We start from the raw sequence: 57,671 nt of genomic DNA, 5'->3' as shown, positions 1-57,671 counted from the left end.
GCAAGAGAGCCACTCTCGGCGAAAGCAAGAAAGGTACGAAGCAGATCGGGATCGAAGGCTTGCATTACTTCAATGTAATCGAAGTTATGATATTAGACAATTCGATTTTTCCGAAGATAGAGACGTGGCAGATTGGGCTCACACACGAAACAGGAAACCCGAAAGGAACCACCCAATGCCCATCATCAACGTCACCGTCAGCGGCAAGCCGGACACCGCACTCTCGTCACGGATCGCCGCTTCGGTCAGCGAATTGACGGCAGCGCACCTGCGCAAGGATCCGACGATCACGGCAATCGTCGTTACCTATGCGGATCCGGAACACTGGTTCGCTGGCGGAAAGTCGCTTGCCGAACAGGATATCAACAGCTTCTGGCTCGACATCAAGGTCGTCGACGGCACCAACACCAAGCAGGAAATGGCTGCTTATCTCGAAGCCATCTTCGGGCGCTTTGAACAATTGCTCGGACGGGTACACCACGAGAGCTACGTTCTCGTCCACGAAGTTGCGGCTGCCGCCTATGGTTATGGCGGCAAGACGCAGGAATTCCGCTACATCAGTGGCAAGCTCAAATCCGGCGCCTGAAGCCCCCGGGCGCCGCTTCACGCAACTTAAACTCGGAGCGCCCGAAGCCATGGCCGGGCCGCTTCCTTCCTACACCCGCCGGCTCAGCGCGCGCCATGTCATGGAGCCGCTGGTTGCACTGGCGGGAGGCGGGCCCGCGGTGCAGAGCCGTTGACAAGTCCCGCCTCGGCCGTTGTCGGCGTCCCAAGAATGGTAGTTTAGCGGAACGCCTTCGCGGACGAGAATGCGCCCTGGCCCAACGGCAATCGGTTGCCTGTGGCGTCATCGACCCTCTCGGCGGCCGGCAAACGTCGCTACCCGCAGGCCGCCTCGCCACCAAGATTACTGCAACAGTCGCGCGAGCCCGGCTCGAAGGTCGGTCTCGCAGCGATAGTCGAGTTTTGCGTGAAGCGCTTCGACGCACCCCCGCGAGCGCCTGACTTCACCCGAAAGGCCGTCGATATAGGAGATATTCGAGCGGCTGCCGGTTTCCTCGATCATGATCCGCGCAAGGTCGCTGATCGATGTCTCGACACCGCTGCAAACGTTGACGATGCGCGCGCCGGTGTCCCAGCGGCCAAGCGCGTGCAGCACAGCCTCCACAACGTCGTCCACATGGACGAAATCACGGGTCTGACGGCCATCCCCATTGATCGTGATGTTTTCACCGCGCTCCAGCCGTTCGGCGAACTTCGCGATCACGCCGGAATAGGGAGACGATGGATCCTGCCCCGGCCCATACACGTTGAAGAAACGCAGCCCCAGGCTCGCTATGCCATAGACCTCATAGGCAGACCGCGCGTGAAGTTCGCTGGAAAGCTTGTCCGCACCATAAGGCGACAATGGAATGCAACGTCCCGCTTCCGAAAGCGGCAGCTCCTGGCTTGCCCCGTAAACCGCAGCCGATGAGGCGTAGACAAGCGGAAGATGGGCCCGGGAATGGGCAAGTTCCTCGATGATCGTGAGGAACCCCGTTATATTGATTGCGTGCGATGACGTCAGTTGCCGCTTGCACCGCTCGACCGAGGAGATTGCCGCCAAATGGATGCAGGCGTCCACATTGGCGAGCGCACGGCGCACGGCGTCTCGGTCGAGCAAAGACCCTTCGATGAAGGTCGCAGCCTGCGGGACGTTTTCTCGTTTTCCCGAACTCAGATCATCAAGGACGGTCACGTCATGGCCGGCCATTACCAGCCGACGGGCGAGGTGCGCGCCAATGAAGCCGGCTCCACCGGTAACCAGTATCCTTTTCAAGCCGTTTTCCCTCGCGACACCTCATCGCGATCGGAGGCGCCTGGATCTTAAGTGTAGGTGGGTTCCTAACGCGCCGAGCCGACCGTGGAGCGCGACCGGCACTCGGCCAGTGCGTCCGTGACCGGACCTTCCGTCTGGGTTGCAATCTTCCTTGTCGCCCAGGCGGCGTCAAGGCTCCTGCAGCCAGGTTTACCGTTTCGCAGAGACTTGATGAGAGACAAGGCTAAGGCTTGCCCTCGCGAAGACCTATAGGGAGAGCGTCAGGGCGCTGGACAGCCGAGGATCAGGTCTTCGACCTCGGATCCGGAACCGACGCGCATCAGCACCGTGAACGTGCCGTCGGCGCCCACTTCGAAAAGCGTGCCCCCGTTTTCCCCCTTCTCGTTCGTCCGGGTCACAATCAGCTGGCTTCCAGCGCCGCTCAGATAGGATCGAATGTTGGACACTGCCGACCGGATCTGCGCTATAGAGAAGTAACTCCTGTTGAGAATGTTCGCGGCTCTGACGAGATCGAAGCGGCCGGCGAAATCCGGTGAGCGCCGCATGATGTCATCCTCGACAAATGCGATGGAATCGTCACGCGACAACGACCGGGTGATCATCTGGACCGGCTCGCTCCTTCCGCTGCGGATCAGCGCGCGCAGTCGCGGCTGCAGCATGGATTTCGCCAGATGCCGCGGGATGAAGGCAAGGGAGACATAGTCGAGCCGTCGGATCCAGGGCCGGATCGCAAGACCGGCGACATCATATTGCAGCGGCCAGCCTTCCGGATCGGCAAGAACGCGAACCCCCGGCGCCACCTCGACGATGTGCGCGTCGATGAAGAGATCGGTGGCTGTGATCTTCGGCTTCGCCCCGCAGGCCTCCAGGTATCGCAATAGCTCGACCGTCGTCACACCGGTGGAAACGCCGACATCGAGCACCTCCCGCAACTGCGTCGCCCGCTGCGAAAGCAAGGGCCTGAATGCGGTTTCCAGCTCGCGAAAGCGCGACGGCTGCGTGAGTTTGAAGGTGCCGTTTCGCATCTTCAGTTTTGCGAAGAACTCCGACTCCCGGACCCAGTCCGTCGAGCCGTCATCTCCAGAATAAAATTGCCGGGCGCTCATCACCATGGTCGGACAACCTGTAAAAATTGCCTGCGGCTCTCGAACCCAGAGGGCATCTGGCAGCGACCGAATACTTTGCCGCCTGCCTTTCCAGACAGGGGCTCAGCGCCCGCTACAGTGATCCCGAGGGTAGATTGGCCGACATCGGCTCCCAAAACATGAAAACGACAACAGTTAATTTCAGTATATTCGAAAACAATGCAGGGATAATACCAACTCCCCCGGAGATTCCAAGTTACATTTCAGCAGTTGCTTTTTAAATGAGCCGCTACGTCATGCCTTGCCCCTGTTCACCTGATCGTGCCGCCTTCTTTCTTCTCTGCTTCCCTCCAGACGAACGCGACGACTACTCAGCGCAGATCCTGTGAAGGGCGCGAGGAACGGCGGAACCGAGGGGCGCCGGCATCTGCGCCGGCCGTCGTCAATGTCGGCGGGCCGGGCTTGATCAGCTCGTAAAGGTCCTCGTAGCACGAGACGGTCCGGTCGATCGAAAAGCCTTGCGCACGGCGGCGTGCATAGGCCGTTGCATTGCGATACTTCTCATCATCGCTGGCAAGTTCGCGAATGCGGTCGGCGAGCTGCTCGTGGTTCTTCGCCGGGAACCGGTAGTCGTCGTTGTCAACGACCACGGCCAGCCCTCCGACATCGCTGACCAGGACCGGCAGGTCCGACGCCATCGCCTCGACCACGGCCACCCCGAAGCCTTCCCAATGGGAGGATTGTACATAGAGATCAAGGCGGCTGAGGAACGCCGGGATATCCCGGACCAGCCCGGAAAAGTGGACGCGCTCACGCAGACCCAGACCTCCAGCCAGTTCTTCCACGATCGGTCGGCGGTCCCCCACACCGGCAAAGACCGCATGGACATTGTCCGGAAGCCGCTGCAGGGCCCGCACGATGGTTTCCTGGTCCTTCTTCTCCGTGAAGCTTCCGACCATTCCGATGTAAAAGCGCCCATCCTCTCTCGGCTTGCGGTCGCGCGCCGACGCAAACCGGTCCAGGCTGACACCGTTTTCGACGATGTGGATTTTCGCGGTCATGGGCGCCAGCCATTCGGACAGGTGGTCACGGACAGGTGCGCTGATTGCCGCAACGCAGTCGTAACGGCCATAGACCCACCGTTCGATACCCCGCAGCCACCGCCTCGCCCTTCGGCGGTTCCAGGTGTTGTGTTCGGTGTAGATTTTTCGAAAAGGCAGCAACGCGCAAAAATAGAGGGACGGAAACAGGTGGACGTGCACGACGTCTGCCGCCCGCATCGCGCGCCATGCCCTGGCAATCGAACGGAGGCTCGACAGCTTGACCGCGACGATCGTCACTGCAGCAAAAGCCGTGTCTTCCAGGAGTTCGTTGTTAGCTCCCTTCCACACGATCACCGTTGCCGAGAACCGCGCCTGCCGCTGCGCCATTTCCACGACCAGGCGCTCGGCGCCGCCGTTTCCATTAAGATTGTTGATAATATGAACGACGCTGCCTGCCATCGTAAGACAATCGCCTCAAATATTCCGCAAAGGCGATTATGCATAGCAATGATCAATTCAACAACTATTAGTAATGTATACATCGAAAAATATGCGTTTCCAATTGGCGCGTTAGAAACGCGCGCAGCCGAAAAGTTGCTGACAAAGCATCATCACGGTTGTTCTTTCTTGTCGAACACTCGCGACTATTTTGGACCGAGGAAATATTCCTGTCAGATCAATGCCATGCGCTCAAGAAGCAGCGTGTTCACGGCATGCACATCAAACTTTGATTGGGCCAGTTCCCGAGACCTGAGCCCCATGTCTGTGATCAGCGAAGGCGCCCTGAGGAAGCGGCACATGGCTTCGGCCAGTTGCTTGGCGTTACGCGGCTCCACAAGGTAACCATTGAGCCCGTCGACCACTGTCTCGTCGCAGCCCGGCAGATCGGTTGTGACGATCGGGCGCCCCGTCGACATCGCCTCAAGAATGCTGCGCGGTATGCCCTCGCGATAGTAGGACGGAAGGACGAAGACGCTGCAATCGCTGAGATGCGGGCGCACATCCGTGGTTTCGCCGAGATAGTTCAGGCTGCCGTCCTTGACCCATCCATCGATGGTTTCAGCGGAGATCGCGGCCGGACTGGGATCGAACTGTCCCAGAAGACGAAATTCGGCCTCCGGGAACTGCTGGCGAACGAGGCGCGCGGCCTCGACATACTCGCTGATCCCTTTGTCCTTCAGCAGCCGGGCAACGAGCAGAAAAACCGGGCGCCCGGTGGGCGGGCTCGAAAAGGCATAGTGGTCGAGGTCGACGCCGGAGCCCGGCACGAGCGTCAGCTCGCGCTGGTCGGAAATCAGCCTGCAGCTCTCGATATCAGCCGCATCCGCGCGATTATAGGCAAAGACCCCGCCGGCCCCCTTGAGCGCCAGCCGGTAGAGCAGCACGCTCAGTTGCTTGATGCGGCGCCCGACCCACCGCTTTCCAGCGGCGTCCGAGTAGACATGGCCAAGGCCGGTAACGAGAAAATACCGTCGCTTGACGCCAGCCAGACGAGCGGCAATGCCGCCGTAGACGATTGGCTTCATCGTATAAGGGATCACGACATCGATCTGCCGCGAGCGTAGCAGCCGCCAGTAGGACCAAAGCGTCGCGAGATCCGTCAGTGGGTTGAGCCCGGTGCGGCTCATGGGCGAGCGGACGAACTCTACACCGATCGCGGCAAGCTGCCGGACGACGTCCTCGTCCTGCTCCGGCCCGACGGCCAGGACCGAATGGCCGGCCTCCACCAGGCGCCGCAGCAACTCCAGGCGAAAATTGGTGAGCGAGCGACTGTAGCTCGAAAGCACAGCGATCCGCTGTTTCGGAACCACGCTGGCAACCGCCGATCCCGCGGAGGCAACCGCCCGCTGTGGCGGCAGCCTGACCGGAGAATAGTCGCTCGCGTCAATCAACATCAGGGCGCGCTCCATACAAGCGTTCGAAAGATCGCACAGATCACATCGGCATCGGCGTTGAAGGCGGGCCCCGCCTTAGGCTCGACAGCGCTGCTTGCAGGACATCGTCGGTGAGATGCGCGGCATCGGCGTCGGCGGCCACTTCCTCCCCGTCGTCCGACGAGGGCGCGCCAGCCGTGCCTTCAGCCGGATGCTTGTCGAAGCCGGGAATGAGGCTGTTCATGATCGCAAAGACCATCGCCTGATCGCCGAGTTCAGCAAAAAGTTTAAGGCGCGCGAACATCTCCTTGAGTGTCGCCAGGGGCACGGCGTTCGGCATCGCGCCGAGCACGCCGGGAATAGGTGAACTGATGCGTTGCTCGCCGCTGTCGAACAGCTCCTCATAGAGTTTTTCGCCGGGCCTGAGACCGATGATCTCGATATCGATGTCCTTGCCCGGCGTAAGGCCGGCAAGCCGGATCATCCGCTTGGCGATGTCGATGATCTTGATTGGCTCATTCATGTCCAAAACGAAAATCTCGCCCTTGCCGATTTCGCCTTCAAGACCATAGGCCGAAGCCTGCAGCGTCAGTTCGACGGCTTCGCGAATGGTCATGAAGAAGCGGGTCATGCGCGGATCGGTTACCGTCAGGGGGCCACCCTTAGCGATCTGCCGCTTAAACAGCGGGATCAGCGAGCCGCTCGATCCGAGCACGTTGCCGAAGCGAACGGTCATGAAGCGCGGGCCGGAACCCTTCTTCAGGCAATGAAGGTCGAGCGCCTGGCAATAGAGTTCGGCCAGCCGCTTGGTCCCGCCCATCACGCTGGTCGGGTTGACGACCTTGTCGGTCGACACTTGCACCATCGCCTGCACCTTGAAGCGGCGGGCGGCATTCGCCACGTTCATCGTGCCGATCACATTGGTCAGTACGCCCTCGCAGGGGTTAAGCTCCACCATCGGCACATGCTTGAGTGCGGCAGCGTGGAAGACGAGTTCGGGCCGGTACTTGGCAAAGACATCGTTGACGCGATTGGCCCGGCGGACGTTGCAAAGGTTTGCCGTCCGCTTGACGGCCGGATAGCGCTCCCCGAGTTCCATGTCGATCGCATAGAGATTGTATTCGCAGTTCTCGACCAGGATGAGTTCGGCCGGTTCACGCGCCGCCACCTGCAAGGTGAGCTCGCTGCCGATCGAACCACCGGCGCCGGTGATCAGGACGCGCCGACCGCGGACGAGGCGAAGAATTGCCTCGTTGTCGAGGGCTGCCTGCGGGCGCTCCAGAAGATCCGTGAGCTCGATCGAGCGGAGTTCGAAACGGCTTTCCTGCTTGGCGCTCTTGAGTTCCGTGATCTGCGTCAGACGCGATACGGTCATGCCACGCGCTTCGGCGCGCCGCATCACATCCTCAGCGGCTTCGCCGAACGCCGAAAGCGCTTCGGTAAAGACGACATGGCGCGGCAGCTGTCCATTTTCTGCGAGCGCGCAGACCACAGTTTCGAAATCGCTGAGCGCGCCTAGGATCGGAATGCCGCGCAAGGTCATGTCCGTATGTTCCGGCGTCACTTCCAAGCAGCCGACCGGCTTATGGCTGCAATGCGGATCGCGGCGGAGCGCTCTGAGATAGAGATCTGCCGCATGGCCGCTGCCGACGAGCAAGGTCGGGATCTGGTCGGCATTGCCGTCGGCGACCGGCTGCCGCCGCGTTGGGCGCAGCGCCAGTTCGTCGAGCCGGAAGCTCAGCCGCGAAGCCGAAAGGAATGCGGTCAAAAGCAGCGCCTCGAGCGGCACAACGCTTCGCGGCATATCTTGGAGGCGGTTCGCAAAGAACGACATCAACACCAGCGCCGCCGAGCTGATCAAGACGGCCTGAAGGATCGAGCGCAAGTCCGAGACGGAGCAGTAGCGCCAGTCGCGGGCGTACAATCCCGCAATCGGAAAGGCGAGCGCACAGGCCAGAAGATATTGCGGCCCGGTCGCCACCAGCGCCCAGATAAGCTCCGGTCGCGTCGACATGGCGTCGAAGCCATAGCGCAGGAAAAAGGCGGCCACGAGCGCCAGGGCTGCAGACGCGATGTCCATCGCATAGAGCACGCGCGATCGACGAACCTGCTTGACCGACGATACGGCGGTTCTTGCCGCCAGGCGCAGAAGCGCACGTCCGACGGCGGCAAACCAGGTGAATATGTTGAGGAACCTTGCCCAGTATCTCGCCATAGGCGGCGGAGACGGGGCGACGGCTTGCGTTGGCTGGGCAGCGGCCTCGTTGCGATGCATGCGACACCCTTCGATCCATAGAACGCCATTCAACCGCCGCGCCGAGAACGGACGGACGAATGATGCGCCTTGAGACGTCATGTCTCGTTGATTTTTTTCTGGAATAGACCTCTGATACCGATCAGATCATACAAATTTACCTGAAATCTATTTTATCTATGCACTGATACAAGCTTTGGTCTTCGCAATATAATACGCCAACTTCGCCGAAACTCTCGCACGCCAAGAACTGCGTGTAAATTATCTTTTCGTTTTATCGCAAGCAATTTACCTAATTATATTAGAACTCAATAGTATTATTGCTGATTGTTCCGTAATTCTTTTGGATTAACTAGCGACCATTCGTCCGCCCGTTAGGCAGAATGCGCCGCCCAAATCAAAGACATAAAAAATAAATAATGAAAGATAATCTGAGATGTTTTTACATTAAATGGTCAGTAATTTTTGCATGTAAAGCAACAGACAGACCAACCGAACGCATAACCGACACTATACATCGGATAAATATTAGCGCGACTGGAAACGGATCTTCCCCAGCATGCACCTGGAACCGCTCTCGGGTAAGGACCGAGGGACGCCGACAAATGCTCCCCAACCACCGGAAACGGACCAACCAGCCGACCATGCCAGGAGCGCGCGCATGCAACATCAGCCTGCACGTGGGCCCAGTGCAATCTTCCGCCGGAAAGACCTTGTCGGGTCATTCTCCCGCAAAGGCGCGTCGATAGGAGTCGGAAATCGGCCGGATCAGATACTCAAGGAAGGTGCGGTCGCCGAGTTCGATAAAGGCGTCGATCGGCATCCCTGGATGCAGCTGCTCCATGCGCACGCCGGGCGGCAGCGGCGTATCCAGGCGCAACACGGCCCTGTAATAGGGCTCGCGCGTCGCCGGGTCGGTCAGGCGGTCGGCCGAGACATGGGCAACCGTCGCAGAAACCTCCGGCGTCAAGCTGGTATTGAGCGCCGAGAGGCGCACCCTCGCCGGCTGACCGACATGGACGACGTCGATGTCCTGCGGATGAATACGCGCGTCGACGACCAGGTCCCCTGTCGGCAGGATCTCCATGATCTTCTCGCCGGGACCGACGACACTGCCGACGGCGTTGTAGACCGAGGCGACGACAACGCCGTCCACCGGCGCTTTGACGACGGTGCGCTCGAGCACCCGGCGCGCGGCCTCGACTTGTTCTTCCACGTCGGCAAGCCCGGTCTTCACCTCGTTCATCGCGGTCACCGCCTGCTCGACGCGCTGGGTCTTCAGCCGTTCGATCTGCTCACGCGCTTCTGCGACCTGCGTGCGGCTCGACGAGGATTCTGCCTGCAGCATGCCGACCTGGCCGAGCAGGTCCGCTTCAACGCGAAGAAGCTGCGTGTACTCCGTGCGGTTCGTCAGCCCCTTTTCCAGGAGATTGAACTTTCGCTCGGCTTCACTGCGCACGATCTGCGTCTGCTTCTCGACCGCCGCCTTCTGCGCGGCCAAGCCATCGAGCGCATCGTTGAGGCTTTCGACCCGTTGCTGCAGAATAACGGTCTCGGAGGTGAAGCGGGCAAGCCGGGTCTGAAACTCCTTTACCTGTTCTTCGGTAAGGTCACGGCTTGCGGCCGACATCGTGGCCGGCGCGTTGCCGATCGCGATCGTCAGATCCCGCCGCCCGTCCCGTTCGGCGGCAAGGCGCGCCTCCCGCGCTTTTAGCGCAACCCATTGCTTGGCAAGGCGGTTGAGCTGCGTGCGGGCGACGGTGTCGTCGAGGACCACAAGCGTCTGCCCCCTTGCGACCGCATCGCCCTCGCGCACCGCGATTTCGCTGACGATCCCGCCTTCTAGATGCTGCACGAGAACATTACGGCCCGTGGCCGTGATCGTGCCGGAAGCGACTGCGGCACCGGAGAGCGGCGCCGTTGCCGCCCAATAGCCGAAACCGGCAAGGATGAGGACAAGCGTTCCATAGCCGAGCCGGGCGACCATCCCGGTATCGGTCACGATCGTCTCCCGCCAGGAGCGCCGAGTGCCCGCCGCCGCCGTCATGGCCGATCCCCGGTTCTACCAGGTAGGAAGGTGGAAATGTTTGCCGTCGGCAGGTTCGAGGGCCGCTTGGCGGTCGCTGCCTTCGCGGCCCGGTCCGCCCGGTCGGACTGCGCGCGGCGCGCCACCTCCTCCGTCGGGCCGAAGTCATCAATCCTGCCATTCTTCATCACCAGGATCCGGTCACACGTCGTGGCGATCGAAATTCGGTGCGTGACAATGACGACCGTGACGCCGCGCGCTTTCGCGTCTCTCAGTGCCCGTCCGAGTGCCGCTTCCCCTTCGCTGTCGAGGTTGGCGTTCGGCTCGTCGAGAACAAGAAGACGCGGGGCGCCGTAGAAGGCGCGCGCAAGCCCGATGCGCTGCCGCTCGCCGCCGGAGAGATTGTTGGAACCGGGCCCGATCGGGGTCTGATAGCCCTTCGTCTGCGACAGGATGAGATCATTGGCATGAGCCGCGCGCGCGGCCGCAACCACTGCCTCGTCGGCTGCATCCGGCTCGAAGCGGGAGATATTGGCGGCGATCGTGCCCGGCAGCAGCTGCACGTCCTGTGCGAGATAGCCGATAAGGCTGCCGAGCTGCGCCACGTCCCAGGTTCTCAAATCCGCACCGTCGATGGTGATCGAGCCCGCGGTCGGCGCAACGGCGCCGGTCAGAAGTCGCGCGAGCGTCGACTTGCCCGCCCGGCTCGGCCCGACCACTGCAACGCTTTCGCCGGCAGCGATCGTGAAATTCAGCCGCTTCAGGATCGGCTCGGGGTCAGCTCCGGCGTCGGGTGAAACATAGAGCAGATCACGGACCGCGATATCGCCGACGGGGTTCGGCAGCAGAAGCTTGCGGCTATCGACACTGCCGGCCTCGATCACCTTTTCGAACCGCGACCAGGCGCTGCGCGCATCCATTGCCTGCTTCCAGATCCCGACCAGTTGATCGAGCGGCTGCAGCGCGCGGCCCGATAGGATCGACGACGCGAAGATCATCCCGGCAGTCATCTGCCCTTTTAAGACAAGGGTCGCGCCAACAGCGAGGATCGCCATCTGCAGGATCATTCTGATCGATCGCGATATGCCGCCGAAGATGGCGTTGACGACGAGGCTTCCGTCAGCTGCCGCGGTCGCGGCGGCAAACTGGCGGCCCCAGACCTCGCTGACGTTGTTCGTCATGCCCATCGCACGCACCGTCTCGGCATTGCGGCTGAACATCTGCGCCGTCAGATTGGAGCTGGTGATACGCTCCTGCGCGAACTGCGACGCCTTCTTGTTCATGTACTGATTGAGGAAAACCAAGAGCAGAATGACGATCGCGCCGATCGTCGTCATTAGGAAGAGCAGCGGATGCAGGAGATAAAGGAGTGCGGCGAACACCGGCGAGAACGGCAGGTCAAAGAGGACCGGCGTGCCGCGCGAAGCGACGAAGCCTCTAACGGTCGCAAGATCGCGCAAGGGCTGGATGTCACCCGGCTCCCGGCCTGTTGCCGCGACCACGTTCGCAAAGGCGGTCGCCCCGAGCTCGCTGTCAAGCTTGGCCGCCATCCGCACCGCATAGATCGCCCGAATCACATCGAGCAGGCCGAGGAATGCGAAGGCAAGAAACGCGATAATCGTAAGATAGACGAGCGTTTCGATGCTGGAAGAGGGCAAAACCCGATCGTAAACCTGGATCAGAAACAGCGGCGAGGTCAGCGCCAACACGTTGACGACCGTCGAGAACAAGCCGAGATCGATGACGCTGCGCCGGAACGCAGAGCGTAAACTGCCGCTTGTGATTCTGTTGTCTACCATGCTGCAACGACACCGTTTCCAGGAATTTGAGTGGGGCCGTATCGATGGAATTGTTCCCCGATGTCAACGTGCCGGGGGTTGAGTAGGTACTATACATCTGTTGTAGCGGTTGCTTATAGATGCTATTTTAGAACCCCACCATTTAACGCGACAGATCACAGTTTTCACACGCTCCGGTCGCTTGCTGTCTTTGCGCGGCGGTCGGTAAAAGCAACGGCGCGTATTCTGCCCCACTAATAAAGGATGGAAACATGATCGTTAAGGGAAGACCCGTAGCTGACACGCTTTATGGCACGAACGTAGCTGACACAATTTATGGATATGGCGGCGACGATAGCCTTTGGGGCTATGCCGGAGACGACTATCTCGACGGTGGCGACGGCAACGACCGCATGTACGGTGGCGACGGCAACGACTTCTTCAAGGCCGGTCCAGGCGACGATTATGCCGAAGGCGGCGTCGGCAACGACTCCTTCGATGGCGGCCTTGGCAACGACCACTTCGTCGGTGGCCTGGGCAACGACATCTTCGACGGTGAGGACGGCGACGACATCCTCGACGGCGGCGATGGCCACGACACCATGCTCGGCGGTGCCGGCAACGATACCTTCTACGGCGGCGCCGGCGAAGAATATATCGACGGTGGCACGGGCAACGACATCATCTATGCCGGCGACGGCAATGACGGTTTCGTCAACCGCGTCAACCCGGCAACCGGCCAGGTAACGACGCAGGCCGTCGGTGGCGGTGCCGGCGACGACTACATCTATGGCGAAGGCGGCAACGACGCGCTCAAGGGCCAGTCCGGCAATGACCACGTCTATGGCGGCATCGGCGATGACCGGGTCGACGGCGGCGACGGCGACAACTATCTCGACGGCGGCGACGGCAACGACATTCTCGATTCCGAGAGCGGTCGCGATGAGGCCCATGGTGGTGCCGGCGTCGACAGGATCAGCGTCGGCGCAGGCGACGACCTCGTCTACGGTGATGGCGGCAACGACAGCATCAGCGGCGAAGACGGCAACGACACGCTAAATGGCGGCGATGGCGATGACCTGTTCTATGGCGGCTCGGGCAACGACACGATCCGCGGCGATGCCGGCAGGGATACCCTGATCGGCGACACCGGCTCAGACTTCCTCTGGGGCGGCGCTGACGCCGACCGCTTCGTGCTCAAGGGTGCTGGCGCACTCGACGGACGGGATACCATCATGGACTACCAGGATGGTCTCGATCGCATCGTGCTCGAAAAGCTCGGCATCACCCGCTACGCCAACACCGGTGGCCCCGGCACGGTCTATGCCTATGACGACGCCAGCGGCGACGTGATCCTGAAGGCGCAGGATTCGGCCGGCCACGCCTTCCAGATCGTCGTCGACGATCCGAACGGTACCCTGTCTGCGGCCAACTTCAGCGCGGCGGACTTCACCTTCGCGTAAAATACCGGCGGCCGCGGGTTTGAATACGCGCTCCGCGGCCGCCACTACCGCCAGTTCCTGCCTGCATTGGCAGTCCAGTTCGCGAAAAGCTCACCGAGAGACCGCTTCACCAGCGGCGAGTGAGCGCAATGCGTCGTCCAGTTCGTCTAGATCGCTGATCCGCCTATCGGCTCGGTGCGCATCATCCGGCGCCGCCGTGCGGTGAACCCGCGCTTGGCGCGTGACCATCACAGTTTGCCATCCGCGCCGGCGTGGCGTGACGAAATCCTTGAGCGGATTGTCGGCGATGTAGACGAGATTGTCCTGCTTGACGTCCGCCCAGCTCTCGATCGCCTCATAGGCTCGTGCATGCGGTTTCCAGAATTCTCTCCCCCAAAGATCAGTGAAGATCACCCGGTCGACTAAGGCTTCGAGTCCCAGCGCCTTGACCTTGGCCTGTTGCGTGGCCGCTGGCCCGTCAGTGATGATCGCCCTTCGGCCGACGCGCGCACGCTCCAGATAGCGGCGAGCATCGTCGGCGAGAGCTATCTCCGGCCGGTGTCCGCGGTAGACGGCAACCAACTGGCCGACCAACGCTTCGTCGATGGCAATGCCCATCGCTGCTAGCGCCGTATCGAAAACGCGTCCGCTGTGCCCGCTCGCAGCAGCTGCCTCGCAATGCCCGGCAAAGCCTTCCGCGCCCAGATGGTTCGCCAGCCAGGCATCAACGGCCCTGAAGCCGCTTCGGGCGAAATCCCGCTCCAGATAGAGCGTATCGTCGAGGTCGAAAACAAGCACCTGCTCGCCCATCCGCCTATCCCCTGAAGACCGCTGCATCGTATCGCAGCATCAGCACACCTTCTCGCCAATCGTCGTGCGCCGTTCTCGGCAAGCCTGCCACTTCCTCCAGCAGCCATTGGGCAAAGGTCGCGCCGGCATGATCCACAAGCGGATAGCCGCCGCCGAAACGGGCGTTGATTTCGATCACCCGCGGACCGGTGAGCCGATCGTCCATGACCTGAAAACAGAACGCACCGCGCAAGTCCGGCAACGCCCGCAAGATACCCTCAGCCATCGCCCGATGCGCCGTATGTCGCTCGGTAACGCCCTTTTCGACTTCGCCTGCCCTGATGCGCAATCGCCGATGCGAAATGACCGACTGCAATGTGCCGCCGTCATCGACGAACGCATTGACCGTATGCTCCGGGCCGTCGAGATATTGCTGCAGGATCATCGGCTCTACGGTCGTTTCAGGCAGATCGGCCATTGAGCGGACCATGCTGATCGAGCGGCTTGCGCTCCCGGCATTGGGCTTGAGGAACAGCGGCCAGTCCCAGCGGGAGAGCTCGCCGCGAACCTCCTCCAGCATGCCGGTTCGCGGGACCGGCACCCCGGCCGCGTCGAGCACGCGCATGGTTTCGAGCTTGTCGCGCACAACGTCGATGACCGGCGGAGTGCTCACATGCACGCGGCAATCGAAGCGGTCGAAATCCCCCGCCGCTGCCGCAAGCGGCACCAGTTCGGGATCGATCGTTGGTACGAGCAGGCGCACATCATGCGCCCGCGCGATCTCCGCCAGGCGGCCCGTGAACTCCGGGTGACTGTAGGCGGGTACCGCGAAAGCCCGGTCGGCGATCGCACAGGCCGCGCTCAGGTCAGGCTCAAGATCGCAGGCCAGAATCTGGACATCGATGTCCAGCGCGCGCGCTGCCCGGCGAAAACACTCGATCAGGCCAACACGTCTTCCTGCGGAAGAGACAAGGATCTTGAACGACCGGTACGCCATACACGCCTTCTCCTTGACTGTTAGGACGACGGGCCATGGCAATCGCCGTGGCCCCGCCTGACTGAACCCGATTCAATGCCCGCACGGTTACACTCCCAACTTGCTGTGCACCGGGGGGCGCCGGCCGTCAGCCGTGCGCCACGCGGCTACCTCGATGCACTGCCGGTCTCCGCACATGACGGTAAAACCGTCCGCCGTATGGGTCTGAACTTGCGCGGCAAGGCCGATGTAACGGAAGGAGTCCGCGAAAGCCCGCGCCGCATCGATATGGATGACCTTTCCGTCTTGGCGCGAAAATGCGCCGGGATAGGGCTCGCCAACCGCCCTGATCAGTCGCATCACCTCCACCGCCGGGCGCTGCCAATCGATCAGGCCATCTTCGGCGACCCGCTTTGCACAATAGTTCGCCAGGCTGTGGTCCTGCTCCATCCGCGGCGCCTTGCCGGCTCGGGCCAATTCAACGGCCTCCGGCACCATCTCCGCCAGATTGCGCACATGCTTACCGTATAGACTGCGCGCGGTCTCATCCGGCGCGACGGAAAACAGGCGCTGCAAGATGATGGGGCCGGAATCCGTACCCTCGTCGATCCAGAAGAGCGACGAACCCGTCGTCTTTTCGTCAAGCAGGATGGTCCAGGGGATAACACCTCTACCTCTCAGACGCGGCAGCGCCGACGGGTGAAAACCGATCACGCCCATGCGCGGGATGGCACGGAAGGCCTGACGGCAGATCTGCGACCAGCCGAGGACCAGGACGAGTTCAGGGGCGCTCGCGCGGATGGCTGCAAGCGTCTCTTCGGCGTTCACGTTGGTCGTATGGCAGACCGCGCTGCCTGCCGCGCGCGCCGGCGTCGTCAAGTCCGCGAAATCGGAATGGCGATCCGCGGCCTCCGGCGGCAGCGTGACCACCAGGGACGGCAGCATCCCCTTCGCCAACAGGGCATCGAGCGCGATTAGGGATCCTTCGACGGCACCAACCAGAGCAAAACGCATTTTGGTTCTCAAATGCACAATGTGTCAGAGCGCAATATACAACTCGGATCACAACCAAGGGAAGAAATAACCCATCTGGGCGATATTAATGTATTTCAAGTATGATATGAGGGGATGCTATTTCAGAGCCGGGCTATACTGCAAGAGAATAATTGCATGACAGTGTCTGCCGTTGTATCTTGAAACCACTGCTTTTCTAGGGTGCGCCCTGGAAGGCCAATTTAGAGTACGAACCCATTTCAGAAATGATCGCGTCCGATGTGCCCTCCACAATCGAGGCAATAGGAAGTTAATGTCCTGGCGTGCACAGCGCGCCCGGGAATTTAATGCTTGTGACCAGCGCCGGGATACACACCAGTGTGCCCTGTCGTCAGGCTCAGGGAATGCGGAGGAATGCCCAAACGGCGGCGCAACTTCGGATCCACGGTATGATATTGCATTTGATCACTAATTTCAGCGCAAGCGCCGGAGCTGAGACGATGCTCGCGCGCCTGCTCAAGGCGTCGTCTGACGAACGCGTCATGGTCGTATCGCTGCTCGATGTCTCGGCGCGAAACCGTGACCTCGCGGACAATCCGCGCGTCGAGTATGTGGCGCTCGGCGCGCACTCGCTCCCGGCCATTCTGCAGGGCACGATGCGGCTTGCCAACATCATCCGCCAGGAAAAGCCGAGTGTCATGCTGTGCTGGATGTACCACGCCATGGTGGTCGGCACGGTCGCTGCCAAACTTGCGCGCCGCGCAACGCCGGTCATCTGGAATGTTCGCCAGTCGCTGGATGATGTCGCCTCGCTGTCGCGAAGCTCGCATATGGCGATCGCCGCTGCCCGCGTGCTCTCCGGCTCGGCCTCCGGCATCATCTACAATTCGTCGCGCGCCCGCGAAATGCACCGCGCCTATGGCTACCGCAACCTGAATTCGGTCGTCATCCCGAACGGCTTTGAAATCCCGGCGGTGGCGGCAGGCCACCAGGCGCCGCCCCGGCGGGTCGGCATCGTCGCGCGTTTCCACCCGCAAAAGGATCACGCCACCTTCTTTCGCGCCGCCGCTTCGGTGTTGCGCACCCATCCCGACACGCGCTTTCTCGCCGCCGGACGGGGGCTGGCCTGGGACAATCCCGAAGTCGTGCGGCTGATTGCCGATGCCGGATTGCCAAGCGAGGCAATCGACCTCAGGGGCGAAGTCGCGGACATGGAGGATTTCTACCGCAGCATCGATATCCTCGCCCTGTCCTCCAGGACCGAAGGCTTTCCGAACGTCGTTGCCGAGGCGATGAGCTACGCAAAAATGGTGGTGGCAACGGACGTCGGAGACGCGGCAGAGGTTGCCGGCAATGCCGGAATCGTCGTGCCCGCTCGCAATCCCGAGGCCTTTGCCGACGCCATGCGCAAGGTGCTCGACCTATCGCCGGAGGAATATGCCCGCTACGCGCACCTCGCCCGCGATCGCATCGAAAGCGAATACACGCTGCACAACATCGAACGGCGTTACTCAAATTTCCTGAGGAACTTCTAGCAGCGACCGCACAGCTCAAGCTGCGGAAAGAAAATTCGGACAGGGGGACCGACACATGAACGACAACAACAAAGGGGCTCGACCTAAGCGAATGCCGGCGGACTTGGCGCCGACAGTCAGGCGGGCAGCATGACGACGCCGATACGCACAGTCATCATCGACGACCATCCGCTCGTCATCGTCGGCGCCCGCGCGACGATCGAGACGACCAACGATATCGTCTGCGTCGGCTCGGCCGGAACGGGTGCGGAGGCGCTCGCGCTGATCAAGGAAATCGGGCCGGACGTTTCGGTCATCGATATCGCCCTTCCCGACATGAGCGGCCTTACGCTGGCGGAGCAAATCCTCAAGCAGCAGCTTTCGGCCTATGTGGTGGTGATGACGATTTACCCGGAGCGCTCCTACGCACAGCAGGCGCTTCAGATCGGCGTCAAGGGCTTCATCCAGAAATGCTCCGCGCCCGAGCACCTGCTGCTTGCCGTTCGCTCCGTCACGCATGGCGGGCTCTATCTCGATCCGCCAACCGCCCAGGAACTGACGCGCACGGCACCAAATCCCGGGTCGCGCGCGATGAAGACGGCCGGCGTGCCGGGGCTGACCCGTCGCGAACAGGATGTTCTGCGCCTCGTAGCCCTTGGGTACTCCAACAAGGAAATCGGCGCGCGCGCCAATGTCAGCGTCAAATCGATCGAAACCTACAAGGCCCGTGCAACGGAGAAGCTGCAGCTCCACACGCGGGCGCAGATTGTCCATTTCGCCTTGACCCACGGCTGGATGAGCGCCGTCTAGGCCGTGGTCGGGTCGGGCGCAGGCGGGATGCCCGTCTGCCCCAATCGAGACAGGAGCCGCCATTGCGAATTGTGTTTGTGCTTTCAGGGCTTGGTGCCGGCGGCGCAGAAAAGGTCGTCAACATCCTCGCGCGCCATCGCTCGGCCCGCGGTGACGACGTGCACGTGCTCGCGCTCAATGCGGAAACCCCGGAGACCTATTTTGCCTACGACAGGTCGGTCCGCGTGGAGGCGCTCGGCGGCGGCTCGTCGGTGCCCGTGTTCAGGACGGCTGCACGTATCGCCCGATTGCGCGCGCGCCTGCGCGCTCTGTCGCCCGATCTCGTCATTTCCTTTCTGACGAAGGTCAACATCATGGTCGTGCTTGCCAGCCGCGGCCTCGGCCTGCGGCTCGTCCTTTCCGAGCGAAACAACTTCAATACGCAGGACATGAACGGGCTGTGGCGATTGGCGCGGCCGCTGGCGGCTCGCCTGGCAGAGCGGCTGGTGATGCAGACGACGGAAGCGGTCAATTCGCTGCCACCGGCCCTCAAAGCCAAGGCCGTGATCATCCCCAACCCGATCACGCTTCAGCATGTGCGTGACAAACAGTCAGGTACCGTCACCCGGGTGCTAGCCGTCGGCCGCCTGGACAGGCAGAAGGGCTTCGATCTGCTGATAGACGCCTTTGCCGATATCGCGGGGCGCGCGCCGAACATGACGCTGACCATCTTCGGCGAAGGCCCGGAACGGCCGGCGCTTGAGGAACAGGTCCGACGCCTCGGCCTTTCGAACCGCGTTCGTCTGCCGGGCACGACGAAATCACCGGTCGAATGGATCAACGCCGGCGATATCTTCGTCCTCAGTTCGCGCTTCGAAGGCTTCCCGAACGTGCTGCTGGAGGCGATGTCCGCGGGCCTTGCCAGCATCGCCTTTGATTGTCCGTGGGGGCCGTCCGAAATCATCGACACGCCGCAGGTCGGCATGCTCGTCCCCAAGGAGGACATTCGCCGGCTGGCAGACGCGATAGCCCGCCTGGCGGCCGACGCAACACTGCGGCACCAGATCGGCGCCATGGGCGCACGCGCGGTTGCCGCGCGCTACGCGATCCAGTCGGTCCTTCAGCAATGGGACGACGTCATCGCTGCGCCTGAGGAGGCCCAGGCGCTTTACCCGGCAGCGCGCGTATCGACCTAATACGGCACCGCCTTAGGAGGCGACGCCGCATCACCCGATCACGATCCGGGCGGCGTTGCTGGCTTCAGATAGAGGGTCGGGATCCCATATCTGTCCTTGAAACCGAGAGACGCGGACTGCACGTAGCCGTGGCTTTCCGCAAAGGCACGCATCGGCTTTTCCAGTTCGTCTTCAAAGCCAAGCAGAAACGCCGCCGGCGGGTCTTTCTCGAACAGCCCTTCGATCGTCGATGGCGATGTCATCTTGTAGTACTTCGCCAGCTCGGGGCTCGTCATGTCGGCGGTGCGGTAGGCAAACGGCCCTGTCGCCAGCTCCGCATAGACATCGAGGCCGCCCTCCAGCGGATAGATGGGCGCGAGCGTCGCAACCTTGCCGGTTACGCCGGCAGCCTGCATTCTCTCAGCAATCGTCACGCCTCCCTCATGCACGCGCATTGTCGTCCACTGCTGCGGATGGGTCGCCTTGCCGAGGTATTGACCAAGGCGCGGCGCGTTGACCGCAAGGACGACAAGCACGGCCGACAGCAGGATCGGCCGCACCGTGGGGAGCGCGCGCGGACCAAGTGCCTCGAGCAAAAGGCCAAACGCCAGCGGAAGGCAGACGAGCGGCGGCGCAAAATACTGCGGGAACCCGGGCGTCGGAACGAAGCTCAGCACAAAGCTGCAGGCGAGCACGCCCGCAAGCACGAGCACCTCCCCCATGCGCAGCTGTGGTTCGACCGCCACGTTGTCGGAGCGCCGGGCAAGAACGATGAACGCGACGGCGATGAGCGCCGCAAGCGCCACCGCCACGGCCGGCGCAAGCCATATATCCTGCGCCATGACCAGTTTCTGGGCGAGCGACATCGCCCCTCCCTCCCCGTCGCCGCTCATCAGCCGCCAATACTGCGGATGCGGACCGGTATGGTAGCGAACCACATGCGCCAGGAAGAGCTGTGGATCCCTGACGAGATAAAAAAGGATCGGCGCCCCGCCGGCAAGACCGCCGGCCAGCAGCGGCGCCGCGACCTTTACGATACGATCCTTCAGCGCCAGCGATCGCGGCAGAAGGAATGCGGCGACGGCCACGGCCGGGATGAAGGCGATGGCGCTCAGCTTGAAACACACGGCCAAGGCCAGCAGAAACCCGGCCAGCGCCACCAACAACGAACGGCGCTGGTCATTACGCAGGGCGAGAAGAAAAAGACTGAGGCCGAGAAAGGCGAACGGCCACGGCAGAAAATTGTTGGTGGCGCCAACACCCGTCTGCGTCAGGAACAACTCGTTCACGAGCGACAGGATGCCGACACAGACAGTTGCCCAAGCCGAGCGCGTCAACACATACACCACGCCGCCGACAGCAACAGTCAGGAGGATCCAGGCCAGGAAGACACCGAGGCGACCGCTTAGGAGCAGGTCGCTGGACCCGGTCAGCTTACTGATGCCGTAGAAGTACCACGCGGAGGCCGGCGGATGATTGTAGAAAAAATCGGCGTAGAGCCCATGGTCGTTCAAGAGTCTGGCCGGCGGGACATACAACTGCTCGTCTCGCCGCATCTCGAAATTCATGATCCGAAGAAACAGAAAATAGAAAACGAACAGGAAGAACAGGGCCGCTGCAACTTGGTAGAAAATCCCGACAGATTTTCCTTCAACAGAGTCCTGCCTTTCCGAAGAAACACTTGCTGGATAAGTCATGCAATAACTCCGAACAAAAATAGACGAAGTATAAAATTCAGGCTGGCGACGAGAACGATGCAGCCGCACACGGCTTCAAATGGACCACACAGGATCGTAACGCGCAGCGGCGCGTGGCCTAGCGGGACAACCCCGACAAGCGTGCAGGGATAAACCTGACACGTAAAAAGGCTTGCGGCCAAGCAGAATATAAGGTATTTCTTGTATATTAGTTACTTAACATAACGGAAACCCTGGGACTTATCCAGACATATTCCGTAACCTGCAGGTAACCACCTGCTTTTATTGACGTGCATTTTTATCAGTTATTGAAAACGCTCAAATCGCGCATTGGATCGCGATTGCTCATGAATAAAACCTGAGACGTCAACACTATCCCAAACATATCTTCTTGGAGACCGCTATGAAAGTCGTTCTCTTTGCGGGAGGGCTTGGCTCACGCCTGGCCGAGGAAACCACGCGTATTCCCAAGCCGATGGTCGAGATTGGTGGCAAGCCCATCATTCTTCACGTCATGGACATTTACAGCCACTGGGGGCACCGCGACTTTGTCGTTGCCGGCGGCTATAAATGCATGTCGATCAAGAGCTTCTTCCATAACTTCCATCTGTCGACCGCGGACTTTACCGTCGCGCTGGGAAGCGGCTCGATGGTGCTGCACCCCAATCATCCGCTCGACTGGAATGTCTCTGTCGTGGACACCGGCCTGTCGACGATGACCGGAGGGCGGCTCCTTCGCCTGCGCGAGTGGCTCGACAACGAGCCATTCATGGTGACCTATTCGGACGGCGTCGGAAACATCGACATCGAGGCGCTGCTGGCATTTCACCGCTCGCACGGGCGCCTTGCGACGGTCACCGCCGTGCAGCCACCGGCCCGTTTCGGCAACCTCGAGATCGAGGGCGACCAGGTCGTCGAGTTCACCGAGAAGGTGCAGAAGAAGGAAACCTGGATCAACGGCGGCTTCTTCGTCTTTGAACCCGGCGTCCTCGACTACATTCCGAGCCTTTCCGAACCGCTCGAAATGTCGCCGCTGACCAATCTCGCCAGGGACGGTCAACTGTTTGCCTACAAGCATCACGGCTTCTGGCATCCGATGGATACGATCCGCGATCGCGATTACCTGAACGGGCTGTGCGAAAGCGAAGATCCGCCGTGGCTGCACTTCGAACGCGATCACTTGGCCGCCGCGACAACCGCACCCTCCACCCATCACGTACGGATGTAGGACATGGCTTTGATCACCAGCGAGATCGACCTTGCCGAGGCGTTCCGTGGTCGAAAGATCCTGATCACGGGACACACCGGTTTCAAGGGAGGCTGGCTCTCGCTCTGGCTAAGGCGACTGGGTGCATCGGTGGTCGGCCTCTCGCTGCCACCGTCGATACCGTCCTTCTACCTGGCGACCGGCCTCGGCGACGTTATCGACGGCCATGAGGGCGACATCCGGTCTGCCGCCGACGTGGCGGAGGCAATCGACGGACAGGATTTCGATCTCGTCATTCACATGGCCGCGCAGGCCGTGGTCCGCGCCTCCTTCGAGAACCCGGTCGACACATATGCGACCAATGTCGTCGGCACCGCCATCGTGCTCGATGCGGCAAGGCGCATGAAGTCCCTGAAGGGCGTGATCGTCGTCACCAGCGACAAGTGCTACGAGAACCGCGAATGGGTCTGGGGCTATCGGGAAAACGACCCGATGGGCGGGCGCGATCCCTACAGCTCGTCGAAAGGCTGCGCTGAACTCGTCGCAGCGGCCTATCGATCCTCGTTCTTCAATGACCCCAACGGGCCTCAGCTCGTCAGCGTGCGCGCCGGCAACGTTATCGGCGGCGGCGACTGGGGTGCCGACAGGCTCGTGCCCGATCTGGTCCGGTCGGTGGAAGGCGGCAGCCCCGCGCGGCTGCGCAATCCGTCGAGCATCCGGCCGTGGCAGCATGTCTTCGAGCCGCTTCGCGGCTACATGATGCTGGCGGCGCACCTGCTTCACGGCAGAACGCGCTTTGCCGGCGGCTGGAATTTCGGCCCCGATCAGGAAGCGACCGTCAATGTCGGAACGCTTACCGACATGGTCGTCGCCCAATGGGGTGACGCGCCACCGAAATACATCGTCGAGCCGCAGGTAAACGCGCCGGTGGAATCGACCATCCTGCGCCTCGACAGCACAAAGGCCCGCACAGAACTCGGCTGGAAGCCGGTGCTGCGCCTGCGCGACACCGTGGCCATGACTGTCGCCTGGTACCGCAAGTACCGGGAGGATCCGAGAAACATCCGGTCGTTCTCGGAGCATCAGATCGAGCAATACGCCGCCGCCTGGAAACAGGAAGTCGAACACGAAGCAAAACCATTGCCATTGCGCGACATCGGAGATTGGAAAGATGCGAGTTAATTACGGACAGTCCGTTTACGGCCAGGAAGAGATCGATGCCGTTGTGGCAGTCCTGCGCTCATCGACACAGATGGGCAAGGCCGTCAGGACGATGCAGGAACGTGTCGCGACCCTGTTTGCGAAACGGCATGGCATCATGGTGAATTCCGGTTCGTCCGCGAACCATCTCGCCATCGAAATCGCCGACCTTCCGAAGGGATCCGAGGTCATCACGCCCGCATTGACCTTTGCGACGACCGTCGCCCCGATCGTGCGCGCCGGTCTTATCCCGGCATTCGTCGACGTCGTCGAAGGCACCTACAATATCGACGTCGATGCGATCGAGCGGATGGTTACCAGGAAGACGAAGGCGGTGATGATCCCGTCTCTGATCGGCAACCTGCCCGATTGGGATCGCATTCGCGCCATCGCCGACGCGCACAAACTATTGGTGATAGAAGACAGCGCCGACACGCTGGGTGCGACGATCAGGGACACCAGCACCGGCGCACGGTCCGACATTAGCACGACCAGCTTTTACGGCTCGCATGTCATCACCGCGGCGGGCAACGGCGGGATGGTCTGCGTCAACGACGACGAACTGGCGCGAAAGGCGATGCTCTATCGCTCCTGGGGCCGCACATCCTCGCTCTTTGTCGAATCCGAGACCATCGAGAACCGGTTCAACATCGACCTCGACGGCTTCGACTATGACGCCAAATTCGTGTTCGAAGTACTGGGCTTCAACATCGAACCGTCCGAAATGGGCGCGGCGTTCGGACTTGTCCAGCTCGATCGGCTGCAGCAGAACATCGATGCACGCGAGCGCAACTTCGCCAAGCAGCGCGCCTTCTTCGAGACCTACGAGGACTGGTTCGTCCTGCCGGAGCAACTGCCGCTTTCGCGAACCGGGTGGCTGGCGTTCCCGATGACCGTGCGTGCCGATGCGCCGTTCACCCGCCGGGAGATGCAGATCTTCCTGGAACAGCGCGACATCCAGACCCGTCCGGTGTTTACCGGAAACATCCTGCGCCAGCCGGCCATGAGTGGCGTTCATAGCAAGGTCGAGCCGCGCGGCTATCCGGTTGCCGACGACGTGATGCGTGGCGGCATTCTGCTTGCCTGCCACCACGGCCTGACGCAGGCGCACCTGGACCATATCCACCAGTCCTTCCGTGATTTCGCCCAGCGGTATGAAGCCTCCGGCGCCACGAAGCGCCGGGATCATCAGCCGGCCTCGTTCTTCTGAGCGAACACGAAACGCGCTTCCCCCGGCCAAGGGGAGGCGCGTCAGACGGATTTTCGGTCCTCGGCGGCCACGCGTAGATGAGAAGAGGCGCATGTCGAGAATATTGATAACCGGTGCCGCTGGCTTCATTGGTTCGCATCTGACGCGGACCTGCCTCGACGCGCGTCATGAAGTACATGTGGTGGTGAGGCCCGGCTCGGAAGACAGCCGGCTCGAGGCAGTCGACGGCGCGTTCATCCGGCACAATTTCGACCTTCAGTCCGACGATGCCATGCGGCGCTGCCTGCAGGAGGTCGAGCCGGAAATCGTCTTTCATCTGGCCGCCCGCACGCGCCGACGCGAAGAGGCGGAGCTCAACGACGCCAAGGCGGGGATCCGCGAGCACCTCAACTCATTGCTCGGTCTGCTCGGCGCGGCAAGTGCGCTGCGCCATCCGCCGCGAAAGATCATCAGAACCGGATCGCTTGCCGAATATGGTGCGACACCCGCCCCCTACGAAGAAGACAGCCGCGAAATCCCGGTAAACGCCTATGGGGCCGAGCTGACGGCCGCGACCCATTTCATCGGCGGGTTGCAGACACGCCTGCCCTTCCCGGTGATCACCGCGCGGCTGGCACTTGTTTTTGGCCCGAGGCAATCGACCGAGTTCATGATCCCGTCCTTCATCGAGCGTTGCCTTGCAGGCCAGCGCTGCCTCGTCCGCCATCCCAGCGACCGGCGCGACCTGCTCTATGTCGACGACGTTGTCGAAGCGCTGCTGCGGATTGCCGATGCGCCGGTCAGCACCCGGCTCGTCAATGTCGCAACCGGCATCGCGCCACCGATGCGCGAGGTCGCGCGCCTCATCGTCGAACAAACGGGCGCCGATCCCGCCCTCATCGAATACGGCTCGGCCACCTCGACAGGGGGCATCCGCGATTTCCGGGCAGCACCGGGGCGCGCAAAGGATCTGTTCGGGTGGAGCGCCCGCATACCGTTTGCGGAGGGACTGGCCCGCACCATCGCATGGCACCGAGCCGTCGTGCCTCCGGCCTCGGCCGACAGCCACGCTACGCGCAAGACCGTTTGAGGGTGGTGGCAACGAGATGATAAAGAGACAGAAAATCTCGATCCTGGTACCGGCCTATAACGAGGAGGCCAATGTCCGGCGCGCCCACGAGGCGATCGTCGACATGTTCCGCAGCTTGCCCGAATACGACCGCGAAATCATCTTCACGGACAACCACTCCACCGACAGAACCTTCGAGATCCTGACGGAGATCGCGAGCGAGGATCCGAGCGTTCGGGTGATCCGCTTCAGCCGCAACATCGGCTACCAGCGCTCGCTGCTCGTGGCCTACAAGGCGGCGACCGGCGATTGCTCGGTGCAGATCGACTGCGATCTGCAGGATCCGCCGCACCTCATACCCGGCATGATCGATCTCTGGCTAAAGGGGCACCAGGTGGTTTACGGCATTCGCCGGACGCTCACCGACGGCTGGCTGACAACCCATATCCGCCGGGCCTTCTACTGGTGCATCAATGCACTCAGCGAGGACGATCTGCCGCTCAACGCCGGCGAATTCAGGCTCGTCGACCGGTGCATCCTCGACGAACTGCGCAAGGTCGACGACACGTCTCCCTATCTGCGTGGCCTCATCAGCGCCATGGGGTTTTCGCAGGTCGGATTCGAATACGACCGTCAGGCCCGTGTAGCCGGCGAAAGCAAGTTCCCGTTCAAAGCGATGCTCTCGCTTGCCGTCGATGGCATACTCAACCATTCGCTGACGCCGCTCAGGCTCGCCTCGATGGCGAGCCTGGTGATGGGCACCGCCACGCTGCTGCTTCTGTTCGGCTACCTCGTCGGTAAGCTTCTGTTCGGGCAGGACTGGCCCGCCGGCTTCGCGACGACCACGATGCTGCTATTGCTCTCCATTACCTTGAACGCGATCTTCCTCGGCATCATGGGAGAGTATGTGGGCCGCATCTTCATGCAATCGAAGCACCGTCCCGCCCCGATCATCGAAGCTTCGATCAACAATGACGAACACCGGCGCCCGACGCCGGCGATGCCGGATTGGAGGCGCGGCGATGTCGCTGCCGACAACAAAAGACGCTAGCTCCCGGCAACGCGCCGGCGAAACGCTTGCCCGGTTCGCTGCCGTGGGCGCCGTGACGACCCTGCTCGACATGGCTCTGTTCAACACGTTCTATTTCGCGGGGGCGCCGCCAACGCCGTCGAACCTCGTTTCTTATTCCTGCGGCATCGCGGTCAGCTACATGCTCAATCGCGCCTGGACGTTCCGCGCCGCCCATAGCCATGTGCAAGCGGTGAAGTTCGTCGCCGCCACCCTGACGGGTCTGTTGATATCGACGGCGATCGTCGCGGGCCTTGCCCTCCTGATCCCGGCACCGGTCGCCAAGGTGATCAGCGTTCCGATCGTCTTTGTCTGGAATTATCTGGCGTCGCGACTTTGGGTCTTTCGCGGCTCAGAGGCGCCAAGTACAGAAACAAGAAATAACGGCTAAATCAACAAGTATTATTTACGCATACAGTTCTTTAGAACATGATTTTCGACTGAAAAAGAAGATAGAATTTCGAGATATTAGAATTTTTTATTTTGAAGTTTGGGAGTATTCGCCCGATGTCCTTAACTCATTTGCAGCGCCTGGAAGCCGAGGCGATCCACATATTCAGAGAGGTCGCCGCGACCTTCGCGAAGCCGGTCATGCTCTATTCGGTGGGCAAGGACTCCTCCGTCATGCTGCATCTGGCGATGAAGGCATTTTATCCCGGCAAGCCGCCTTTCCCCTTCCTCCATGTCGACACCACCTGGAAATTCCGCGAAATGATCGAGTTTCGCGACCGCACTGCGGCCGAACTCGGCATTGACCTGCTTGTTCATATCAATCGCGACGGCGTCGAGCAGAAGATCAATCCCTTCACCCACGGCTCCAACGTGCATACGCATGTGATGAAGACGATTGCGCTACGCCAGGCGCTCGACAAATACGGCTTCGATGCGGCCTTCGGGGGCGCGCGGCGGGACGAGGAAAAGAGCAGGGCAAAGGAGCGCATCTTCTCCTTCCGCAACGCTCAGCACGCCTGGGATCCGAAGAACCAGCGGCCCGAGCTCTGGAAGAGCTACAACACGCGCGTCGGCCCATCCGAATCCATTCGTGTCTTTCCCCTGTCCAACTGGACGGAACTCGACATCTGGCAATACATCCTCAAGGAAAACATCCCGATCGTACCGCTCTACTTCGCCGCACGCCGGCCGGTCGTCGAGCGGGACGGCATGCTGATCATGGTGGATGACGAACGCATGCCGCTCCACGCGGACGAGAAGGTCGAGCAGCGCCTGGTGCGGTTTCGCACGCTCGGCTGCTACCCGCTCACCGCTGCAATCGAATCCAACGCCACGACACTCCAGGACATCGTTCACGAAATGCTGACCGCCCGCACGTCGGAAAGGCACGGCCGCCTGATCGACGCGGACGAAACCGCATCGATGGAGAAGAAGAAGCGGGAGGGGTACTTCTAATGACCGCCAGCATTCCCGCAACACCGGGCAGCGTGCTCGAATATCTGGCCAAACAGGAGAAGAAATCGCTTCTGCGGTTCATGACCTGTGGTTCGGTCGACGACGGCAAGTCGACGCTGATCGGCCGCCTGCTCTACGACAGCAAGCTGCTCTTCGACGACCAGCTTGCAGCACTCAAGCGCGAGACCAAACGCAACAGCGCCAACCACGGCGACATCGATTTCGCGCTCCTGATCGACGGCCTGGAGGCTGAAAGAGAACAGGGCATCACCATCGATGTTGCCTATCGCTTCTTCGCCACCTCGCGCCGCAAGTTCATCGTGGCCGACGCGCCGGGGCACGAGGAATATACCCGCAACATGGTCACCGCGGCGTCCACGGCGGCCCTTGCCGTCGTGCTCGTCGACAGCCGCAAGGGTGTTCTTCGGCAGACGCGGCGCCACTCCTTCATCGCGTCCCTGCTCGGGGTGCGCCACGTCGTTCTCGCCGTCAACAAGATCGACCTCGTCGGTTTTGACCGCAGGGTCTTCGACACGATCGTCGCCGACTACAGGGCCTTTGCCGAGAACCTCGGCTTCTCGACGATCACGCCGATCCCGATTTCGGCGCGCTTTGGCGACAATATGACGGCTCGTTCGCCGAACATGCCCTGGTATGGCGGTCCAACATTGCTGGAGCATCTCGAGACGGTGCCGATCGAGGAAGAGGCGGCAGAAGCGGAATTCCGTTTCCCGGTCCAGCTTGTCCTTCGCCCCAATCTCGACTTCCGCGGCTTTGCCGGCCAGGTCGCATCGGGCAGCATTGCTGTCGGCGATCCGGTCGCGGTGGCAAAATCCGGCCAGCTCTCCAGGATCAAGGAAATCGTCACTTATGACGGAAAGCTTGCGCGCGCGGTCGAGGGCCAGTCTGTCACGCTCGTGCTGGAGGACGAACTTGATATCTCGCGCGGCAACATGCTCGTGCCCCCGGAAGACCGACCGCATGTCGCCGATCAGTTCATGGCGCACGTGATCTGGCTTCACCCGGATGCGATGCTTCCCGGACGCAGCTACATCCTGCGCACGGAAGTCGACAGCGTCAGCGCGACCATTACCAGCCTCAAACACCAGATCGACGTCAACACCTTTGCCGAGGAAGCGGCAAAATCGCTGCGCATGAACGAGATCGGCGTTTGCAATCTTTCCACCCAGGCGCCGATCGTCTTCGACAGCTACAAGGACAACCGGACCACCGGCAACTTCGTGCTGATCGACCGCTTCACGAACGCCACGGTCGGCGCTGGCATGATCGACTTTCCGCTGCGTCGTGCGCTCAACGTGCATTGGCAGGCTCTCGACATCAACAAGAAGGCCCGTTCCGCGCTCAATCATCAGACGCCGCGCGTGCTGTGGTTCACGGGTTTCTCCGGCTCGGGGAAATCGACGATCGCCAACACTGTCGAGAAAATGCTGCACGCCCAGGGCAAGCACACGTTCCTGCTTGACGGCGACAATGTCCGTCACGGCCTCAACCGCGATCTCGGTTTCACCGAAGAAGACCGCGTCGAGAACATCAGACGCGTGGCCGAAGTCGCGAAACTCATGACTGAAGCGGGCCTGATCGTGCTCGTGTCGTTCATCTCGCCGTTCCGCTCGGAGCGCCGCATGGCCCGCGAATTGTTCGGCCCGGGCGAATTCATCGAGATTTTCGTCGACACCCCGATCGAGGAATGCGCGCGCCGCGATCCCAAGGGCCTCTACAAGAAGGCGCTCGCCGGCGAGATCAGCAACTTCACCGGCATCAGTTCGCCTTACGAGCGCCCGGAGACGCCGGAAATCCACCTGCACACCTTGGGCCGCGAAGTTACGGCGCTTGCAGGCGAGATCGAGGCCTATCTCGACAATCAATAAGCGCCAGTTCGGCGCAGCAGTCGACGCCGCCAGCGGCAGTATGGAGAGAGACGATGATCGATACGCTCACGGCCGCAGCGATAGAGGCTGGCAAGGCCATTCTCGACGTCTACGCGCGTGATATCACGGTCGATGAAAAGGCCGATTGTTCGCCGGTCACCGAAGCCGACCGATGTGCCGAAGAGATCATCCTTGCCATTCTGGCTCGAACTTTCCCCGATATCCCGGTGGTCGCCGAGGAAGCCGTCGCGGCAGGCGCCGTGCCCGAAATCGAGGGGCAGCGCTTCTTCCTCGTCGACCCACTCGACGGCACCAAGGAATTCATCAACCGACGAAGCGACTTCACCGTCAACATCGCCTTGATCAGCGACGGCGAGCCGGTGGCTGGCGTCGTCTTTGCACCCGCCCGGCTCGTCGGCTATGTCGCCGAAGGGGGACGGGCGACGAAGTTTCAGGTGACCGCCGACTTTGCCGTCACCGAGACCACGGAAATACGGTGTCGAGAACGGCCTGAAAATCTGACCGCGGTTGCCAGCCGTTCGCACAGCGATGCCGAGACGGCGGATTTTCTGGAGCGGAACGCAATCCGCGACTGCACGTCGATCGGCTCGTCGCTCAAATTCTGCCTGCTGGCCGAGGGGCTCGCCGATGTCTATCCCCGTTTCGGGCGCACGATGGAATGGGACACGGCCGCTGGCGACGCCGTGCTGCGCGCTGCCGGCGGGCGCGTCACGACGCTTGACGGGCAACCGTTCCGCTACGGGAAGCGACGCCAGGCAAATGATTGCGATTTTGCCAATCCCGGCTTCATCGGCTGGGGGCGTGATTGCGGGCCGGAGGTTCGCGAAAAGGAAGCGGACTAAAAGGAAAAAGGCTAGAGTGCCTGAAAACGAGGTTCGAGCGCACGGCCTTGTGTCGGTTGAAGGTGACGGCATGCCATGAACATGTTCAACCATACCCTTTCGGCCGGACTGAGTGCTCGTCGCGAAGCCGCGCGCCGCGATGCGCCTGGCATCGTGCTCACCAAAAAGATCGAGTTCCTGCTGCTGGTCGGCGCCGTCTTCTTCTGCTCGATGAACTATTTTCGCTATGGCGATACGAACTTCACCGTCGCCGATTTCCTCGCCTTGCTTTGCTTCTGCTTTGCGCTGCTCAACCGCAACATCGATTTTCAGCTGTTCGGGCGTGTCAGCAGCGGATTGTGGTGGCTGGGGCTGACAATGCTGGTCTCCGGCCTGCTGGTAAGCAGCATCGCAGGCCCGGACCCGATGCGCGGCATCGTCGTCGTCACCCAGTACCTCTACGCCTATCTCTTCGTAGTGCTGTTGTTCAGTGGTCGTACGCTCGATCAACTCGTGCTGCTCGCGAAGACCTATGTGTTTTCGATCCTCGTCCTTTGTTTCCAGGGCATCTATCTCATCCATATTGATGGCCGCACGAACACGAACTTCGTCAGCGGCAATGGCCGCTTCAGCGGCCTGATGGAGCGTGAAAACGAGTGCGCGGCGGTGATAGCGCTTGCGGTCCCGATCCTGCTTGTGTTGATCACGACGAAGCGGATCAACCGCATCTATGCCGTCTTTGCCCTATTGATTCTGATTTACGGGATCCTGCTGACGGGCTCCAACACCGGCCTCATCGCTCTCGTCTTCGGCATGAGCGTATTTGCCATCATCGGCGTCAACTGGAAGCGGCTGATCGTCAACGTCGTCCTTTTGGCCGGCATGGTGCTCGCGGTCTTTACATCCGCCCGCGACTATCTTCCAGCCGCGTTCCAAAAGCGCGTGCTCGGAGCGCTCGAAAGCGGCGATATCGGCCAGGCCGGCACATTCGACCATCGTGTCGAGCTGATCTATGAAGCGATGAACATGACCGACAGCACCTTGCTGCTCGGCGTCGGTGCTGACCAGTACCGGATCGCGAGCGCCATTCACCAGCCGGTTCATAATCTCTATCTGCTCTTGTGGACGGAAGGCGGCCTGATCTCGGCGCTCGGTCTTCTGGTGATGCTGCTTTCGGCCTTCGGCCCGGCGCTGGCCGTGGCGCGGCTTCCTGGCGGGCGACCGTTTGCAGGCTGCATCGTCGCCAACGTCTCCATGCTGCTGTTGGTCGCCAATGCCGTGCCGCACGCCTATAGCCGCTTCTGGCCCTTCCCGCTGGTGCTGCCCGTGGCCCTTGCCTGCGCCTACATCGCGTTCTCACGCTCGGCAAAACCGGCGCCGGACGCCTTTTCTCAGCCCGAACCGGTGCCACAACCCGAACTGCGGCAGAAGGAGCTTATCGCTCAGGCACGCTCTGGCGTGCCGCGCTGAGCCGGCGTTCGCTGATCCGATCTCCGAGGATCATCACCAGAACAGTTTCGGCGATGATCTTGAGATCGACCCAGGCTGATCGGTTGGCAATGTACCAGAGATCAAGATCGAGCTTGTCGTCGTTCGAAAGAATGGCGTTGCCGCTGATCTGGGCCCAGCCGGTGAGCCCCGGCCGAACGCTGCAGCGGCGAACCCCGCGCTCGCCCAGCGTGTCGATCGTCTCCGGGAGGATCGGCCGCGGGCCGATGAGGCTCATGTCGCCGATCAGGATGTTCCAGAACTCTGGCAACTCGTCCAGGCGCGTCCGGCGAAGCAGAAGCCCGAACCGTCCCGTGCGCTCGGCGTCGCTGAGGGGTCGGCCTTCGGCGTCTCGCGCATCCGACATCGACCGAAACTTCATCATGCGAAACGGACGCCGGTTGAGCCCCGCCCGGGTCTGGTAAAACAACACGGGCCGCCCAAGCCATATGGCGACCGCAATCCCGACCACCAGCATGATCGGCAGGCTCAGGAGGCCCGCGGCCAACGCAAAGACGATGTCAAAGCACCGCTTCATCTCCAACTCCCATGCACCGGTGGGCACAGGGCCGGGCAACCGCGTCGCGGCTGCTCGACCGTTTCCCAAATCGCGGTTTTATGCCCGCGCTTCCATTTCAAGCACCGGCGCGCGTTGACCCAGAGCGGGAAGAGACGCTTCGGTGACGACGGCATGCAAAAAACCGGCAGCCTTGGTCATCGCCTCTTCGCTCTGCGCCGGATCGACGAGAAGCGCGATACTGGTTTCGCCCAGCCGGCGTGCGACCGGAAGCCGCTCGGACGGCGAAAGCCCAAGATCGGTAAAGCACTTCTCCAGGTAGACCTCCGAGCAGCTTCCGGAAAAACACGGCACGCCTGCCGCATTCATCGCCGCTACGATCCAGTCGCGGTCGTGCCCGGGCTTCAATGCCTCCGGGCGAACGAAAGCGTAGTAGCGATAATAGGCATGGCGATATCCCTTCGGCAACGTCGGCACGCGCAACGCTGCAAGCTCTAAGGCCACCTCGTCGAGGATCGCAGCGTTGCGAGACCTTGTCGCGTGCCATCCCGGAAGGCGCTCCAATTGCCTCGAGCCCAGAACGGCCGAAAGCGACGTCATTCGCCAGTTCGTGCCGATCGTTTCATGCAGCCAGCGGAAGCCCGGCGGGTGCTCTCGCAGGAATGCCGCGTCATAGGATTTGCCGTGGTCCTTACGGCTCCAGGCCTTCTTCCACAGTGCCTCGTCATCAAGAGCGATCAGGCCACCCTCGCCGCCGGTCGTGATGATCTTGTCCTGGCAAAAGGAGAATGCGGCGATATCGCCGAAACTTCCGACCGGCTTGCCGTCAATCTCGGCGCCGTGGGCCTGCGCGCAATCCTCGATCACCCACAGTCCCGCCTGTCTGGCGAGGGCCATGATTTCCGGCATGTCGCAGGGAAATCCGGCCAGGTGGACCGCGATGATGCCCTTTGTCCGGCTGGTGATCTTCGGTGTGATCGTTGCGGCGCTGATGTTTTGGCTATTCTCATCGACATCGGCAAAGACGGGAACGCCGCCGCAAAATGAAACGCACGACGCCGAGGCGACGAAACTGCGCGGTGTCACGATCACCTCGTCGCCGGGTTCGAGACCGAGCGCGAAAAGCGCCAACTCCAGCGCAAGCGTACCGTTTGCAAGCGCGATGGCGTGCTTGCGCCCGAGTGCACGGGCATAGGCTTCCTCGAAGGCTGCGACGTGCGGCCCGGTCCAGGCATTCACCTTGCCCGACCTCAGGACCGCTGCCACATCCGCAATCTGTTCCTCGTCATATACCGGCCACGTCGCCACAGCTTGCTCCCTCGCTCGAGTGAAAACTCCGGAAATATCAGATGACCTGCCGCACCATCACGAAGGCCTCGGCGGCCGACTTCAGCACGGTTGCGCCGCGCAATGTGGCGAGCGCGTTCAAGGTCTCGAGGCTGCGCTCATGCGGCGCCGCCCGAACCTGGGACTTGAACGCCTTCATCGCCGCCAGCTTTCGATCGATATGGTCGCTGATGTCGACAAACACATTCGGTGCGAAGCCCGGCGTCACATAAGGCGCGTTCCAGTTTGTCTCCGAAAGCGTCTCGTAAGCCAGGATCACCTTGGGATAGCCGGGCTGATGCGGTCTTGCAGCCACCATCGACGATAGGAAGATCACCTGATGATCGACATGCATGTCGCCGACAAAGGGGATGATCAGCGTCTGCGGCGCGATGGAGCGCACCAGTTCGAACAGGGCGGCATTGAGTGCCGAATGGGAGGTCTCGGAAAGGGCTGCGGCGGGAAAGCCCAGCCACCGCGTTTCCTTGACCCCGAGAATTCGGTGCGCCTCGTGCGCTTCGGCCTGAACGGCTTCCACCGAGGCGCGATCATAGGCCGGTGGTTTTCCCTCCGTGACGACAGCCACGAAGACGTCGCTTCCTTGCGCCGCCAGCCGCGCCATCGTCCCGCCGGCGCCCAGAACCTCGTCGTCGGGATGCGGTGCGATGACCAGCGTTCGTCCGAGCGTTTCCATCAGGCTCATCCTGCTGCCCTCGCCAACGACCTTAAGACCCCTACCCGGCAAGGACGATCATCTTTGCCGCGTAACGCCGGCATCGGCCTAAATGCGAACTCGCCCCTCACGCAACTCTCCATCTATGCACGGCCGAAGCCCCTATTATTCAGAAGTTACAAGCCGGCGATCGATACGAAGATGACATCGCCAGGCAGCACCGCGGTAACGTTGGTGGCCTCGATGCTCTGCCTGCTCTTGGCCTCGCCGCGACCGGTCTCCCGGTCGATCTTGTAGAGAAACGATACCTGTTCCTGCTTGCTGGAATCGACCTCCGCAGCAGCCATCAGGACCATCTGCTCCTTGGTTGTCTGACGCTGCGTTTCGAGCTTCTTGAGCGTGGCCTCGCGCTCCTGGAGCAAGGTCAGGATTTCCTTCTCGCGGTTTGCCTTCAAGGTTTCGAGCTGTAGCTTCAGATTCGCGAGCTCGCGGTTGGAGCGCCCGATCTCGGAGATGAGCTCCAGCAATCGCGATTTTTCGCTCGAGGTCGCCATCTTCACCCGCGAAAGCTCGGATTCCGTGTTCAGCTCCCGTTTCCTGAGCGCGAGCGTCCTCGCCTCAACCTGTTCGTTGAGCGCGACGACCTCCTCCTGCTGCTCCTTGAGCTTGTCGAGGATCGTGAGGCTCGCCTCCGTCTGCACGATGCTCTGGTTGAGGATCTCCATCTGGTTCTTTGTCGACAGCAGATCCGTCTTCAGGATCTTCTCCTCGATCGCGACCACGGGACCTACGGAAGCTTCATCGACATACATTTTGACGCCTTCCGGAATATCCTTGAGGTCGACCTTCTCGGAACCGCGCAATTGTGCGTAAAGCCGGGCGGTGTAGATCGCCTCCCGCACGATCTCGACGTCTGTTTCCTCGATCGTGCCGCGCAGCTTGGCCTGGGCGAGGATGCGGTCAGCCGGATTGCTCATCGCCGTCTGCGGTCCACCGGCAAGGCCGACGGCCTGCTCGACCGTCAGTCCCGGGTAATAGGCAAAGGAGCCCGGCGTCCGCACTTCACCAAGAATCAGCACAGGGCGAACCGTTACGATGGAAAGCGACAGCTTCGGATCGGTCAGCAACTGGCGGGACAGATATTCGCTGCGCAGGGCGTCAACCGCCTCGGGAATTGTTCGCCCCTCGATCTTGAACGCGCCGATCAAGGGAAAGGCGGCCGCTCCATCGGTGCCGATAGTCAGCGACGTCGGCAACTCGGCATCATCCAATATGTCGAAGGACAGCACGTCCCCGACCGAAACCCGGTAGGCGGCCGGCGCCGCCTGGGTCGTGGGCACGGCGCTCGTTATTGCAGCGCCCGATGCGGTGGCGCTGGGGGTACTGGCGGTCGATGCGCCGGCAGCGTGAAGGGGACCCGTCAGCGACAACGTCGCCGTCGCGACGAAAGCGATATGACTGACGATGCGATAGATTGTTTGAGCCGGAAACTTCATGCTTCCCTCTTATGGATAAATCCGAACTTCACGATGGTTCAACCGCACCAAGAGAAGCGGAAATTAAACTCCAACAATGGATGAATTTATTTTACGAGACCTCTGTAATTTCTTTCTGTCACTATGATATGCTTCAAAAACAGGTTCCACTGCACAATGTTTAATTGCATATGGATAAGTAATTAAATTTTCCCAGAAACAGGGAAACAAATTTTCCTCGCAGCGCGAGAACACTAAAACACATATTAGCATTCTTCCATGAAACAGACGTAATTGCAACCTCGAAGCAGGATGTAATTTTGTGATATTATTGGAATCACTACTAAAAAAGACAAGAAAGTATCGTTTAGCCTGGCAAGCCGAGGCGGACCTCCACGGACGGCTCAAGAACATAGCCCACCTGCTGACCGGCAACTTCGCCAGCGCCTTCGTCGGACTGGCCGGCTTTGCCCTGACGGCGCGGGCGCTCGGCCCTGCCGACTATGGCCTCCTCGCCCTGTCCTTCGCCTACACTCGCGGCATCGAGCGCTTCGTCAGCTTCCGCTCCTGGCAGCCGCTCATCAAATACGGGGCGAAGGCCCTTCAGGTCGGCGAGACCGACGACCTCAAGGCATTGTTCAAATTCGGGCTGCTGATCGATCTCGCCACCGCCCTTGCGGGATGGGGTCTGGCGGTGCTGATCGTGCTGTTTGCCGGACCGCTTTTCGGCATTTCCGAAGAGATGAGCCGCTTCGTGCTGATCTACTGCGCGGTCCTGCCATTCCAGGTGACCGGCATGCCGACGGCGGTGATGCGCCTTTATGGCCGCTTCAAGATTGTCGCCTATGGCCAGGTCGCCGCCAGTATCCTCAGGGCGCTCCTGTGCCTTGCCGGCGTCTATCTCGGCTGGGGGCTGTTCGAGTTCATGCTTCTGTGGATGGCGTCGCAGATCTGCAGCAGCCTGAACAGGACCGCCTGGGCTTTCCGTGAGTTGCGCAAGCAGGGGCTGACCGGCGTCATGTGGGTGCCGCTCGGCGATATCCGGACCCGCTTCCCCGGTTTCTGGAGCTTCTCGCTGTGGACGAACATGGCGCTCATCATCCAAGCCTGCGCGTTCGAATTCGACACCCTTCTTGTCGGTTATCTCGCTGACCCGGGTTCAGCCGGCCTCTACCATATCGCCAAGCGGGTGGCAAAAATTGCGCAGCAGGCGGGCGAGCAGGTTCAGGCCGTGCTCTATCCGGATCTTTCGCGCGTCTGGGCAACCGAAGGGATCGACGAATTTAGAAAGACCGTCAGCCAGACAGGATGGCTGCTCTTCGCCTTCGGCGTCTGCGCCCTCATCGGCGCGCACCTGACCATTGAATGGGTGCTGCGCGTGACGGCCGGGCCGGGTTTCGAGGCGGCCGCCTCTCTCGTCATGGTGCAGTTCGTCGCCGTCATCATGTTTCTTTGCGGCAGAACCCTCTATTCGGCCCTGCTCGCCATGGGGCACGAAAAGATATTGCTGCAAAGCGCGCTTCTGGGTGGCGTCCTCTTCCTCTTCACGGCAGTCGTCCTCATCCCACGTGTCGGTGCCGTGGGCGCGAACGTTGCGCATATCGTGATGTCCGGCGTCTGGTTCGTGCAGATGGCGATCGCCTATCGCCGCAAGCTGGACAGCAAGCGCTGACCTTCGGCAATCGGTTTTCCGTTTGCCGGGCTCAGCGTCAGCCAGGCCCCGCCGCTATCGACGCGAGCGTACTCATGTATCGCACTGACTTTCGACGCGTTTGTGCCTAGCCGAGGGAACAAGAACTTCGCCAAGGCGGCGGCACCGATCGTTCGGACGCAGGCGGTAGCGACGATCACCGCACACCGAAGGCTGCTCCAGCATATGAAGCCAGGCCAACCGGCCGTTCGGACGGCCCGCAACTGACGCGACTGTCGAACATCAAGGCTTTCGCTATTTAACGATGGGCCGATTAACTGGCCGGCTGAGGCGACTTTGGTCGTCGACGCTCGGCAGTTGCGAACGCCCCTTCCCGCCCGGCTTGACGGCGGCGCCTACTCCGACCGGTCGCAGTAGTTCATGACGCTGCCGAGAATAACCGCGTGGTTCAGCGACAACCGTTGCTGAACATTGGCGAGCTGGCGATCCGTCGTGCCGCCCGAGCGGCAGACCAGAATGACGGAATCGACGTGCGACGCGAGCCAGATCACGCCTTCGTTTTCTTCGACGGCCGGCGCGTCGACGATGATGAGATCGTAGCTGTCGCGCAGTTCGGCACAAAGGACATCTAGGTTCATCAGGCCCGGCCGCACCGAAATGAACTCAAGGTGGGGATAGGCCGGCGACGTCGCGATCCGGCTCTTGATATCGACCTTGCCTTCGAGCGGCGCCGTGATCGCGGTATCCTTGGTGTTGGCACCGGCAATGTTCGGCGCGCTCTGCGCAGACATGTCAAGGTCGATGACGATCGGGCGCAGTCCGTCGACCTTTGCCATTGTCGCCATGCCGAGCGCGACCGTGGTCTTGCCGTCTCCGAGCGCCGGCGAGCACAACATCACCACCTTGCCGCCCGCCTCATGGTCGATCGTGAGCCAGGCCATGCATAGCGTGCGCATGGCGGTGGCCGCCGGCGACTCCGGATTATTCAGCATGTAGTGATAAAAGGCCGACGAATTCCGCAAGCGCTTGCGCATATCGGGTACACTGGCAAGGTTCGGACGGTTGAGCAGTTGCTCGGCGTCGCGCGGCAGGTACAGCCTGCTCTCAAGCGAGTCCGAAACGATCACCCCGACGACCGCGAGAAGAACGGCCCCGATGCTACCCGCGACGATCACCAGCGTGTTGTTCGGGAACGTCGGCTTCGTCGGCACTTCCGCATAGGACGCGATCCGTGCTGTCGGCTTGTACTCGCCTCTTTCGGGATTGAGCGCACCCAGCCTGAGCACGATCTGGTCGTAGATCGCCTGTTCCGACTGAAGGTCGCGGGCAAGTTCACGCCGACGGATTTCGGCAAGGTTGCGCCCCTGGACCTTGTCCTGCAGCGCGCTCAGTTCCGCCTGGAACTTTTCGGCGCGCACCGTTGCCACCTTGGCGTTGTTTGCCAGCTCGTGCACGAGGCGCTGCGCCTCGTTGCCGATCATGGTGCGCACAGACTCAAGCTCGTTCGTGGCATCGAGGACCAGCGGGTGGTTCTTGCCGAACTTGGCGCCGAGCTGCGCACGCGTTCGCTCGAGCCGCGCCTCTTCACCACGCAACTGGTCAAGCTGCGTCGAAATCAGCGCACCGCCGGCCAATTCCTTCCCGTCGGCAGACACCAACTGCTTGGCCTCGTTGTATTTCGCAACCGCGCCGGCTTCCTCGACGCGCAAGGTCACATATTGCTCGTTGAGCTGCAGCATGCGGGCTCTTAGAACATCATCCTGCGGATCGAAGGTCAGGTCGCTGTCGCGGGCAAAGGCGGCGATATCGCGCTCCATGCCGGCAATTCGGGTCGCGCTGTTGGCCATCTCGCCGCGCAGATACGCAACCGTGTTGTTCGTGGCCTCTTCGGTCTTTTTCGCCGTCCAGGAGAGATATTGCTCGGCGAGTGCATCGGCGATCGTGGCCGCCTTCAAGGGGTTCGATTGCACCACGCGGATCGTCAGCGCGAGGCTTTCCCCGGTACGGGTGACGACATAGGAGTTCAGCAGCGTCGACATGGCGCGGTTGCGCTGCACGTTTTCCGAGATCAGACGCTCCTTCTGGGTGCCCTCTTCCGGCGCGCCGAAAATGAACTCGGAGATGTTGGCGAAGAACGACTGCAAGAACGTCTCGTGCTCGCTGCGGGTTTCAGGCAGGTAAGTGTTGAAATCGGGATCGTTGACCAGGTTGAGCGCATCGACGACGACGCCCACGAAAACGCGGGAGCGGATCACGTCAAGCTCCGTTTCCATCACCGACCGGTCGCGTTCGAGCTTGCGCAACTCGACCTGCGCCTCGTAGGGGCGGACGTCGTTGCGGTCGAAGACGATGGCCGAAGCTGCAGTATAGGAGCGCGGCAGCAATGCGGCCGTCAGCAGCGTCGCAAGCAACGCAAATCCCAGCAGCGAGAAGAAGATCACGCGATACCGGCGGAAAAGCTCGAACAGATCGCGGATGCCATATCCGCGTGGCGCAACGCGCGCCTCCCGATACTGAACCCCAGGCATTTGGCCTCGCCCTGGAGGCGCTTCGACTTTGCGATCGATGGTCAGCATGAGAACCCTAACATATAAATTTGATAGAAATACCTGACGTCAAAAAAACTATAGGCACGCTTACACAGAATCCGCGCGGCAATAGGCAACGCCACGCAGGTAAAATACTGGCATAGAAATAACATTCAAATTTAGAAAACTATATTATACCGCGCCCGGAAGAGCAATAGTTGGTTGCCACCGAACCAAGGGAACGATTTGACCTCCATGGTTGACAGACATTCTCGGGCACGTCCGACAATTGCGAGCCGCCGCAGAAGAGAAACCGTAGGCCACCTCTAGTTCGGGTAGCGACCGGCAATCCGCTCCTGCGACAACCATTCCATGAACTGATCGAAGCGCGTGCCCCCACCGGTCGAGGCAGGCTCCCATGCGTCATTCACACCGACGACGCCGCCAAATTTTACCTCCACGCTATCGGCCATGCCATCGCCGTCCTCGTCGGCATAGGCATCTGCCTCTTTAATCGCGGGGATCTCGCCGGGCGCAACCACCATGCGCCCTGCTCCTCTCTCGCCTTGTGCACCCATATCCTTGATCCAGGCGACATCGAGATCGTCGCGGGGAAACGCACCGGACTGGCCGCGAACCTCTTCATATGCCTCACCGGCTGCAAGGAGCGCATCAACCGCCAAGGGGCAAGGCGGGCGGTTCACCACGAATTGGTCTGTTCCTGGCGAAAGCAATTGAAGCGACTTGGATGGCGGCGCCCACAACTCGTTGCCGCTCTCGTAGATCTGCGGCTGGCCGGCGCTTTCGACATTCTGCCACTTGATTGCGTAGGTTTTCTCGACCGTGCTCGGACCCGCCTTGAAGTAGTTGCCGACATAGGAAATCGGCGTGCCGCCCGGATACTGCGAGAACACCTCGCCCCACTCGGAACGTGCATTGAAGAACACGTTGTTGACAATCTCGATGCAGGATTTTCCGTAGTGGTTGTTGTCGGGATTCCGGTCATTGTTGGAAATGCAGGCGTTTCGCCAGAAGGTAATGTTCTGCGGGACTCTGGGATCGGCGCCGAGAAGGGTGCACTTGCTGTGCTTGTTCAGCCCCTCGGCAAAGATCGAATTCGCGATGGTGATGTCGGTCGTGTTGGAATAGGTGCTGACGTTCTCGTCGGTCGCCCAGGACATCGACGTATGGTCGAAATAGACGCGCTGGCTGTTTTCGATCACCGCCGCATGGACGTTCTTGACGGAGTTCGGCAGCCGCGGCCGAATGCGCAGATGCCGGACGATCACGTCGTGCGTCTGCTTGGCAACAAGCGGGGTATGCCTCAGTTCGTCATTCGTCTGGTCGATGGTCAGCAAAATGCCGCCACCCGGCGCCGTCTGCCCGAGGATCGAGACCGAGTTGTTATCCTCGCCGATCACCAGCGAGGATTTGAGCTGGATGATGCCGGAAACGCGAAACACGCAATTTCGTGCCCCAGTCGCCTCGATGCATTCGCGCAGCGTGCCCGGGCCGGAATCCTCAAGGCTCGTCACCTGGATGATGCGGCCGCCGCGGCCGCCCTGCGCCATCTTGCCGTGCCCTTCGGCACCGGGAAACGCGACCATCTGCGGCTCGCTGGCGGAAGCCGCGACACCCAAGAAGGCGGAAAGCAGGGCAAGCGTGCGCGCACCATGCTGAAAAGCCTTTGCGCGTCGAGTCTGTTGCTGGAAAGACCGAGAACCGAAATGGCCGGCCGACCGCGGCGCACGTGGCGATGTGCGCGGCATGACAATCTCAATCGGCATACAGTTTACTCCCAAAGCCTTTTGGCGAGGCCCCGCTCCAGAAGCTTGAAAACGCTCGTGCAGGGCAATTCATTCCGCCCTATATCGTCAATCAAAAGAATATTTTTCGCGCAATTCGGGGCGAAGCTTTCCACTTTTGTTATAGTTCGTCAATTCGATTTATTTGCATCACCCGAATTAGGTATATAACTCGCGCTTTTGACCTCTCGAAGTAGCATTGAGACGGTGCTACAGTCTCGCGAATATTTAGTTTACTTTCGGGACCTCGTTTCGTGTCTCAAAAAGCCATTACCGTCGGATTTCCATTTTCGGGTGATGACATCGGGGGGAGCCATATTTCCGCGCTCAACCTCATATCGTCGTTTGACAGGGACCGGATAACCCCCATCGTCTTCGTGCATCATCCGCGCAAGGCGCTTTCCAGATATCTGGACGAAAACAAGATCGACTATGTCACGATCGAGGACATCGACATCCTCTCGCCGCAACGGGATCGTCCTTTCGCGACGCAATCCTTCTCGGCGCTGCGCTATCCGATCTCGATTGTGAAGATCATCAAACTCCTGAGACGGCACAAGATCGACATCGTGCACACCAACGACGGCGCGATCCATACCACCTGGGCGCTTCCAACTTACTTGGCCGGCGCCAAACTTCTGTGGCACCACCGTGGCGACCCCCGCGCCCGGGCGGTCAACATGCTTGCGCCGCTTCTTGCCAAGCACGTGGTCACGGTTTCGCGATTTGCGCAGCCGGCAAAGCCGTTGCTCCCGCTTGAGGGGCGTATCTCGGTACTGCACAGCCCCTTCCGGCATCCGGATCAGGTCCCCGATCGGGAGGAAAGCAGGCTTGCGTTGGTGCGCGAACTCGGCCTGCCGGAGGAGACGCGGTTTGTGGGCTACTTCGGGCTTCTCAACGAGCGCAAGCGCCCTCTCCGTTTCGTCGAGGCGGTTCATGCCTTTCACCGCAGCAATCCGGATTTCCCGATTGCCGGTCTGCTTTTCGGCACGCCCGAACAGGCGGGGCCGCGGCTCGACCTTGAGACAGCAGAACGCGCGCGCGCGCTCGGGATCGCCGACAAGATCCACCTCATGGGATTTCGCCATCCGGTCGCGCCCTATATGTGCGCCGTCGACATTCTCCTCGTGCCGGCCATGAGCGAGCCGTTCGGCAGAACGCTCATCGAAGCCATGATGTACGGCACCCCGGTCGTTGCCACCAATCACGGCGGAAATCCGGAGGCAATCGAGAACGACGTGACAGGTTTTCTCGTCGAGCCGGAAAACCCGGAGGCTTTCGTCGCCCCGATGGAGCGCCTGCTGAAAGACCGTAACGAGTGGCAGCGCATCAGCGAAACGGCGCGCACCTCGACGCTTGCCGCCTATGGCATCAAGCCCCATGTCGACGGCATCGTCAGAATTTATCAGCGAATTCTCGGGAGACGGCCGTCCGACATCTCGGCACACGCCGCGCACTGAGCCCACCGACAGCGGAAAGAAAGAGAACGACATGCAGCTCTCGGATATCGATTTCCTGATCATCGGCGCCGCCAAGAGCGCGACCACCTGGCTACAGCAGTCGCTGCAGCAGAACCCTTCCGTCTATATGCCGGATCCCGAGCTTCACTTCTTCAGCCGCAACTTCGAAAAGGGCGACGGTTGGTATCTGGGGCAATTCGAGCCCAAACCTGAACAGACCATCGTCGGCGAAAAATCCAATTCCTACCTCGACGAGCCGGAAGCAGCTGCCCGCATCAAAAAGGCGCTGCCGCGCGCACGGCTGATCGCGCAGCTGCGCAATCCCGTCGACCGCGCCTATTCCGACTACTGCATGCTTTATCGCCGCGGGGAAGTCGGCACCGACATCACCCGGTATCTCGATCCACGCCAGGCAAAGGGAGGACGTTTCCTGGTCGGTGGTCTCTATTGCCGCCAGCTGGAAGCCTATCTCGATCTGTTCCCAGCCGAAAACCTGCAGGTTCTCCTCTATGAGCATATGCGCCAGAACCCGCAGGCGCATCTCGACGCGGTCAGAGACTTTCTGCAGCTGTCGTCGCCGCTTTATCCGGTCGTCAATAAAGTCAAGGACAAGACGGTGCCTGTCGTGCCGCCGAAGCTGCGCCGACTTCTTCAGCCGCTGAAGCCGATCGCGGCACCGTTCCGCAGCAACCCCATCGTGAAGGGCCTGCGCTCGATGGTCGCCCGCGAACTCGACTATGTGCCGCTGCCGACGGACCTGCGCAACCGGCTGGTCGAATTCTACGCGCCGGAAACCGAAAGGCTCGGCGCGCTTCTGAAGCAGGACCTTTCAGGCTGGCTGCAGGCGGCCGCCGGTAGCGCGCGACCAGCGGCTTGATGCAGGCGTCTAGCCCTCGGCGCGCCGCCCAAATCGCAGACTGAGAACGAGCGGTACGGCCACCAGATAGACGGCGACGACCGACAGCCAGATGGCGCCTGGCCATTCCTGCCTGAAGACAAAATAGAAGCTCGAGAATGCGAGCGGACTGGCAATCGATGCCAGGCTTACCGCCGACGCCAGCACGCCCTGAAACTGGCCCTGCTGGGTCTCATCGACCTGTCTGGTTGCAAGCGACTGCAAGGCCGGCGCGCCGATGCCGCCAAGAACGAATACCGGCATGATGGCGAAGATCATCCAGCCTTCCGTCGCAAATGCCATGACGACCAAGCCGACGCACGCGCCGGCAACACCTGTGAGGATCGTCGCCCGTTCGCCGAGCCTTCTCACCGCCGGCCCCGGGAGGAAAGCCTGGGCAAGGGCCTGGCAGACCCCAAAGGCGCCGAGCGAAAGACCGATCCACAGCCCGTTCCAGTGAAAGGCATCGCTGCCCCACAGCGCCCAGCAGGTGCTGTAGGCCTCGCCGGTCGCACTGAAGGTGATGAACAGAACGACGATCGGCATCAAGCCCTTGGCGGAGAAAGCCCAGCGGAGCGGACGGAGCGGATTGAGCGCGGCCAGGTCGATCTTCTGCCGGCCAGGGATGCGTGATTCCGGCAGGACGAAGAGCGCCAGCAGCAGATTGCAGGCGTTGAGGATGGCGGCTGCAATGAAGGGCAGCCGAACGCCATGGTCGCCGAGGATGCCGCCCAGGACCGGGCCGAAGATAAAGCCGATGCCGAACATGGCGTTGAACAGGCCGAAACGCCGCGCGCGTTTGTCCTCCGGCGAGATGTCGGTGATATAGGCAGTCGCCACCGCCAGGTTGGCGCTTGTGAGGCCGGCGATCGCGCGACCTGCGAAAAGCATCCAGAGGTTGGAAGCGAAAGCCAGAAACAGGTAGTTGATGGCGGCTCCTGCGAGAGAAAGCAGCAAGATGGGCCGCCGGCCAATACGGTCGCTAAGCGCACCGAGCACCGGTGCAAACACGAACTGCATCACTGCATAGAGGGCCGTCATTGTGCCGATGAGCGGCGCGACGTCGTCCGTCTGCGTGACCTCCTTCAGCAGCGACGGCAGAATGGGAAAGATCAGCCCGATGCCGACGGCATCGAGGATAATGGCAGCAAAAATGACGATAAGTGGGTTCTTCATGGTGAGTGGTGCGGTCATTGCACGCTCCGGTAGACGCGAGCGTGCGGCACCGCCAGGCGCCAATGGCTCGCGAGCAGGGGCTGACGAAAATGTCAGATATCTGGCTTCTGGGAGACGCTGGCCGATCCGCGCCGAAATTGGCGGGGATGGCATGTACTCGACCGCCTGGACGCCAATTCGTCCACCTGTTTACTCCGCCACTGAGCGGATCAAGGGAAGCGGTCGCTTTTCGCGACAGGCAATGTTTACGTCAGATGACCACGCACCGCAATCCCTGCTACCGTGCACGCGTATAACATGAGATTAAACCCCAAAATTGCGCTTGGCTCTGCGGCCCGCTATCGAACCAAACCATGGAGAAGTCGACGCTCGAACGTATCTACGGGATGCACTTGCGATCCTCTCCACCCCTCGACCGATCGCGTCATCGCCGTCCCTTGTTGATGGAAGGGCCCCCAGTCCTGTCGATGATTTGGAGGCCGGGAGGCTTCACTTTTTCCGGCTCGGCTGCCGCTTAGGCAACCTGCGCGTCGGGCTCCGCTTCCGTGGCCAGCTCGACCGCATTCCTACCCATGCGCTTGGCCTCATACGGCGCCGCATCTGCTTTCTGCAGCAGAAGCTCGAGTGTCGTCTCCGCGATGGCTGCCGACGCCGTCCCGAGGCTGGCTGTGACGCATCCGTCGGCAAGACCGCGATGCGGAATGCGCAGCTCCTCGATCGCCGTTCTGGTCCGCTCTGCTATCGCCTGCCGCGGCTCCCGTCCGGGCGCCAGCAGGGGGCGCGCGGCTCGGCCTGAAGCGACATCACGCCTCTGGAACCTTGATCAGCACTGTCCCTGCCGCATCAATCGACCTGCCATCTTGCGTGCGGATGTCGAGCTTAACCGGCAGGCCCGTTTCCTTCTCAACGAGCAAAGAATGCTCCTCGCCGGGCTGGAACAAGTGCCTTTCTCCGAACTGTCGCAAGGCGACCATGACCGGAAAGAGGTCGCGGCCCATCGCCGTCAACTGGTATTCGACCCTCGCTTTCGCCTCGCCCGCCGGAACCGTTTCGAGAATGCCGCGCTCGACAAGCGTTCTAAGGCGGTCCGTGAGGATGTTCTTGGCAATGCCGAGGCTCTTTTGAAAGTCGCTGAAGCGGCGGACGTCATCGAACGCATCGCGCACGATCAGCAGCGACCACCAGTCGCCAATCGCATCCAGGGATCGCGCGCTGGGGCAATAGTCTTCCTTCAGCCGTGTGCGGGCCACCATGCATAATCTCCACTTGGAATTTTGGTTGCATTATAAAACCAAAATGATATCCATTCCTTGGTTTCATTATTAAACCAAAAAAAGGAACACGTCCATTGGATGGTAAAATTGCCGCGGCGCCGGCCGGCGCTGCAAACGAAGTCTCGTGCCCGGCCGGCAGCGCCCGCCCGGCATCGCGGTTGACGCGCCCGATGATGACGCTCTTTGCCTTCGCCGCCGGCCTCGCCGTCGCCAACGCCTATTTCGCCCACCCCTTGCTCGACGTGATAGCCGCCGATCTCGATCTGTCGGAGACCCGCGCCGGCCTGATCGTCGGGGCGACCCAGCTCGGCTACGCGCTTGGCCTGATCCTGCTTGTTCCCCTCGGAGACCTTTTCGATCGCCGCAAGATCATCATCTTTCAGTCGCTACTGTCGGTCGCAGCCCTTGGCTTCGTCGCCCTCTCAGCCACTGTCGAAATGCTCATGGTTTCCATCGCCGCAGTTGGCATGCTTGCTGTCCTCACGCAGGCGCTGGTGGCCTATGCGGCCAGCCTCTCTCGTCAGGCGGAACGGGGTCGGGTGGTCGGATTTGTCACCAGCGGCATCGTCATCGGCATTCTTTCGGCTCGCGCCGTCGCCGGTTTTCTGACCGATCTGGCCGGCTGGCGGGCGGTTTATTTTGTATCCGCTGCGCTCACCCTTTTGATCGCTCTGTTGCTTTACAAGCTGCTGCCGGACGAGCGGCGGGAGACGAGCAAGCTCAGCTATCTCCGCCTCGTCGCCTCCACCTTCACGCTAATTGCCCAGGAGCCGGTTCTGCGTGTCCGCGGCATCATCGCCATGCTGATCTTTGCCAATGTGACGACGCTGCTTACCCCGCTTGTCCTGCCACTGAGCGTGCCCCCCTTTTCCCTGTCGCATACACAGGTCGGTCTCTTTGGGCTGGCAGGGATTGCCGGAGCGCTCGCCGCCTCCCGAGCCGGACACTGGGCCGATCTCGGATTTGGCCAGAGAACGACGGTGATATCTCTGGCGCTTTTGCTCGCCGCGTGGGTACCAATTTCTATGCTGGACCATTCGCTTCTGTGGCTCATTGTCGGGGTTCTCATCCTCGACTTCGGGCTTCAGGCCGTGCATGTGACGAACCAGGCTCTGATCTATCGCGTTAGACCGGAAGCCCAGAACCGGCTGACAGCCGCCTACATGCTGTTCTATTCGCTCGGCAGCGGGCTCGGATCGTCCCTTTCAACCATCGCCTACGCCTATGGCGGATGGCATGGCGTCTGCCTCATGGGCGCGGCACTCAGCCTCATGACCCTGCTCTTCTGGCTGGCGACGAAGCCTGCAGATCCGCAAGTCGCTAGAACGCTGAACGGCTAGCTTCGAAACTACGCGCACTGCGCATGGCCGGCCTCCGCGGGCGGCGGTCATGCTTTTCGTCCATCGGCCTCCCACCCAACGTCCCTACATCATACGGCTCGCCTGTACGGAACCCTTCCCGAAACCGAGCGTTTACGTTGCTTCAGCGACATCTATCGGGATCAAGGCCATGTCAGACGCCGAGAACACGTCCGACAGCGATGTAGCAGCCAAGGATAAAGCCTGGCTGGCTTCTCATGGTGAGATGCAGTCGCTGATCAACGACTTTGACTGGTCACAGGCCCCGCTCGGGCCGCCGAAGAATTGGTCGCCGACGCTGAAGGTCATGATCCGCTTCCTCCTGTGCAACCGATTTCCGCTTCTGCTGTGGTGGGGACCGCAATATGTCTCGATCTACAATGATGCCTATCGCCCCGTGCTTGGCGCAAAGCACCCCTGGGCACTCGGCAAACCGGTTAGCGAATGCTGGAGCGAGATCTGGCACGTTCTGAAGCCGCTGATCGACACGCCCTTCAATGGCGGTCCAGCCACCTGGAACGATGACATTGAGCTGGAGATCAACAGGCACGGCTTCCTGGAAGAAACCCATTTTACCATCGCCTACAGCCCCGTGCCGGACGGAACCGCAGAAAACGGGATCGGCGGCGTGCTCGCCACTGTGACCGAAATTACCGAGAAGGTGATCGGCAAGCGCCGTATCGTCGTCCTTCGGGATCTTGCGTCTCGCTCGGGCGATGCACGATCGCCAGACGAGGCCTGCGCGATCGCAACGGAAACATTCAAGAAGCACGAACGAGACGTGCCCTTCGCCCTTCTCTACCTCGTGGAGCCCGACCGCAAACGAGCCCGGCTTTCCGGATTGGCAGGCCTTAAGCCGAATCACGCGCTGTGCCCTGCAGAGGTAGAGTTGGCGCTAAAGGACAGTTCTGCAGGTTGGCATTTCGGTGCCGACCTGAAACCCATCCTTGTCGATGATCTCGGACGCCGTTTCCCGCCCTCCGCGAGCAAAAACCATCCCAACCTGCCGCATACGGCGGCCGTGCTTCCGTTGCCCGCGGCCAATGCCCGCGATGCCGCCGGTTTTCTCGTGGTCGGCATCAATCCTCGCCTGAAGCTCGACGAGCACTACCACGATTTCTTGCATCTCATGCGAGCGCAGATCGCCAGCGCCATCGCCAATGCCCAGTCCTATGAGGACGAGCGTAAACGTTCCGAGGCACTCGCGGAGATAGACCGGGCGAAAACCGTCTTCTTTTCCAATGTCAGCCATGAGTTCCGTACGCCGATCACGCTGATGCTCGGTAACATCGAGGACCTGCTGGCCCGTAGCGGAGAGCGTCCGGACGACCACGACCGTCTGCTCATTGCCCATCGCAACTCGCTGCGCCTGCTCAAGCTGGTCAACATGTTGCTTGAATTCTCGCGCATCGAAGCCGGGCGCCTGCAGGCACGCTTCGAGCCGACGAACCTTGCGACGACGACGGCAGAGCTTGCCAGCGCCTTTCGATCGGCGATGGAAATGGCCGGGCTGAACCTGACCGTCGATACGCCGCCGCTGCCAGAACCGGCCTATGTCGATCGCGAGATGTGGGAGAAAATCGTTCTCAACCTCCTCTCCAATGCCCTCAAATTCACGCTTGAGGGCGATGTCGCCGTCAAACTCGCGGACGATGGCGACAATTTCGTCCTGACGGTCCGCGATACCGGCATCGGCATTCCTGCCAACGAGATGCCCCGCCTTTTCGAGCGCTTCCATCGCGTCGAAGGCGCAAGGGGTCGCAGCCAGGAGGGCTCAGGCATCGGGCTCGCCTTCGTCCAGGAATTGGTGAAACTTCATGATGGAACGGTCTGGGCCGAAAGTCACCTCGACGAAGGCACGACCATTAGCGTGACAATCCCCAAAGGCAGTCGCGCTCCTGCGCAGCACCGCAACGGCAATGGCGAGGATCGCTCGTCGACGACCGTCGGCGCCGCGCCGTTCGTGGAGGAGGCGCTGCGATGGCTGCCAGATCATCCGTCCTCGGATGCGGGTCTGCCTGAGGTCGACCCGGCGCCGCATCCGCCGGAAAAACGAAACGGCGGCCGCCGAACCCTGTTGGTCGTCGATGACAACGCCGACATGCGCGACTACCTACGCCGTCTTCTCGGCGCGCAGTACGATCTCAAGATCGTCGGCAACGGCGAAGACGCGCTCGCCGCCGTCGCGTCGAAAAAGCCGGACCTGATCCTCACCGACATCATGATGCCAGGCTTCGATGGGATCGAGCTGCTCAGTCGCCTGCGCACCGACGCGCGTACCAACACCGTGCCGGTCATCGTTCTGTCGGCGCGCGCCGGTGAGGAGAGCCGTATCGAGGGCATGCAGGCGGGCGCCGACGACTACTTGATCAAGCCGTTCAGCGCACGCGAGCTTTTGGCCCGGATCGAGGCGCACCTGAAGATGTCGCAGTATCGCATGGAAGCCGCGGAGACCCTGCGCGCGAGCGAAGAGCGTTTCCGTGCTCTGGTCACCGCGAGTTCGGATATCGTCTACCGCATGGGTCCCGACTGGCACGAGATGCGGTTTCTGCAAGGCAAGGACTTCGTTGCCGACACGGACGAGCCAAGCGACAGTTGGCTCGAAACTTACATTCCGCCTGAAGACCAGACGCTGATGCTGGCGCGCATCGGCGATGCCATCGACAACAAGGCCGCTTTTGAAATGGAGCACCGGGTCATTCGCCGCGACGGCAGCCTTGGATGGACCCATTCGCGCGCCATACCGATGCTCGACAGCAACGGGGACATCGCCGAGTGGTTCGGTGCGGCGGGTGACATCACCGACCGCAAGCGGGCTGAAGAAACCCGGCAACGCCTGCTCAGCGAGCTCAGCCATCGAGTCAAGAACATGCTCGCGTCGGTCCAGGCGCTCGCCCAGCATACGTTGCGCTCGGCCAAGAACCCCGCCGACTTTGCCGCCAGCTTCAGCGGACGCCTGCAGTCAATGTCGCGCATGCACTCGCTTCTGACCCGAACGGCTTGGGAAGGGGCTGACCTCGGCGACATCATTCGCGATCAGCTCTTGTGGGGAACTGCCGACGAGCGCCGCGTCACGACCTCCGGACCGCCCGTGCGATTCGATGCGCAGACGGCAACGCATATGGCGATGGTCCTACACGAACTCGGGACCAACGCAGCAAAACACGGTGCGCTTTCCTTAAGCAATGGGACGGTGTCGATTGATTGGTCCGTGAGCGGCAATGCACTTTGTCTCAACTGGACAGAACAGGGCGGACCACCAATGAAGACGCCGCTCGGTCCAGGCTTCGGCACCAGCCTGATCGAGAAGGTCGCGGCGGGAGGCGGCGGAAGCGCCCACCTGACGACCGACACCGACGGTATGCGCTGGGAAGTCCGGCTTCCGCTCGAAGCCGATGTTCCGCCGATCACCGAGCCCGACGTGGAGGAGCCTGTGTCGGGAGGACCGGCGCCCGATGCCCCGGCCGCGTCGACGAGGCTCAAGGGAAAGCGCATATTGGTGGTGGAGGATGAAGCGCTGATCGCCTTCGAAATTGCCGCGATTCTCGAGGAAGAGGATGCTGAGGTCGCCGGACCGGCGGCGACACCCGGCGATGCGCTACGCCTAATCAACGAGATGGCGCTAGATGCCGCGCTGCTCGACGCCAATTTGCGCGGCCAGCCGGTTGACGCGATCGCCGCTGCATTGGCCGACAAGAAGGTCCCCTTCGTCTTCGTATCAGGCTACGGTCGCGAGGCTCTGCCCCTGGGATTTGCCGACACCGCTCTGCTGGCAAAGCCGTTCAACCCTCGACAATTGCTCGAGGCCGCGGCGCTGCTCGTGGCTGAGCCCAAGTCCATCCTTCGTTTCCGGCAATGAGGGAGCGCGCTTGATCAAGCCTTATTTCCAGCAGACACCGTTGCGCATTGCATTTCGGTTCGCTTGCGGTAGTTTTTCAGAAGGCACGCTAGTCGGCGGCGGCCTTTCGCAACGTGTATCCATCAACGATGCGGTTCCACCTGAGGTTCGTGGGAGCGGTCCAAATGCTGGTCAACAATAGTGGGGCGAACGCTTCCGAGCCGCCCTATCGCGAGAGCGAGGCGAGGTTTCGCGAGATATTCGAGAATGCCGGCGTGGCGGTGTGGGAGCAGGACTTTTCCGCGGTCTGCGATCTTCTGGATCGGTTTCGCGCCGAAGGTGTGGAGGATCTGCGCGCCTATCTAGAGTCTCACCCCGACAGCTTAAACGAAGCGATCGCGCAGGTGCGCATCGTCGACGTCAATCCTTTTACCGTCGAGTTGTTCGAGGCCGCCGAGAAGGACGAGCTGCTACGCTCGCTCTCAACTGTCTTTCTGCCGGAAACAGCGCCGATCTTCCTCGAAGAACTGATGACGCTCTGGCAGGGCCAGAGGCGCTTCGGCAGCGAAGCCGTCGTGCAGACGCTGCGCGGACGGCGCCTGGATGTAGTCTTCACGGTCACGTTCGAAGGCGCCCGCTGTGAACGCACCTATGTCAGCATCCTTGACATTTCCCAGCGCAAGGCCGCCGAGCGCCGGCTGCAGGCGGTCGACCGGATATCTAAGGCAATCGCCAGCAGCCTCGATCTCGATCACATCGTTCAGACAGTGACCGATGCCGCCACGGAGCTGACAGGCGCAAAGTTCGGTGCCTTCTTCTACAATCTCGCCGACCCGGACGGCGAGCGCTACACGCTTTACACCCTCTCGGGCGCGCCACGCGCGGCGTTCGAGAATTTCCAGTTGCCCCGCAACACAGCCGTGTTCGAGCCTACCTTTCACGGTCTCGGCCTCGTACGCTCCGACGACATCCGAACCGACCCGCACTACGGAAAGTCCGCACCGCATTTCGGCATGCCGAAGGGGCACCTGCCGGTGGTAAGCTACCTCGCGGTTCCCGTGGTCTCACGGTCAGGTGATGTTCACGGCGGGCTCTTCTTTGGCCATGACCTGCCGGGCGTCTTTACCGCCGAGACCGAGGCGACGGTTACCTCGATCGCGGCGCATGCGGCGATCGCCATCGACAACGCCCATCTGCTCAAGGCAGCCGAAAATGAGCTAGCGACCCGCCGCAAGGCGGAACGCGCAGCCCAGCAACTGGCGGCGATCGTCGAATCCTCGGAAGATGCGATCCTGTCGATGGATCTGAACGGCATCATCACCAGTTGGAACGTCGGCGCCGAGCGCCTCTACGGCTATACGGTCGAGGAAGCCGTCGGCAACCCGGTCACGCTGCTGATCCCGGAGGATCGCCTCGGCGAAGAATTGGAGATCCTGGCAAAGGTTCGTGCCGGCCAGCGCGTCGATCACTTCGAAACCTTCAGACAGCGCAAGGATGGCGGGCTCATCCCGATCTCACTGCGGATCTCGCCAATTCGCGACAATGCCGGCGTGGTCATCGGCGCCTCAAAGATCGCCCGTGACATCAGCGAGCGCCGGCAGGCCGAGCAGCAGAAGGACCTGCTGATCCAGGAGATGGCGCACCGGGTGAAGAACCTGTTCATGGTTTCGAGCAGCGTTGTGTCGCTGAGCGCCAAGGCCGCCGCTTCCGCCGAAGAGCTGGCGTCTGCCGTCGTCGCGCGGTTGGGGTCGCTGGCGCGCGCGCACGTGCTCACCTTGCCGACGCCGGATCGTGACGGCGCAGGCGAAGGCCGAGCTCCCCTACAGGCGCTGCTTTCGACATTGCTCTCGCCCTATGACGGCGAAACGCCACAGGGCCTTCGCCGGGTCACGACGCGAGGCTGCGATCTTGGCATCTCGCGCGCCGCGATTACCGGCTTTTCGCTGGTCGTGCACGAGTTCGCCACCAACGCCGCCAAGTACGGCGCCCTCTCGACCGCCACCGGTTCCCTCGACATCGAATGCATCGATCGCGGGGAAACCTTGGAACTCAAATGGACCGAACAGGGCGGGCCTCAGGTAACCCGAACCGAGACCGAGGGCTTCGGCACCAAGCTCGCCAAGCTGACAATCGAAAGGCAGTTCGGCGGCGAAATTCTCCGCCAGTGGCACTCGGAAGGCCTGATCATACGCCTGATCGTCCCCAAGGATCGCCTGCAGCCGCCGGAGTGAGGCGCCCGCCACCTGCCTTGCCGATTGCCACCGCAGGCCGACTACACATCCTCCCGGCTTGCGGCCATTATGTCCCACTGGAACGTCCGTTCGTGCTGAATGCGATCTTGTCGGGCGTGCTCGGTTCTCTGGACGTCACTTGATCTCGGCGCCTTCGAGTCGCGTGCCGTTTAAACGTCAAAAGCCCGCCGGATTTCTCTACCTGGGCTTTTGGCTATGTGATTTGGTTGCGGGGTCAGGATCTAATCTTCACTTGCTCCCGAGCAAGTGAAGCCGACGTCGATCATAACTTGCAATCGACGCCAGCGAAGATGGTGGCGGGAGGGCACAACCATCGTTACTGGCGATCGAGTGGTGGCGGACATTTGCGTGTCGACGTGGCACCACATGCGCAGGAAGCGGCTCCCGAAGGATGCAGTTTTCTTTCAGGCTTATTCCGAGCAGCTGTGTAGGCATTTATGATGAGCCTGATCGTCAAATCCAATCACGCATGGCCATGAACTGATTCACGCATGGCCATGAACTGATTTTTGGGTCCCTCACTTCTCACAGCCAAGTGGTCGTTGTTCGACCCAAGGTAGGCCAACGGCGCATCAGCTTGAACGGGAAATGCACGGGTGGCGATTGCAGACTGGCAATTGTCAACGGCCGGCCTGCGTTCCCCCTGGCTGCCTCGATTAGCCACACCGTAAGTTCGTCGTTGTCCACACTGTCAGGGAGCCAGACGGAGGATACGTTTGCCCTTTTCAACCCGCTCCACGGCACCCGCCGCTTGGATGACTAAATTGGTCATTCGACAGGTGCCTTCGCGCTCGCCGTAGATTTCGCTCATGCGCCGGTGGACTTCTGCTGACGTGCAATCGCTTTGAAGGGCAGATAAGCGCCCATTCAATTCGGCAACCGTGCCCAAGAAGGGAATAGGTGGCAACGGCCATACCTGTTGGTTTTCACGCGGAACGGAGCCGGTTAGGTGCCTAATTTCCATTGAGGATTGAGCCATGTGAACCTTCCCTCAACGCGGAGAGCGACGAGGGCAACGGAGTCCACCAACCTCAGCTTCAGCGAATGGGCCACGGTCTTCGGTGACGCCAAGATAACCGCTTTCCTCGACCGCCTGACCACCGTCGCCATATCATGGAAGCCGCAAAACGGCAGCTTCCGCTTCAAGGCTAGGTCGGCCGCCGCCGCACAGAAAAGAGGAGAAAAGCTCAGTTCCGCGTGGAAACCAACCGGCTTATCCTTACCTTTCATAAGAAGACGTTTTCACCGGCTGGGTGATCCCAAGCTCGACCCGCGGTATGAAGCGGTGCGTGTGTTTGCTGCGGAAGTCATCTGATTGATCCTTCGCGGTGAGATATTCCTCTTCTCGATTCATCGATATTCTATTCTGCTTGGCTCACGCCTCGGCCAGCGACGCCGCGACATCGGCAATCGAGCGGAAGAGGACAAGTGGATCGTCCTTCGACGGCAAGAAGCCACGCCGTTGCCAGAAACCGGCAGCTTCATCATCCACGGCATTGACCATCAGCGCTCGCCCGCCCACCAGACCGGCCGCCTGGACGCAACGCTGCAGCGCGTGTTTGACGAGACCCGTCCCAATCCCCTGCCCCGCCCATCCGGTATCGGTGGCAAGCTGGCCAAGAAGAAGGCACGGAACCGGATTGGGTGGCTGGCCTGTGCGAATCGAGCGCGGCATGACCGACGGCACCACGGCCGTCGGCGCCAGACCATAATAGCCGACGACGCGCCCCGCCTCATGGACGACCAAAATGGCGGTGAAGCCCTTCTGCTGATTGGAAAGCGCGCGCGTCTTCAGCCAGTGATCGAGCGTCGGCTTGCCGCAAGAGAATTCAGACACATCATGCGCGGCGGTAAGCGGTTCGGGAGTGGATAACGCCACGACTTACCGCTTCGGCTCATAGCCGGCTTCCCATGGTGCCGGCCGTTTCGCCAACTCGACCATTTCGGGAGCAGGCGCTGCCGGGGCGGCGAGAACCTCCATGAACGCATCGAAGCCTTCCGGGCTCATACGGATCAGGCTTTGCTCCATCACCACCTCCTCGGCCGCGCGCACGGCGGCATCGCGCACGAAGTCGGTGCGCGAGCGGCCGCGCAGCGTCGCCGCACGATCGATCATCGCGACATCCGCTTCCGGCAGTCGCATCGAGATGGGGTGTTCCTTGCGTTCCGCTGTGGTGGCCATGAGTCGTCTCCTTTGAAGGGAAGATAGGGGATTGTATTGCAATTAGCAATACAATAGTGTCATCCCCATGTTGAGCGATCACGAAACAACGGCGTCGACACGACCGACCATCGGTTAGGGCGCGCGTAGGATATTTCGCTATGCCCTCGCGCGCGGCTGTGATCAGTGATCATGGCACGGAGTTCACCTCGAACGCCATGCTGGCCTGGAGCGAAGAGAAAGGCGGGCAAGCCCATGCAAAACGATACGCTGCCCGTCCCGCCCATTGCAGCCGCAAACGGATAGTGGCTGGGGTCACAGCAGGACAGCAGGTCGCCCCTGTGCGCGCCGTTTAAACGCCAAAAAGCCCGCTGGATTTCTCCATGCGGGCTTTTTTTGATTTGGTTGCGGGGGCAGGATTTGAACCTGCGGCCTTCAGGTTATGAGCCTGACGAGCTACCGGGCTGCTCCACCCCGCGTCCAGCGCAAATCCCTGTGGGATTTGGCGCGGTAGCGTAAACCGCTTGCGGTTTATGCTTTTTCCGGTCCGGGTTTTGCGAAGCAAAATCCCGTTGTGTGTTTCGATTTTACCTACGCAAAAAGGCCGCTTGGTGGCGGCCCTTGCGTTTCGGCTTGGCCGAGTTTTGTGTCGAGAAGATTTCCGGTAT

46 protein-coding genes and 1 tRNA gene (1 of these 47 running past the window's edge) are annotated in these 57,671 nt (G+C 61.2%); 22 read left to right on the top strand and 25 right to left on the bottom strand.

Annotated features, from left to right (window positions below; all coding sequences use genetic code 11):
* Positions 1-65: the beginning of a LysR substrate-binding domain-containing protein gene (locus BLU15_RS31925; RefSeq protein WP_060521013.1), read on the bottom strand. 799 nt of this gene lie to the left of the window's left edge; 65 of the gene's 864 nt are visible here — the first part of the coding sequence; it begins with the start codon at positions 63-65; its stop codon lies off the left edge, out of view.
* A gap of 110 nt (positions 66-175) precedes the next feature.
* Between BLU15_RS31925 and BLU15_RS31920 the strand changes: the two genes are divergently transcribed.
* Positions 176-586 (top strand): tautomerase family protein, encoded by a 411-nt coding sequence (locus BLU15_RS31920; protein WP_090300918.1) that lies wholly within the window; start codon positions 176-178, stop codon positions 584-586.
* Positions 587-907: 321 nt separating this feature from the next.
* Here the strand turns inward: BLU15_RS31920 and BLU15_RS31915 are convergent, their stop codons facing one another.
* The 7 genes from BLU15_RS31915 to BLU15_RS31885 form a co-directional block, all read right to left on the bottom strand.
* Positions 908-1,819 carry an NAD-dependent epimerase/dehydratase family protein gene (locus tag BLU15_RS31915; RefSeq protein ID WP_090300915.1) on the bottom strand — a complete coding sequence of 304 codons (912 nt, stop codon included), beginning with the start codon at positions 1,817-1,819 and terminating at the stop codon, positions 908-910.
* A gap of 260 nt (positions 1,820-2,079) precedes the next feature.
* On the bottom strand, positions 2,080-2,931 hold the full coding sequence (locus BLU15_RS31910; RefSeq protein ID WP_090300913.1) for an ATP-binding protein: 852 nt from the start codon (positions 2,929-2,931) through the stop codon (positions 2,080-2,082).
* Between the two features lie 344 nt (positions 2,932-3,275).
* A complete protein-coding gene (locus BLU15_RS31905) occupies positions 3,276-4,406 on the bottom strand; it encodes a glycosyltransferase (protein ID WP_090300911.1) in 1,131 nt (376 codons plus the stop codon).
* Between the two features lie 212 nt (positions 4,407-4,618).
* Positions 4,619-5,842, bottom strand: a complete 1,224-nt coding sequence (locus tag BLU15_RS31900; protein WP_090300935.1) for a glycosyltransferase family 4 protein — start codon at positions 5,840-5,842, stop codon at positions 4,619-4,621.
* 40 nt (positions 5,843-5,882) lie between these two features.
* Positions 5,883-8,036 (bottom strand): polysaccharide biosynthesis protein, encoded by a 2,154-nt coding sequence (locus BLU15_RS31895; protein ID WP_090300933.1) that lies wholly within the window; start codon positions 8,034-8,036, stop codon positions 5,883-5,885.
* A 760-nt stretch (positions 8,037-8,796) separates the two neighbouring features.
* A complete protein-coding gene (locus tag BLU15_RS31890; RefSeq protein ID WP_244546875.1) occupies positions 8,797-10,077 on the bottom strand; it encodes an HlyD family type I secretion periplasmic adaptor subunit in 1,281 nt (426 codons plus the stop codon).
* Between the two features lie 41 nt (positions 10,078-10,118).
* Positions 10,119-11,900 carry a type I secretion system permease/ATPase gene (locus BLU15_RS31885; protein ID WP_090300907.1) on the bottom strand — a complete coding sequence of 594 codons (1,782 nt, stop codon included), beginning with the start codon at positions 11,898-11,900 and terminating at the stop codon, positions 10,119-10,121.
* Between the two features lie 251 nt (positions 11,901-12,151).
* Between BLU15_RS31885 and BLU15_RS31880 the strand changes: the two genes are divergently transcribed.
* Positions 12,152-13,342, top strand: coding sequence for a calcium-binding protein (locus tag BLU15_RS31880; RefSeq protein WP_090300905.1), 1,191 nt, complete (start codon positions 12,152-12,154; stop codon positions 13,340-13,342).
* Positions 13,343-13,432: 90 nt separating this feature from the next.
* Here the strand turns inward: BLU15_RS31880 and BLU15_RS31875 are convergent, their stop codons facing one another.
* The 3 genes from BLU15_RS31875 to BLU15_RS31865 all read right to left on the bottom strand — a co-directional run bounded on the left by BLU15_RS31875 (position 13,433) and on the right by BLU15_RS31865 (position 16,100).
* On the bottom strand, positions 13,433-14,131 hold the full coding sequence (locus tag BLU15_RS31875; protein WP_176960419.1) for an HAD family hydrolase: 699 nt from the start codon (positions 14,129-14,131) through the stop codon (positions 13,433-13,435).
* A 4-nt stretch (positions 14,132-14,135) separates the two neighbouring features.
* Complete coding sequence (locus tag BLU15_RS31870; protein WP_090300900.1) at positions 14,136-15,107, bottom strand: ATP-grasp domain-containing protein; 972 nt, start codon at positions 15,105-15,107, stop codon at positions 14,136-14,138.
* Between the two features lie 87 nt (positions 15,108-15,194).
* Positions 15,195-16,100 carry a methionyl-tRNA formyltransferase gene (locus BLU15_RS31865; protein ID WP_090300898.1) on the bottom strand — a complete coding sequence of 302 codons (906 nt, stop codon included), beginning with the start codon at positions 16,098-16,100 and terminating at the stop codon, positions 15,195-15,197.
* A 428-nt stretch (positions 16,101-16,528) separates the two neighbouring features.
* Here BLU15_RS31865 and BLU15_RS31860 point away from each other — a divergent pair, with 428 nt between their 5' ends.
* The 3 genes from BLU15_RS31860 to BLU15_RS31850 all read left to right on the top strand — a co-directional run bounded on the left by BLU15_RS31860 (position 16,529) and on the right by BLU15_RS31850 (position 19,578).
* Positions 16,529-17,614, top strand: coding sequence for a glycosyltransferase (locus BLU15_RS31860; RefSeq protein ID WP_090300896.1), 1,086 nt, complete (start codon positions 16,529-16,531; stop codon positions 17,612-17,614).
* A gap of 129 nt (positions 17,615-17,743) precedes the next feature.
* Positions 17,744-18,403 (top strand): response regulator transcription factor, encoded by a 660-nt coding sequence (locus BLU15_RS31855; RefSeq protein WP_090300894.1) that lies wholly within the window; start codon positions 17,744-17,746, stop codon positions 18,401-18,403.
* A gap of 71 nt (positions 18,404-18,474) precedes the next feature.
* Positions 18,475-19,578 carry a glycosyltransferase family 4 protein gene (locus tag BLU15_RS31850; protein WP_244546879.1) on the top strand — a complete coding sequence of 368 codons (1,104 nt, stop codon included), beginning with the start codon at positions 18,475-18,477 and terminating at the stop codon, positions 19,576-19,578.
* A 38-nt stretch (positions 19,579-19,616) separates the two neighbouring features.
* Here the strand turns inward: BLU15_RS31850 and BLU15_RS31845 are convergent, their stop codons facing one another.
* Complete coding sequence (locus BLU15_RS31845; protein ID WP_143034304.1) at positions 19,617-21,323, bottom strand: glycosyltransferase family 39 protein; 1,707 nt, start codon at positions 21,321-21,323, stop codon at positions 19,617-19,619.
* A 334-nt stretch (positions 21,324-21,657) separates the two neighbouring features.
* Here BLU15_RS31845 and rfbF point away from each other — a divergent pair, with 334 nt between their 5' ends.
* From rfbF to BLU15_RS31795, 10 genes are all read left to right on the top strand, one after another.
* On the top strand, positions 21,658-22,482 hold the full coding sequence (gene rfbF, locus BLU15_RS31840) for a glucose-1-phosphate cytidylyltransferase (RefSeq protein WP_090300890.1): 825 nt from the start codon (positions 21,658-21,660) through the stop codon (positions 22,480-22,482).
* 3 nt (positions 22,483-22,485) lie between these two features.
* The gene (gene rfbG / locus BLU15_RS31835; RefSeq protein ID WP_090300888.1) at positions 22,486-23,643 is read left to right on the top strand and encodes a CDP-glucose 4,6-dehydratase; all 1,158 of its coding nucleotides are present in this window, start codon (positions 22,486-22,488) and stop codon (positions 23,641-23,643) included.
* A complete protein-coding gene (locus BLU15_RS31830) occupies positions 23,633-24,871 on the top strand; it encodes a DegT/DnrJ/EryC1/StrS family aminotransferase (protein ID WP_090300886.1) in 1,239 nt (412 codons plus the stop codon). The genes rfbG and BLU15_RS31830 overlap by 11 nt, the downstream gene beginning before the upstream one ends.
* Before the next feature lie 91 nt (positions 24,872-24,962).
* A complete protein-coding gene (locus BLU15_RS31825; RefSeq protein WP_176960417.1) occupies positions 24,963-25,940 on the top strand; it encodes an NAD-dependent epimerase/dehydratase family protein in 978 nt (325 codons plus the stop codon).
* A 16-nt stretch (positions 25,941-25,956) separates the two neighbouring features.
* Entirely contained in the window at positions 25,957-26,970 is a 1,014-nt protein-coding gene (locus tag BLU15_RS31820; protein WP_090300882.1) for a glycosyltransferase family 2 protein, read from the top strand.
* Complete coding sequence (locus BLU15_RS31815) at positions 26,942-27,379, top strand: GtrA family protein (RefSeq protein ID WP_176960416.1); 438 nt, start codon at positions 26,942-26,944, stop codon at positions 27,377-27,379. The genes BLU15_RS31820 and BLU15_RS31815 overlap by 29 nt, the downstream gene beginning before the upstream one ends.
* A gap of 116 nt (positions 27,380-27,495) precedes the next feature.
* Positions 27,496-28,395 carry a sulfate adenylyltransferase subunit CysD gene (gene cysD, locus BLU15_RS31810; RefSeq protein ID WP_090300878.1) on the top strand — a complete coding sequence of 300 codons (900 nt, stop codon included), beginning with the start codon at positions 27,496-27,498 and terminating at the stop codon, positions 28,393-28,395.
* Complete coding sequence (gene cysN / locus BLU15_RS31805; protein WP_090300877.1) at positions 28,395-30,284, top strand: bifunctional sulfate adenylyltransferase/adenylyl-sulfate kinase NodQ; 1,890 nt, start codon at positions 28,395-28,397, stop codon at positions 30,282-30,284. Before cysD ends, cysN begins: the two co-directional genes overlap by 1 nt.
* Positions 30,285-30,337: 53 nt before the next feature.
* Positions 30,338-31,147 carry a 3'(2'),5'-bisphosphate nucleotidase CysQ gene (gene cysQ, locus BLU15_RS31800; RefSeq protein WP_060520989.1) on the top strand — a complete coding sequence of 270 codons (810 nt, stop codon included), beginning with the start codon at positions 30,338-30,340 and terminating at the stop codon, positions 31,145-31,147.
* 75 nt (positions 31,148-31,222) lie between these two features.
* Positions 31,223-32,596, top strand: coding sequence for an O-antigen ligase family protein (locus tag BLU15_RS31795; RefSeq protein ID WP_090300875.1), 1,374 nt, complete (start codon positions 31,223-31,225; stop codon positions 32,594-32,596).
* Here BLU15_RS31795 and BLU15_RS31790 read toward each other — a convergent pair.
* The 4 genes from BLU15_RS31790 to BLU15_RS31775 form a co-directional block, all read right to left on the bottom strand.
* Positions 32,562-33,152 (bottom strand): sugar transferase, encoded by a 591-nt coding sequence (locus BLU15_RS31790; protein ID WP_090300873.1) that lies wholly within the window; start codon positions 33,150-33,152, stop codon positions 32,562-32,564. The two genes, BLU15_RS31795 and BLU15_RS31790, sit on opposite strands and share 35 nt — an antisense overlap.
* A gap of 78 nt (positions 33,153-33,230) precedes the next feature.
* Positions 33,231-34,439, bottom strand: a complete 1,209-nt coding sequence (locus BLU15_RS31785) for a DegT/DnrJ/EryC1/StrS family aminotransferase (RefSeq protein ID WP_090300871.1) — start codon at positions 34,437-34,439, stop codon at positions 33,231-33,233.
* A 37-nt stretch (positions 34,440-34,476) separates the two neighbouring features.
* Entirely contained in the window at positions 34,477-35,151 is a 675-nt protein-coding gene (locus BLU15_RS31780) for a PIG-L deacetylase family protein (protein ID WP_244546874.1), read from the bottom strand.
* 155 nt (positions 35,152-35,306) lie between these two features.
* A complete protein-coding gene (locus BLU15_RS31775) occupies positions 35,307-36,626 on the bottom strand; it encodes a polysaccharide biosynthesis/export family protein (RefSeq protein ID WP_090300868.1) in 1,320 nt (439 codons plus the stop codon).
* Between the two features lie 301 nt (positions 36,627-36,927).
* Here BLU15_RS31775 and BLU15_RS31770 point away from each other — a divergent pair, with 301 nt between their 5' ends.
* On the top strand, positions 36,928-38,277 hold the full coding sequence (locus BLU15_RS31770) for a lipopolysaccharide biosynthesis protein (protein ID WP_244546873.1): 1,350 nt from the start codon (positions 36,928-36,930) through the stop codon (positions 38,275-38,277).
* Positions 38,278-38,651: 374 nt separating this feature from the next.
* Here the strand turns inward: BLU15_RS31770 and BLU15_RS31765 are convergent, their stop codons facing one another.
* Positions 38,652-40,784: a GumC family protein gene (locus BLU15_RS31765; protein WP_176960415.1), complete on the bottom strand. Its 2,133-nt coding sequence runs from the start codon at positions 40,782-40,784 to the stop codon at positions 38,652-38,654.
* Between the two features lie 326 nt (positions 40,785-41,110).
* Positions 41,111-42,571: a pectate lyase family protein gene (locus BLU15_RS31760; protein WP_090300862.1), complete on the bottom strand. Its 1,461-nt coding sequence runs from the start codon at positions 42,569-42,571 to the stop codon at positions 41,111-41,113.
* 272 nt (positions 42,572-42,843) lie between these two features.
* Here BLU15_RS31760 and BLU15_RS31755 point away from each other — a divergent pair, with 272 nt between their 5' ends.
* Together BLU15_RS31755 and BLU15_RS31750 are read left to right on the top strand one after the other, a co-directional pair.
* On the top strand, positions 42,844-44,049 hold the full coding sequence (locus BLU15_RS31755; protein WP_143034303.1) for a glycosyltransferase family 4 protein: 1,206 nt from the start codon (positions 42,844-42,846) through the stop codon (positions 44,047-44,049).
* Positions 44,050-44,080: 31 nt separating this feature from the next.
* Positions 44,081-44,926 carry a sulfotransferase family protein gene (locus tag BLU15_RS31750; protein WP_060520981.1) on the top strand — a complete coding sequence of 282 codons (846 nt, stop codon included), beginning with the start codon at positions 44,081-44,083 and terminating at the stop codon, positions 44,924-44,926.
* Positions 44,927-44,935: 9 nt separating this feature from the next.
* On the opposite strand, the gene BLU15_RS31745 is transcribed toward BLU15_RS31750, so the two are convergent.
* From BLU15_RS31745 to BLU15_RS31735, 3 genes are all read right to left on the bottom strand, one after another.
* Positions 44,936-46,120 carry a TCR/Tet family MFS transporter gene (locus BLU15_RS31745; protein ID WP_090300931.1) on the bottom strand — a complete coding sequence of 395 codons (1,185 nt, stop codon included), beginning with the start codon at positions 46,118-46,120 and terminating at the stop codon, positions 44,936-44,938.
* 514 nt (positions 46,121-46,634) lie between these two features.
* Positions 46,635-46,862 (bottom strand): diguanylate cyclase, encoded by a 228-nt coding sequence (locus BLU15_RS31740; protein WP_256386714.1) that lies wholly within the window; start codon positions 46,860-46,862, stop codon positions 46,635-46,637.
* Positions 46,863-46,923: 61 nt separating this feature from the next.
* Complete coding sequence (locus BLU15_RS31735) at positions 46,924-47,373, bottom strand: winged helix-turn-helix transcriptional regulator (RefSeq protein ID WP_090300858.1); 450 nt, start codon at positions 47,371-47,373, stop codon at positions 46,924-46,926.
* Between the two features lie 179 nt (positions 47,374-47,552).
* Here BLU15_RS31735 and BLU15_RS31730 point away from each other — a divergent pair, with 179 nt between their 5' ends.
* The 3 genes from BLU15_RS31730 (at position 47,553) to BLU15_RS31720 (ending at position 54,821) form a co-directional block, all read left to right on the top strand.
* Positions 47,553-48,734, top strand: a complete 1,182-nt coding sequence (locus tag BLU15_RS31730) for an MFS transporter (protein ID WP_244546877.1) — start codon at positions 47,553-47,555, stop codon at positions 48,732-48,734.
* 169 nt (positions 48,735-48,903) lie between these two features.
* The gene (locus BLU15_RS31725) at positions 48,904-52,611 is read left to right on the top strand and encodes a response regulator (protein WP_176960414.1); all 3,708 of its coding nucleotides are present in this window, start codon (positions 48,904-48,906) and stop codon (positions 52,609-52,611) included.
* Positions 52,612-52,775: 164 nt separating this feature from the next.
* Positions 52,776-54,821 carry a PAS domain S-box protein gene (locus BLU15_RS31720; protein WP_176960413.1) on the top strand — a complete coding sequence of 682 codons (2,046 nt, stop codon included), beginning with the start codon at positions 52,776-52,778 and terminating at the stop codon, positions 54,819-54,821.
* Between the two features lie 712 nt (positions 54,822-55,533).
* On the opposite strand, the gene BLU15_RS39895 is transcribed toward BLU15_RS31720, so the two are convergent.
* On the bottom strand, positions 55,534-55,821 hold the full coding sequence (locus BLU15_RS39895) for a hypothetical protein (protein ID WP_210187483.1): 288 nt from the start codon (positions 55,819-55,821) through the stop codon (positions 55,534-55,536).
* Here BLU15_RS39895 and BLU15_RS40335 point away from each other — a divergent pair, their 5' ends adjacent.
* Positions 55,822-56,157, top strand: coding sequence for an ATP-binding protein (locus BLU15_RS40335; RefSeq protein ID WP_371590215.1), 336 nt, complete (start codon positions 55,822-55,824; stop codon positions 56,155-56,157).
* A gap of 60 nt (positions 56,158-56,217) precedes the next feature.
* Here the strand turns inward: BLU15_RS40335 and BLU15_RS31705 are convergent, their stop codons facing one another.
* The 3 genes from BLU15_RS31705 to BLU15_RS31695 all read right to left on the bottom strand — a co-directional run bounded on the left by BLU15_RS31705 (position 56,218) and on the right by BLU15_RS31695 (position 57,482).
* Positions 56,218-56,721, bottom strand: a complete 504-nt coding sequence (locus BLU15_RS31705) for a GNAT family N-acetyltransferase (protein WP_034798314.1) — start codon at positions 56,719-56,721, stop codon at positions 56,218-56,220.
* A 3-nt stretch (positions 56,722-56,724) separates the two neighbouring features.
* On the bottom strand, positions 56,725-57,024 hold the full coding sequence (locus BLU15_RS31700) for a type II toxin-antitoxin system TacA family antitoxin (RefSeq protein ID WP_060643795.1): 300 nt from the start codon (positions 57,022-57,024) through the stop codon (positions 56,725-56,727).
* Positions 57,025-57,405: 381 nt separating this feature from the next.
* A tRNA-Met gene (locus BLU15_RS31695) sits at positions 57,406-57,482 on the bottom strand.
* Between the last annotated feature and the right edge of the window lie 189 nt (positions 57,483-57,671).

The sequence above is a fragment of the Ensifer sp. YR511 genome (assembly GCF_900103045.1).
Taxonomy (GTDB): domain Bacteria; phylum Pseudomonadota; class Alphaproteobacteria; order Rhizobiales; family Rhizobiaceae; genus Ensifer; species Ensifer adhaerens.
Note: the sequence above shows the minus strand (reverse complement) of the source record. Positions and strands in the feature narration are given on the sequence as shown.

Excerpts from the sequence above, each read along its gene's own strand:
- BLU15_RS31920 (WP_090300918.1), top strand. The coding sequence starts at position 176 with ATGCCCATCATCAACGTCACCGTCAGCGGCAAGCCGGACACCGCACTC.
- BLU15_RS31910 (WP_090300913.1), bottom strand. The coding sequence starts at position 2,931 with ATGGTGATGAGCGCCCGGCAATTTTATTCTGGAGATGACGGCTCGACG.
- BLU15_RS31905 (WP_090300911.1), bottom strand. The coding sequence starts at position 4,406 with ATGGCAGGCAGCGTCGTTCATATTATCAACAATCTTAATGGAAACGGC.
- BLU15_RS31900 (WP_090300935.1), bottom strand. The coding sequence starts at position 5,842 with ATGTTGATTGACGCGAGCGACTATTCTCCGGTCAGGCTGCCGCCACAG.
- BLU15_RS31895 (WP_090300933.1), bottom strand. The coding sequence starts at position 8,036 with ATGGCGAGATACTGGGCAAGGTTCCTCAACATATTCACCTGGTTTGCC.
- BLU15_RS31885 (WP_090300907.1), bottom strand. The coding sequence starts at position 11,900 with ATGGTAGACAACAGAATCACAAGCGGCAGTTTACGCTCTGCGTTCCGG.
- BLU15_RS31880 (WP_090300905.1), top strand. The coding sequence starts at position 12,152 with ATGATCGTTAAGGGAAGACCCGTAGCTGACACGCTTTATGGCACGAAC.
- BLU15_RS31875 (WP_176960419.1), bottom strand. The coding sequence starts at position 14,131 with ATGGGCGAGCAGGTGCTTGTTTTCGACCTCGACGATACGCTCTATCTG.
- BLU15_RS31870 (WP_090300900.1), bottom strand. The coding sequence starts at position 15,107 with ATGGCGTACCGGTCGTTCAAGATCCTTGTCTCTTCCGCAGGAAGACGT.
- BLU15_RS31865 (WP_090300898.1), bottom strand. The coding sequence starts at position 16,100 with ATGCGTTTTGCTCTGGTTGGTGCCGTCGAAGGATCCCTAATCGCGCTC.
- BLU15_RS31860 (WP_090300896.1), top strand. The coding sequence starts at position 16,529 with ATGATATTGCATTTGATCACTAATTTCAGCGCAAGCGCCGGAGCTGAG.
- BLU15_RS31855 (WP_090300894.1), top strand. The coding sequence starts at position 17,744 with ATGACGACGCCGATACGCACAGTCATCATCGACGACCATCCGCTCGTC.
- rfbF (WP_090300890.1), top strand. The coding sequence starts at position 21,658 with ATGAAAGTCGTTCTCTTTGCGGGAGGGCTTGGCTCACGCCTGGCCGAG.
- rfbG (WP_090300888.1), top strand. The coding sequence starts at position 22,486 with ATGGCTTTGATCACCAGCGAGATCGACCTTGCCGAGGCGTTCCGTGGT.
- BLU15_RS31830 (WP_090300886.1), top strand. The coding sequence starts at position 23,633 with ATGCGAGTTAATTACGGACAGTCCGTTTACGGCCAGGAAGAGATCGAT.
- BLU15_RS31825 (WP_176960417.1), top strand. The coding sequence starts at position 24,963 with ATGTCGAGAATATTGATAACCGGTGCCGCTGGCTTCATTGGTTCGCAT.
- BLU15_RS31820 (WP_090300882.1), top strand. The coding sequence starts at position 25,957 with ATGATAAAGAGACAGAAAATCTCGATCCTGGTACCGGCCTATAACGAG.
- BLU15_RS31815 (WP_176960416.1), top strand. The coding sequence starts at position 26,942 with ATGTCGCTGCCGACAACAAAAGACGCTAGCTCCCGGCAACGCGCCGGC.
- cysD (WP_090300878.1), top strand. The coding sequence starts at position 27,496 with ATGTCCTTAACTCATTTGCAGCGCCTGGAAGCCGAGGCGATCCACATA.
- cysN (WP_090300877.1), top strand. The coding sequence starts at position 28,395 with ATGACCGCCAGCATTCCCGCAACACCGGGCAGCGTGCTCGAATATCTG.
- cysQ (WP_060520989.1), top strand. The coding sequence starts at position 30,338 with ATGATCGATACGCTCACGGCCGCAGCGATAGAGGCTGGCAAGGCCATT.
- BLU15_RS31795 (WP_090300875.1), top strand. The coding sequence starts at position 31,223 with ATGAACATGTTCAACCATACCCTTTCGGCCGGACTGAGTGCTCGTCGC.
- BLU15_RS31790 (WP_090300873.1), bottom strand. The coding sequence starts at position 33,152 with ATGAAGCGGTGCTTTGACATCGTCTTTGCGTTGGCCGCGGGCCTCCTG.
- BLU15_RS31780 (WP_244546874.1), bottom strand. The coding sequence starts at position 35,151 with ATGGAAACGCTCGGACGAACGCTGGTCATCGCACCGCATCCCGACGAC.
- BLU15_RS31775 (WP_090300868.1), bottom strand. The coding sequence starts at position 36,626 with ATGAAGTTTCCGGCTCAAACAATCTATCGCATCGTCAGTCATATCGCT.
- BLU15_RS31765 (WP_176960415.1), bottom strand. The coding sequence starts at position 40,784 with ATGCCTGGGGTTCAGTATCGGGAGGCGCGCGTTGCGCCACGCGGATAT.
- BLU15_RS31760 (WP_090300862.1), bottom strand. The coding sequence starts at position 42,571 with ATGCCGATTGAGATTGTCATGCCGCGCACATCGCCACGTGCGCCGCGG.
- BLU15_RS31750 (WP_060520981.1), top strand. The coding sequence starts at position 44,081 with ATGCAGCTCTCGGATATCGATTTCCTGATCATCGGCGCCGCCAAGAGC.
- BLU15_RS31745 (WP_090300931.1), bottom strand. The coding sequence starts at position 46,120 with ATGAAGAACCCACTTATCGTCATTTTTGCTGCCATTATCCTCGATGCC.
- BLU15_RS31735 (WP_090300858.1), bottom strand. The coding sequence starts at position 47,373 with ATGGTGGCCCGCACACGGCTGAAGGAAGACTATTGCCCCAGCGCGCGA.
- BLU15_RS31725 (WP_176960414.1), top strand. The coding sequence starts at position 48,904 with ATGTCAGACGCCGAGAACACGTCCGACAGCGATGTAGCAGCCAAGGAT.
- BLU15_RS31720 (WP_176960413.1), top strand. The coding sequence starts at position 52,776 with ATGCTGGTCAACAATAGTGGGGCGAACGCTTCCGAGCCGCCCTATCGC.
- BLU15_RS39895 (WP_210187483.1), bottom strand. The coding sequence starts at position 55,821 with ATGGCTCAATCCTCAATGGAAATTAGGCACCTAACCGGCTCCGTTCCG.
- BLU15_RS31700 (WP_060643795.1), bottom strand. The coding sequence starts at position 57,024 with ATGGCCACCACAGCGGAACGCAAGGAACACCCCATCTCGATGCGACTG.